Raw genomic sequence first — 57,671 nt, 5'->3', positions numbered from 1 at the left:
TGGACCCACGCGAAGTGGATTTTGCCTTCGATGCCCAGGCTAAATTCAAGGATATGGAATCAGGTGAGGTCATGGCAACTGAACCCTGGCATATTCAGAAAGACTATCAGAATGCTGTGGATGAGTTCAGAACCAAGCTTGGTGCGCGGTGCCGTGAACAGCATGTGGATTACGTCCCCTTAACCACTGATCAATCCCTGGATGTGGCTCTGCTCGCGTATTTGAACAAGAGACACTCCGTTCGATAATTTCTGCTTTTCACGTTGTCTGACTTTGGCAACGATTCTATATTCGCCAACTTCATGAAATCACATATTTATCAAATAATAAACCCCTTGAGGCGACACTTGTGGCTTCTCCTGTGGTCCACACTGCTATCTATCTCAGTACTTGGGCAATCCACGGGCTCGGTCAATGGGAGAGTCACTGACGGTCGATCGGGTGAAGGACTCCCGGGTGTAAATATTCAAATTCAGGGCAGCTCCTTTGGCACTACGACGGATCTGGAGGGCTATTACAAACTGGAAGGACTCAGCCCGGGAGAGTACACCCTCTCTTTTTCAATGATGGGCTATGCGCCCCTGAATAAAAAAAATATCGCTGTAATTCTTGATGTCCCAGTTCAACTGGCAGTGCAACTCAAATCCAATGTCCTGGCATCACCCCAGGTGGTGGTCACTTCCAGCCGTAAAGAACAGGATATTCTTGAATCTCCTTTTTCAGTTTCAGCTATTGGACCAAGAGAGATTCAAGCAAAGGCAGTGGTCAGTATGATAGATATCCTCTCCTTTGAATCAGGGGTGTCGACCATTAAGGGGCAATTGAATATCAGGGGAACATCGGGATATACAATGGGAGCCGGCACTCGCTCATTGCTCTTGCTGGATGGCATCCCCATGCTGGGAAGCGCGGCAGGAAATGTTACCTGGGCTACCATCCCCACCTCAGAAGTTGATCGGGTCGAAATTGTCAAATCCGGTGGATCCGCCCTGTATGGGTCCAGTGCCATGGGTGGCGTGGTAAATATTATCACTCGCAATGCTCCGCTTAAGCCTGAAACCCGACTATCAACAAAAATAGGCGTTTATAGTCATCCCCGGGTTGACGAGTGGCGCTGGCGTGAAAAACGTGGCTTGTTGTACAATACAGAGATATCCCATTCACGGAGTATTGGAAATCATGCGTTCTGGATTCGAGCTCAGAAACGTGACGATGATGGATTTATGGAATTGAACTGGGAAGAGGCTATCAACATTTCTGCTAAACTCAAATTGAATTTCGGTAATGCTCACTCCGCTGCAGTTTTTATCAATGTCCTTGATGATAAAGAAGGATTGACATCTATTTGGAAGAGTTCTGCGAATCCCTTTGAAGCGCCTGAAGGTTCCTCGAGAGATGGTACTCAGGGTAGAAAAGTGGTCCTCAACGGCCATTACAATTATGTGTATTCCCCAGATTTGGCCATAAAAACCAAGACCAGCGCCTACTGGAATGAATGGACCAGTTTTGGTGTAGATCCTGATTACTCAAACGAAAATCGCTTCTACGAAGAAGTGCAGGCAAGTAAAAGTTGGACCACTAGCCTTAGCAGTATTTTTGGACTGACTATGCAGCAGAATAAGGTGAATGCACAAATTTTTGGTGATCACACCAGCTCTTCCTTTGCCACTTTTCTCCTCCTGGAAAAAAAGTTACATCAATTCACCCTTTCTACAGGAAGTCGCTGGGAAGCCTATCAAGTAGATGGTCGGAATCAGGATGATGTTTTTACCCCTCAACTTGCACTAAACTGGAAACCATCTCCATGGTTGGGTTTACGCATTTCTACGGGTAAAGGATTCAGGGTCCCGACTGTGGCTGAGATGTTTACCACTGCCCGCCGAAGTATTTTTACCGTTGAACCAAATCCAGATTTGATTTCAGAGACCAGCATAAACCGTGAATTTGGGCTTACCATTCTGGCGGGGCAGATAGGGGTTCTGGATCTGCTTAAATTGGATGCGGCTATTTTTCATAACAGATTTGAAAATTTTATTGAGCCCATTCCCGACTCAGATGCGGTTATTCATTTCCAGAATATTGCCGATGCCCGCATAATGGGTCTGGAAGTAGGTCTGGGATTAAGTGCATTCAACAATCTGATTGATTACAAGTCGGCATTTACGGTGCTGGATCCCATGGAAACAGATTCAAAAGGGAAGATTCTGGATACCTTGTCCTATCGCCATCGATATCACTGGATCAGCACCATGGGATTACACTATTGGGGGATGGATGCCTCAATTGAATATAGATATCTTAGTCGCATGGAAAGCGTTGAACTTTTTCAGGAAAACATACTCACTGGCGCCGATGCACGGGTTCCTATTCATGTGTGGAATGCAGGAGTTGGAAGATCAGTCAAAGATTGGCATTTTTTGATACGGGTGGAGAACGTTTTTCAATACTACTATACCCAGCTCGAGCGGAATATTGAAGAAGAACGCATTGCAACTTTTACAATTGAGAGGCGGTTCTAATGCGGTTTGCCCTCACCTTTATTATGGTATCACTCATATCCATGACTGCTTGTGAAAAACCCAAAAGTCTGGAAGCCATCGCTGGTGTTGATGGAACCGTAATCTTTACCAGTTGGTCAGATTCGCTTGAAGGGGCTGTGGTGGTGGTTTTCGATATAAACTTGAATTTTGATCGCATAGACGAACCAGGTTATAAGGTCATTGACCATTTCATTACTTATGGCGACCCCATAAATCCAGGTACATCCAGTATCGATTATTTCATCCAACTGGAAGCTGGTGAGTATCAACTTATGGTGATTGGCCTCCTCTTAGACCCGGCTCAATTGTTGGCCAACGAAGAATTATTTCAGGAAATACAAAACTATATTGTGGTTCCTGAAAACTCTGCACCACGGGGAATTGTGATCCGTGAGAAACAAATTAACGAACAGACCGACTGGTATGTTCAGTTCTAATTTACAAACCGGGGCATTTTACATAAGCACATTTTAATTTGCTTCGTTGAAAAGCACTTCTATTTTACGTGATCACTTTTAACAGATACGGATATTCAAGTCGATTCTGTATTAAGACAATAAAACAAGGAGAGAAAATGATGAGTAAGCTTTTACGCGTATTACCCCTTCTGCTGATGATCAGCATCGCATTTGGTGGCGGTATGGTAGAAAACACGAACCAGAGTGCTGATTTTGTCCGCATGATGGCTCGCAACGCTTCTACAGATCTAGACGCCGTATTCTTTAACCCAGCCGGTTTAACCAAGCTGGACGACGGAATGCACCTGTATCTGAGTAGTCAAACTATCACCCAGACCAGAACCATCACAAATGATATCGCTTCACTTAATAGTGATACATTCGAAGGCACCACCTTCGCACCAGTATTTCCCAACTTTTACTTCGCCTACAAAATGGACAAATTGGTTGTATCTGCTGGATTTGTTCCCGTCGGTGGTGGTGGAACTGCTGCATTTGAGGATGGTCTACCTTCGTTCGAAGCTCCTGCTTCCGCATTGGTTCCTATGATGGCAGCCGCTGGAGTAACCGGATATAATCTGGATGTTGAATTCAATGGCTCATCCACCTACCTCGGTGGTCAGGCTTCGGTCTCTTATGCCGTTAATGATATGATTTCACTTTCTGCCGGTGTTCGCTATTTTTCAGCCTCAAATAGCTATGAAGGACATCTAAAAGACATTAAAGTTGAAACCGCTGCTGGCGATATGATTCCTGGTGATGTCATGCGTGGTGTGGCCTCTCAGTATTATGATGGCGCAGCACTAGCAACTGGCGCAGCAACCAGCGCTACAGGTGGGGCAACCGCCCTGCAACCTCTCATTGATGGTGGTGCAGGTGGTGTTTCCTTTGCAAATCTCATTTTAGGTGGTCAGATGGCACAAGCAGATGTTGATGCCATTGCTGCTGGTTTTACAGCTCTTGGTGTTGCCGGTTTTGATGAAGCTACTTGGACCCCAACGATTGCTCAGGGCGCCTATACAACAGCCGCAACGGAGTATGCGACTCAGGCGGCAATAGCAACAGCTACTGGTGACGGTTACACAGCCCAGGGATTAGGCCTAGATGCTGCAACTGCAGATATTGAAGTTGATGCAGTTCAGACGGGTTCTGGTTTTGCTCCGATCCTTGGTTTAAACATTAGTTTGATGGACAAGTTGAATATCGGTATTCGCTATGAAATGCTAGCTCCTCTCGTACTGACAAATGAAACTGAAGTTGATGGTTCCGGTCTGTTTCCTGATGGTGCTGAAACCAATGCTGACATGCCAGCCATGTTAGGTGTTGGACTATCATATCTTGCCATGCCTTCACTGAATATCGCCTTTGATTACAATATGTATTTTAATGAAGATGCAAATTGGGATGGTGATGAAGCAATGACTGAAAATGGTTCTGAACTCGCTGTTGGAGCTGAATTTGCTTTATCAGATGCTCTGATACTCAGTGCTGGCTATAATATGGCAACCAGTGGGGCTATGGATAGCTATCAGACAGATCTTAGCTACAGTTTGAATTCCAGCACAATTGGTCTGGGAGCCAAGTATGCTTTGAATGACATGATGGCTGTGTCGCTAGGCTTTTCAACTACATCCTATGAAGAAGGAATGAATACTGCTGTGGATGCAGGTTTGGGCAACGAAACCTATATGAAGACAGCAACTATTATAGCCATAGGCTTAACAAAGAGTTTCTAAATAGCTGTTAAAAGTTATGCAAAAAGGCCGCTCCTGCGGCCTTTTTGCTCTAAAGGAGTGACTATCATGTTATATATCATTAGAGCTGGAGTGATCATTTCAATCATTGGAGGATTGTTGATTGGCTGTGAGGATGATGAAGCTACTCCAGAAATCAACCATCCCCTTACCGGGGAATATACCTTAACGGAAATGACAATTAACGTTGAAGCAACCACGCTTCGGGACACAACCCTGGCTTTCATTATTCCTCAAAATGGTGTTAACTCTGTTACCATAGCTGCTGGGACGCTTATCCTGATTGAATCAGACCTGTATACAGATGCGGATACGAATCCCATCGGTGGTACGGTGACCTTGAGGAATGACTTCAGTGGAACGCTCTCCGGAAACTTACCTGTTAACTGGGGAACCGGATGTGCACCTAGCGTCCAGATCTCCGGGCTAACTTCAGATGGTACCTGGTCTGCAGATACCACTACAGGCACATTCACCCTCGATCTGGTTCTTGATGCATTGGATATTGACGGATCCTTTAGCTTATCAAGCGATCATCTGGAAGTCATCTATGCGTCCATGCTAAGCAATGACCAGCGTATGATTTCCAGTGTGAGCTATATGGATGCTGATGTGGCAGTTATTCCAGCCTGTTTACCAGTCTCTACGGTTACAGAAAGAATTTTGACACTGACTTTTAATTAAGGGTTATCTCATGTGTTATATCCATTCGTTTACTCAGTCTGATGGATATTAAAAACTCTAGAAGACTCACCCTCCGGGCACTTAAAAAAGTGCTCCCCAAAGCATCAGTTTTCACAGATCTGATACACCGACATGCCTATGCCAGGGATGCCGGATTTTATCGATTACTCCCCCACATGGTCATCAAAGCCACTACAGTAAATGATATTGTTAATATTTTTCGCGAAGCCAATTATCGCCAGAGACATGTGGTTTTCAGGGCGGGAGGAACCAGTCTCTCCGGTCAAGCAATCAGTGATGACATTCTGGTTGAGGTCAAACAGGGCTGGCGCGATATACAGGTCCTTGAACAGGGTCAGTACATTGTTCTGGAACCTGGTGTTGTGGCTGCCAGCGCGAATCAACAACTAGAATCCCTGGGGTATCGGATTGGCCCGGATCCAGGATCCATCCGTTCCGCTTTGATTGGTGGCATTGTAGCCAATAATGCCAGTGGCATTGGATCGGGAACTCGCTTTAACAGCTATGCCACACTGGCCGGGATGGAGATGGTGCTACCTAATGGTCTGGTCCTCAATTCTGCAAATCCCCAGGATAGATCGAAACTTCAATCTCAGGCTCCCCAAATACATGGAGGCCTCATTTGTCTCCGGGATCAAATCAGGGGAGATGAGACCCTCAAACAACGTATAACCAACAAGTACAAGCTAAAGAATACCACGGGTTATTCCTTGAATAGCTTTTTGGATTACGAGGAACCCCTTGACATTTTGGCCCATCTAATGGTGGGCTCCGAAGGCACTTTGGGATTTATATCCAGAGTGACACTGAAAACAGTTCCTCTTTATTCACAAAAGGCCACCGCTCTATTATTTCTGCCTTCCATTATTGAAGCTGCTCGACTGGTGCCGAAATTAAAGAAAGTAGGTAGCTCTGCGCTTGAAATTATGGATGACTCAGCCCTGGAAGCCGTGAGGCATCTCCCTGGGTTACCATTTGATAAGGATATGTACATTGCTCCAGGCTCTGCAGCCCTATTGATTGAGTATCAATCAAATGACTCTCAACAATTAAATGGCATGGTGGAGCAAGCGGTAGAGGTTATTAATGAAAAGCATGCCTCCAGCATCCCACAGTTTTTCAGTGATCCCATAAAAAGGGACCGGCTTTGGAAGGTTCGACGAGAATTGGGTCCCCACCACGCCGCAACCCGACCGCCGGGAACTTCCGTCCTTAGCGAAGATGTCTGTTTCAAAGTGAAGGATCTTGCCCGAGCCATCAAGGATCTCAAAGCCTTGTTCGATCGCTATGCTTATGATGATGCGGTCATTTTTGGGCATGCAGGGGATGGAAATCTCCATTTCAAACTGAGCCTGGATCTGGATCAGACCAATACGCTTGAAAATTATTCAGCCTTCATGTCTGATCTGGTTGAGATGGTTGTGGATAAATATGATGGTTCCCTCAAAGCAGAGCATGGAACCGGTCGGAATATGGCGCCCTTTGTCGAAAAAGAGTGGGGCGGGACTGCCTACAAAACAATGCAAGATATTAAAGCCCTCCTTGACCCCAATGGTATTTTGAATCCACATGTGCTGCTCAGCAACGATGAACAGATTCATTTGAAGCATATCAAACCCATTCCCCTGGTAGATGACATTGTTGATCCCTGTATCGAATGCGGACTCTGTGAGCCCGTTTGTCCCTCAAAGGACTTCACCCTAACCCCACGACAACGGATTGGTGTATTACGAGAAATCGAAAGCCTGGGAGAGACCGCTGGTAACGAGACCAGCATCAAGCGTTTGGAGAAAGCCTTTCGTTTTTACGGGGTTGATACCTGTGCCATAGATGGTCTCTGCAGCATGAGTTGTCCAGTAGATATTGATACCGGGCAAATGATGAAGAAATTCCGAGCAGAAAGCCACGGGGTCCCAGCCAGGTTCATGCATAGACTCGCGGAGAAGCATTTCTCCTGGACGTTGCGTGGCGTGAGAACAGCGCTACGCTTAATCACACCCCTGAGATACGCCATGAGGAATGAGAAAATTCAACAGGGGATGAAAGTCATAAACAGGCTCTCGGGTGGTTCCATACCTGCTCTAAATCCACATTTAATAGCTGCATCTGAAATTTTGCCACCCCAGTCAAAAGAAGTGGACATGATTTACTTCCCCTCGTGTCTAACACGTAGTTTGGGAAAGCCAGAGAAAACAGGTTTAACAACGGCGGAGACTTTCACTGAAATACTCACCCATGCAGGTATTGGATTTGGGTATCCACAAAATATTTCAAATTTATGCTGCGGTCTCAGTTATAGTTCAAAGGGCTATTCAGAAGCTGCCCTGCAAGCTGCTATTCATACCACAGAGAACCTTTGGATCAGTTCTCTAGAAGGTGAGTTACCCATCGTTATGGATACAAGCCCCTGCTCAAAGCATCTTGCTCATTATGATGAGCTTTTATCAGGAATCCACCTGGCCCGTTGGCGGGCGCTGAAAATTTATGATATGGTGGAATACCTCCATGATATCGTCCTGGATAAACTCAGTCTATGGCATGTGAAAGAAAAAGTGGTCCTACATCTGACCTGCTCCACCCGTCATATGGGGCTGGGAGACAAAATGGAAGGCCTTGCACGGCGCTGCTCAAAGGAAGTCATCATCCCTCACGATACAGGCTGTTGCGGCTTTGCAGGGGATAGGGGGTTGCTGGTTCCCGGATTAGCTGAAAGCGCTACTGAGATGGAGTCAAATGAAATTAATGATATTGACGCAGATGGCTATTACTCCACCAGCAGAACCTGCGAGATTGGGATGACCATGGCTACGGATAAATCCTATCAGCCACTGGTGTCCCTGGTCCATGAAGCCATCATCAAGAAATCGGTTTAGAATAATACCATATGCACTTCTATTTTGGTCATGGATGTAAATAAAAATGTGCCTCTAAATAATGACCTGAAATAGATTATTCCTAGCCACGGATGAGCACTGATCATCACAGATTGAAACCGGGGGATTTCGTAGAATAACTCTACATGATTTTATTCGTTTCCATTCAATCATAACTGTAAAAATCCGTGTCCAACTGTGGCAAAAAAGTCTTTATAACCATAGACCGCTTGGAACTGAAACCGGTATAAATGGTCTAAGGAAAAGCATTTTTTTAAACCACCATTCATAGATAGCTTGGGGGCATTCACAAAAGAGGGGATACATCATGAGAAACCGTATTCAGATCATGTTATGCATACTAGTCTCGGTAAGCTTTGGCCAGGAAATGAAGTCACTTGACAAAGCTGCGATCTCTGTCTATTCAAAAATATTCAATGCAGACAAGAGCAACGTGGCGCGGCAGAATGCTCTGGCGAACAATAGCATCAAGTCCCTTTCTGTTGACAAAGCCACCCGGACAAGGCAACAACATCTCTTCTCCGATAAAATTGATGTAAAAGGAATCAGTAATCAGAAGAGCAGTGGGAGATGCTGGTTGTTTGCCGGACTCAATATTTTGCGCCCCGTGGTGATGGAGAAATATGATCTCGAAGCATTTGAATTTTCTCAAAACTTCCTCTTTTTTTATGACAAGCTGGAAAAATCAAATCTCTTCTTAAATCAGATGATACTCATGCGAGAGCGGGATATTCACGACCGTGAATTGGAATTCCTGTTGGATGCCCCTATCGGTGATGGAGGTCAGTGGAATATGGTTGTTGATCTGGTTGCCAAGTATGGTCTGGTACCCATGATTGCCATGCCGGAAACCTATGCCAGTTCTAATACCAACGACATGAATAAACTTTTAAAGAAAAGATTGCGAAAAGCGGCTTCCAAAATACGCATGGTTGCTGATTCCAGGACCCAGGCAATAATTCATCAAAAAACCATGGAGGATGTCTATAGAATTCTGGCTCTGGCCCTGGGTGAACCGCCCCAATCATTCACCTGGCAGTATGAAGATGATGATGGAAAGTTGAGCAAGGCAAAAATTTTCACGCCTCAACAATTTCGGGATGATGTGGTAAATCATGATCTGGCTGATTATGTTTATCTGCTTCAAAATCCCACAAAAGACTATTATCAAACCTATAGTATTATGCTTGATAGAGATATGGTTGAGCAGCCTGATATGGCTGTTTTAAATATTCCTGGAGATGTTATCAAAGCTCAGACCTTGAAGGCTGTTCTGGCTGATGAACCGATCTGGTTTGCCTGTGATGTTGGGCAGGAGCATCTGGGTTCAGATGGACTCATGGTCCGAGGAATCTATGATTATGAAGCCTTGCTGGGCGTGGATTTTAGCCTGACCAAAAGCGAGCAAATTTTGTATGGGGAATCCATCCCCACGCATGCCATGGTTTTTGTGGGTGTTGATCTTGTGGATAAAGAGGCGAGGCAGTGGCGGGTGGAAAATTCATGGGGAACCGAACGCGGAAACGAGGGCTACTGGCTCATGGATGATGCCTGGTTTGATCAATATTTGTACGGAGTGATTCTTCCCAAAAAGTATCTTGATAATAAGACTGCCATGGCGCTGGAGGTTAAACCCATCGTGCTGCCACCCTGGGATGCCATGTATCGTATGATCAGAGGGCCTGAATAAGACTCATTGAGCAGGTTCTTCTTGATAACAACGAATCTTACGAAGAAGACGAATAAATAAAAAGCCTGTTTCGTTCGCTTCGTTCAATTCGTTGTAAAGAATAAACGAACTTCTGAACTATAGCAGGACAGGGTTAATCTATCCTTTGACCAGACTCCAGGTCAAAGAATTGATAGGTCTCCGGTTCGGCATAAAGACTCAGCGCAGTTCCGATTTTGCGAGGTGCATTGTCAGCAACTCGTGCAATAAATGTATCCACCCCGGTAGTGCAGTATAGATAGGATTCGTTGCCCATGAGTTCGCTTACTTCAAGGCTTGCCTGTATACTCGAAGGGGCATCCATTAATTGAAAGTGCTCTGGACGAATTCCCAACCTGACCTTGCGACCATTAAAGGCTTTTAGCGTATTGGGATGCGCATCAACTATGGGTAAAGAGAATTTCTCATTCACCAATTGACCAGCCTGAATCTCCACGTCGAAAAAATTCATTGATGGGGAACCAATAAAACTCCCCACAAAATGGTTTTGTGGACGTTTATATATTTCCAGAGGTTCATCAGCCTGCATGATGTAACCATCCTTCATGACCACAATGCGATCACCCATGGTCATGGCTTCCACCTGGTCATGAGTAACATAAATCATGGTTGTTTTTAGACGGGCATGCAGTTTTTTAATCTCAGTCCGCATCTGAACTCTGAGTTTTGCATCAAGATTGGACAGGGGTTCATCAAACAGGAAGACAGAAGGTTTCCTGACGATGGCGCGACCCACGGCGACACGCTGCCGCTGGCCTCCGGACAATTCCTTGGGTCGGCGATACAGATAATCTTCAATACTGAGAATGTCTGCAGCTTCTTCAACTCGTTCCTTTATTTCCTTGTCAGAGTATTTCCGTAGACGCAAACCAAAGGCCATGTTCTCATAAACATTCATGTGGGGATAAAGGGCATAATTTTGGAAAACCATGGCGATATCACGATTTTTTGGCTCAACATCGTTTACTCGAGTATCACCAATGTATACATCACCACCACTGGCCTCTTCCAGGCCGGCAACGATTCTCAATGTGGTGGATTTTCCGCATCCAGAAGGTCCAACCAATACTGCAAATTCACCATCCTGGATTTCCAGGTCAATACTATGGAGTATTTGTGTTTCGCCATAAAACTTATCTAATTTTTTAAGGGTTACTTGAGCCATATTAGCTTCCTTTCAAAATGATTATGTCAGACACCAACTGACATCGCCCTGTCCTTCACGGATCACAACGGGCTGATCATCATCGGTCATATCAATCACAGAGGATAACTCTGCCCAGGTCGGGCCCGAATCCAGAATAAGATCGACCTGGCCTTCATAATACTCCGAAAATTCCTGGGGATCACTTGCAAAACTCTTTGCACTGATATTGACACTGGTTGAAATAATGGGATTCCCCAGAGCTTTTACAATGGCCAGAGTGAGAGGATGATCAGGGATTCTTACCCCTACTGTTTTCTGTTTTGATAGCAGTGCTTTGGGGACTTCTCTAGTCCCTGGCAGGATAAATGTATAAGGCCCGGGAAGATACTTCCGCAGGTTTCGATAATTAGAGGTAGATATTTTTGCATATTTGGAAATATCTTTAATATCTGAGCAGACAAAGCTCAGGGGTTTTTGTTTCTCCATCCCCTTGACCCGGTAGATTCTTTCGATACTGGCTTTTTGGGTGATATCACATCCCAGCCCATAAACAGTGTCAGTGGGATAGATGATCAGACCGCCATTTTTGAGAATATCCACGGCTTGATCGACAATTCGATCATTAATAGTATTTCCGTGAATCTCAATTCTCATGTGGCAAGATAATCCTTTATGATAGCCATGCTTTCCCCTGGTTTTTCAAAGGGGAAAAGATGCCCTGCATCGACGCTTTTAACAATATGATTTCCACTGAACCGCTTGATTCGTTTAAAACCACGCTGATTCACTGTATCGGATATCTCACCAATGATGAAAAGGGCAGGTAAAGGTAACTTTTTGGGGAGTCGCCAGACATTTAATGGGATGGACTGATAAATACTTGATTCAAGTTGGGGAGCACAAGATAGCAAAAATTCACCCTTTCCATCCTCACGCAGACAGGTGTCAACATAGGCTCCCAGAAATCGGGGTTCCCAACGAGAGAAAATTTTCTTCTTGGCATAATGTTTACGGGCAGAGGTCCTGTCCTGAAAATGATTTTTACGCCGCTCGGCAGCCTTTGCCAATGGAATGATATGAGTTAGGGAGAGGAGCTTTAAGACACGGAAAAAGACCAGAATTCGCTTCGGGAGCAGAACCGGATCCAGGAGAATAATTTTTTTAAACCAGTCTGGTCTTTGAATCGCCATGAGCATGATGACTATTCCACCGATTGAATGACCCATGGCAATCATGGGCTTCCCTGGTGGATTCTTATCAAGATGAGCTATATAATAGGTGGCCAAATCCACCCAGGCCTCGATACGACCATTCCAACGCGAATCACCATGACCGGGAAGATCGGGGGCCCAGATATCATATCCTGTGAACAGAGGTTCAAGAAATGGCTCATACATTTTTGACGAGAAACTGTTTGCATGGAGAAAAAAGAGGACTTCGCCTTCTGGATTGCCCAAACGGTTCATGGTGGGCACGGATGGAAATGGTGTCTGCATTGAAACAAATTAAGGTGAATGCACCCATGGAGAAGGGAAAAGACACTGGAATTCGATTCGTACACTTATATTTAAACCGCCAGAGCTTGTACAAACGATGCAGATATTCTGAAAGCAACGCCCAGATGAATTCAAGAATCCAGCTCACCTATATAGTGGTCACATTCGTTTTCATGACATTGTTTAATCCGACTGGTTTTGGACGTGAAAATTTAAAGCTAAAGATCACTCCGCAACATGAGAATGCTCTCTCAGGATCCGCTTTTGCTGACTCCATTAAATCAATGGCGTTAGCACAAAGAGAACAGGCCATTTTGGATGAAATAAAACAGGGCAATATGCCAGCTTTTCTCAGAGACCTGGTGGCCGTTGAAACCCGCCTGGCTATTGCGGATTCAAATTACTCCCTGACATTTTTTGTTATGCCGGATTATCTGTCCATTGGGTCAGAGTCAGATCATTTCCTCATGCCCATGACACCCATCCTGGCTCAAAAAGTGATGGACGAACTGGGTGGTATTTTGCCAACCAGGAAGATGGTAGACCTCATCTGGGCTGCTTCTAAGGTCAAGCTAACCCCTGAACCAACTCCTCCCAGTGCCGCCATGGTGACCGTAGGGGTATTCCGTGAGCACCACTCCATTGTGGAGACATCCCGTGGAGCTTTTTTGAGTGACCATCCTCTTGGAAGTCTGGTTAGCGGCCACAAAAAAGATGTGATATTATCCAATCAAATTGCTTCCAAACCTGAGAAGGTAATCATTTATGGTTGGCACTATCCAAATGGTGACCCCATACAGCCACTTTACAGCGGGCATGCAAATTGGTATGCAGACTATAGCCATGGGATTCGAGTCATCTTAAACAGATGTCTGTTGAATGACTCAGTTATGGAGCTCACACAAATATTAAGAGATCCAAACTTATATCGGTTAATTAGTGATGAATCTGGAGCAATGGAAACGACGCGCTATGATACCTCTCGATCAAATTATCCCTGATCGCTGACCAATCGTCCTCCCATAAAAACCCTTTACCGAAGAAATAGACCTCATCTGTCATTGGGATGACAAAAATGATGTGTCTTCAATGTAATTTATGGCTGGTCATTTGAAAATAAAGGCTGCGGAATGTTGATACGCATCGGCGGTACTCCAATTTTAAGATGTTGGAGGACTGGTAAATATCCGTCCGCAGCCGATTTTTATTCTTTTTTACTCAGAAAAGTGTGACACGATAAACTTGATGGCCGATTCAACATGGGTTTTCCAGAAAGTGTGAGAATGTGTCCCAGATTCTTCCCTGAAAACAATTTTGTATCCCTTAAACTCCAATAGTTTGGCCATCTCTTGATTCTCCTTGAATGTGAAATCATCACGTCCACACACAAGGAGCATATTGGGACTATTGAGGGGCGCTTGCTTCTCAGCGAGATGGAGAGGATTGTTTCTTTTCCAGCGGTCGGGATCATCGACATATAATCCCAGTGCTCCAGTTAGATGCCAATTTTCAGTATGCCGGGTGACATCCATGACACCACTTAAACTGGCCGCGGCTGCATAATTGTCGGGATATTTCAAGACTTGAGTTATGGCACCAAATCCACCCATACTGAGCCCCATGACCCCGTGATTCGCAGGGTCCATTGAGCCGTTAAAATTCACAACCATCCAGATTTTGATCTCCTGGAGGATGTGTGTCGCATAGTTACGTCCTGGACTTATCTCGGAATCAACCCACCAACCATCATAGCCACCATCTGGTAATACCAATAGAATCTGGTAGGTATCACACAAACTCTGTAAATCTGAATCATCTTCCCATTGGGTTTCATCCCCACTCCACCCGTGCAGCATGACAATAAAGGGATAACCACCTTTTCGATGGGGGTCGAACTGTGAGGGGGTGGCAACGATTACCTTGTTACTGTCGGACAAGGCTATTGAGGGCGTTTTTAAGTGTAGGATATCCCCAGAGACTGGAGAGAATGTAGTGACAATCAGAAAAAGAACGATAAGAGGTGCAGAAATTTTATAAGTTGGATTCATAATGCCAAAATATGCTTGAAATGAGAGCATAGGTCAAAGCATATATTAGCGTGTTGTACAATGTTCTGGGAGCAAATGAAAACCAGTTTCAAAGCGTGGGGTAATGCTTAAACTGAACTCCCAGGAAATTGAAACGTGAAAAAGGGAAGTTATGTCTAAGAAAAGCAGAAATATTATTTTATGGGTGGGTCTGAATGTTATCGCTTTGAGTTTGATTGTGCTCTTGAATATTTAAGCTAGTTCCCAATTACAAATATTGGCCTCTTTGCTTATCTTTTAGACTTAAGAATTGGCAGGCCATTTCCATGAAATCCTGGAAAGGATAAAAAATGAAGCATCTTTTTATAATATGTTTTTTCCTCATGAGTTTTATTGCACCGGGATATTCATGTACCTCTGCTGTGGTGAGTGGCAAAGCGACCGATGATGGCAGACCGCTGCTCTGGAAGCACCGGGATACGGGTGATTTGGAAAACAAGCTGGTTTACGCAGAAGGTAGTAAATATGACTTCGTCGGAGTTGCAAACAGAGTGGACACGCTCTCGCAGCAAATCTGGATGGGTTCCAATGAAGTTGGCTTTGCCATCATGAATACGGCTTCCTATAACCTGAATAAAGGACAAGTGTGTGATGTGCCGGATGATCAGGAAGGCTTGTTCATGCGCGCTGTTTTGGAAGTCTGTTCTGACCTGAGTGATTTCGAAGCTTTTATGGATAGCTCGGTGGGGACCTGGGGGTTGGCAGCAAATTTTGGAGTTATCGATGCCAGGGGAGGTGCAGCCTACTATGAAAAAGGATATTATGATTATACCAAATATGATGTGACTGATACTGATATCGCTCCAGAGGGATATCTCATCCGCACCAATTTTTCAATGTCCGGCACTACAGACAAGGGTTACGGGTTTATCCGTCATGATGTAACCAGCGAGCTTTTCAGCGAGCAAAAGTCGATTTCAGTTGATTTTATTCTTCAGGCTGCCACCCGCAATTTAAAGCATGGTTTATTGAAAAATGATCTCCGTTCTGATCCACTACCCCTGGACAGAAGTGATGAGAAGTATGTCCTTTTTCAAGATTATGTCGTCCGTACACTAAGTGCCTCAACCCTTTTAATTCAGGGCGTCCTACCCTCAGAAGATCCACAGCTCACAACCCTGTGGACGGTGCTCGGTTGGCAACCAGTGACTCTGGTAACACCGGTATGGGTAAAATCAGCTGCTCTGCTCCCAGACTTGGTTATATCCATAAATGGTGCCCCAGCCCCCATAAATGCTGCAGCCATGGAATTGAAAGCGAGCTGTTTCCCTGTTAAAAGAGGCAACGGTCCGGACTATCTGCTCCATTCACAGCTGACCAATCAAGCTGGAACCGGCCTGTTAGACATCATTCTTCCTGCTGAGAATAAAATTATAGAAAAAACGATGGCCATGCAAGCCAAGTGGCGCAAGAAGGGCTTACGGGACCGAGATTTGAAGAAATACAATAAATGGTTGGAGTCCTATATTCGTGAAACATATAAAAAAGACATAGGGCAAGAGATTGACAACTAATCACGAGCTGGGTGTGCCTCTCAGGCGCTTGATGATTCTGGCTGGTGTTTCAGCGACAGTTTATGCTTTAAATCGGCTACTCTTCATTCAGATGATGCCGGAGTTTGGTTTTCTGAGACAATATCTCAGTGATATACTAGCTCTCCCCGTTTATCTGCCAGTCTCGCTTTTTTTTGCCTGGAGACTTCACCTAATTCCCGTGGATTATAGGCTGCATTTCACCCATATCCTTGCAGCAGTAGTTATTTTTAGTTTAATATTTGAAGGCATCATACCTGTCTTTGATACAAGCACCATCCGGGATCCATTTGATATCCTGGCTTATTTTGCAGGGGGATTCTTGGTATATATCGTGGGGTTCTCGGTAAAAGTGAATCGAATTTCAACCCAATAAGATTGAGGGATGTATGCGACCATATTTATTAGGAGAAAGCACCTGGAAACAGGTCAGAGAGCAAGAAGTTGATCTGGTAATCTTGCCCTGGGGTGCCACTGAGGCACACAATCTTCACCTCCCCTATGCTACAGATGTTCTGCAGTCGGATCATCTTGCAGCGGAAGCCGCTCGGTTGGCACATGAACAAGGTGCGAATGTAATGGTCTTGCCCACCATACCATTTGGGGTGAACACGGGGCAGACAGATATTTATCTGGATATTAATCTGAATCCCAGCACCATGACGGCTATCGTAGGGGATGTGCTTGAAACACTTGATCGACAGGGTGTCCGCAAATTTTTGATCTTCAATTCTCATGGCGGGAATGATTTTAAACCTATTTTGAGGGAATTGGGTCTCCAGTATCCAGATATGTTTATGGCGTTTACAAATTGGTTCTCCACAGTTGATAAATCCCAGTATTTTGAGAATGATGGCGATCATGCTGATGAAATGGAGACGTCTCTCATGCTGCACATCAGACCAGATTTGGTACGCCCGCTTGCTGATGCAGGTCCTGGGACAGAGCGTAAAATTAAAATCAAAAGCATTCAGCAAGGCTGGGCTTGGACTGAGCGGAAATGGTCTGAAGTAACCGATGATACGGGTATAGGCGATCCCAGACAGGCCACCATTGAAAAAGGTGCTGCCTATTTCAAAGATGTCACACAAAAAATGGCCGATTTGTTTATTGAAATCGCCAATGCAGATCTCAACGACCTGTATGAATAGACATATCATTTTCGTAAAGCCGCTCCTGCTGTTGCAGGTTTCATGGCTTTTGGAATAACCTTTAGGATGTAATTGTAAGCTTCAGTTTGTGTGCTTTTTTTAACTGTTATCATTTGGGCGATAACCAACCCCGTTCAGGAAGCGTTTCTTCTCGTAGAGGTGCCGGCCGGCATGGCTTCCAGAGATAAATCTCAGTTAGAAGGGAACTTCCTCTTCTGCTTCTGCGACTGCAACGGTTGCATTTTCTTCAGCACCCTTTTTCCAGCCACCTAGCATGGTGAGTTTTTCCCCAACAACTTCTGTCATGTAATGACGCTTTTCTTCTTTGTCATCCCATGAGCGAGTCTGAAGACGTCCTTCCACATAAATCAGGGCACCTTTTTTGACGTAGTTTTCTGTGAACTCTGCGATCTTTCCAAAAACCACAACCCGATGCCATTCTGTAGTATCCTGAAACTCTCCTTTCCCATCTTTACGGGTCTCTGTCGTGGCTACGCTGATGGTTGCGATGGCCAATCCCTTTGTTGTGTGACGCACATCAGCATCGCTGCCTGTACGTCCAACCAATAGCACTCTGTTCACGCTATTGCGCTGCATAATACCCTCCTTTTGTTGGTTTGATTGGGAATATTTTATAAGATGAAACAGGGAGAAGCAAGAGAAAAATGAAAAAAACTATTAGATATTTAATATAGTATAAAAATGAACGTAATGACATTGGATCTGTATTTTCCAGCAAACAACTGGTTTTCCACTGCATCTTAGAAGTTAGATTGGGGGGGTAGGAATCACTCTAGTTGTTAGAAGGGACAGGGATGAGTTTACTTGATCAAGTGTTTTTAGTTGGCACCTATATCATTGCCATGTTGGCGTTATGGTCTCTGAGGAATAGAAAAAGCGATGGTGGCATGAGATATCCCTCCGACTATTATCATTCCGGTGCATTTGCAGTTTTGGGCATTGCCAGCTTGCTCCTAAGCATTTTTGGATGGGGGATTCTAGGAATTATGGGTGAAGGAACGAGCAATAAACTAGTGGCCATCGTGTCTTCAATCATCCCTTTCTCATGGGGAACGGGGTTGATTTCAAGGTTTTTTCCAAGATATGAAAAATTCTTCCTGGGTTTGATGATCCTCGGTCTAGGTCTTATCACTTTGAGTCGATTTATGGATGCACCCTTAATGGCGAGAATTGTTTATCCAGTGTTTCATAGCACAGCGGCATCAGTCGTAATTGCCACCCCGATAATCGCAGCAAAAAGAGGGCTTATGAATTCGCATTTTCTCTCAATTTCAGTTGGAGGTGCCCTGATAAGTGCGACTGGTATTTCCCTGGCATTTCTGGCAGCAGGAAGACAATTATTGTTTTTGTCTCAAGAGATCGTCTTAATGATCTTTGGACCCATACTCTTTGCTGTGGCGGTACTTTATTTCTGGGGTCTGGTTCATGGAGAAAAATCCTGAGTGTCTTATGCAGATTTTTCAACTCAACTAGTCGAGTTGAGATGTTGTTATTCGTGAAAAAACGGTTTATATAAATTACTGATTGATAATTGACAACCCCCTGAACGGGAAAAATTCCACTGGAAACTTTATGAGAAACGCCAATCCATCTTTCCGACACCACATCCTTCAATCAATATTCGTATTGGTCCTCCTGGTCACTGTAGGTCCAGTCGAAGCAGGTGAAAATCTGGATTCGCTCTTTATTGAAGCACGAAAGGCAGCTACAGAATTAGGTGATCGAGACCTGGCCATTGAGCTGTGTCAACATGCCCTCGAAATCAACCCCAATTACCACGATTTTAAAATCCTCATGGGGCGATGCTATAGTTGGGGAGGGAACTACGACAAAGCCGAAGAGGTGCTTACCCAGGTTGTAGAAGCCGCTTCATCGTATCAGGACGCCCGGAATGCTCTACTTGACACCTATATCTGGTCCAAGCAAGATGAGAAAGCCCTGGCCTTATTAGAAACCTCAGTCCAGATGTACCCCAAAGATCTGGGATATATGGTCAAACAGCTTCAGGTTTTTGAAAGACAGAAAAAAATCCCTGAAGCGATGACAATTGCTAAGGAAATTTTAGTCCTTGAACCAAACCATAGCATGGCACAAGAGTTTATAGAACGTGTCGAAGTCTCTGAAATCACACGTTCTACTACTTTGCGATACACATACAATCGTTTAGCTGAAACAAACACAGAATGGCAATTTGTTGTCGTGGAGCCAAGTCTAGATCCATGGCATTGGGTGTCATTAGAGCATAAAGAATCATTAGCATTTGGTCCTGTTATCTTCAAACTGAATTATGCCAGTCGATTCCAAAACACGGCCAGTCAGATTGAAGTGGAATCATATCCAGTGCTTAGAAAAGGAACCTATTTCTACACTGGTATCGGCTTATCAAAATCAGATTTATTCCCTTCTTTTAGACTGGGTCTGGAGGTGTTTCAGGCTTTGCCCAAAGATTTTGAAGCCTCACTGGGTTTTAGATATCTCCAGGTTCCTGATAAACAAATCCCCATTTATGTGAGCTCCCTGGGAAAATATTGGCAATCCTACTGGTTCAATTTTAAAACGTATATTTCACCATCGAATTCAAGTCTATCTAAATCATGGATATTCTCTGTCCGGAAATATCTTTCCAATCCCCAAAATTTCATTGACGTCTACGCGGGTTCAGGCGTCTCGCCTGATGCAAACCTGGGTGGAGAAGAAATTGAGTTTTTGGGGAGTCGTAGTTTTGGTACTACCCTGAGAATTACTGTTAAACCACAATATGATGTGAATGTTGGGTTACATCTCTCCAATCTTGAAACCAGGGCTGATTCTTTTCGTGGAGATACTGGATTACAGATATCATTTACGAAACATTATTAGAGGAATCAAGGGCGTCATGATTGTTGGAATTAGGCTCGCCTAAGTGACATATATTACACTGAGATATGATTAAAAATATCTTGATTAGGTTTTGAGCTAATTCAAGTCATCTTGAAGGGATGAAAGAATTAAACAGGGGCTAAAAGAATGAAAAGAAATACACCAATTATATCACTCGCCATCCCATTTCTCATGGCAGGAATTCTAAGTAGTTGTACTGAGCCACCGGATGATGGCCGCATAATTCTGGTAAATAATCAGTCAACACTTCTAAATCGGATCACTTACGTCAATCAGATCATTGAAATTGATACAACGCTACAAACGGGAGGTCTGGTAAAACCTGCAGTTGATCCAGTAAGTCTTGTCTTAATTGCAGAGGTTGACCCGCCAACCATTGATGGGCAAGTCCTGCAAGCGACAGATATTTATATTAAGGGAGATAAAGCCTATGTTTCCTATAACATGATTGGTGAGCCCTATCTAGGCGCAGTGGATATTTTTGATATTAAGGATGAAGATGATCCAGAGTTAAAATCATCCATGCTTTTTACTGATTCAGACGTTAATGGCTTAACCTTTAAGGATAACAATTTGTATCTAGCCATGGCTACGAACCGTGATGAATTTAATTCTCCTGCTGTTGTTGAAAAAGTCCGTGTTAGAAATGATGCTCTGACGGATGAAACAGAAACATTTGATGTCCCCAGTTGGGCAGCCACAGATGTTGAAGTGACAGACAACCACCTTTTTGTGACTTCTGGAGCAGATAGTGGATATGTGACCGTGATTAAGCTTAGCAATGATGAGGTTGTCTTTTCGTATCCCGTTGAGGACGCTCGTGGTGTTGATACTGACGGAGATGATGTAGCGGTTGTCGCCGGAACTCCAGCCCGCATGGTTACCTTTGACTATGATTCAGGGGAAATGCTGAATGACTATGACCTGGAAGGCGCATCAATTGATTTTTCGAAATCAACCATTGAAATCCATAGAAAAAAAGCTGTTTTGGCGCTTGGAGATGGTGGTACCCAAATTATATGTCTGGAAGATGGCTCTGTTATCGAACAGATCGCGCCCCCGGTGGTAGATGATCTGGATCCATCTGTGACAGTTACCAATGCCGCCTCAACTGACAGTAAGACCTTGTATATGTCCAACGGTGAGGCAGGTGTTTATGTCGCCTATACCAGGGATAAATTTGATTCAAGAGATTGTGATGTTGATGATCTTAAGTTGATTGGTCAGTTTCGTCTGGATGATTTAGAATCAGTCAATGCTGTTAAGGTCGAAAAAGACTATTTGTTCATAGCTGGCGGACTTGGTGGTTTAAAAATTCTGGAAGTAACCGAAGCGGATGATTAAGAGGGTTCTCTCCCAGGAATATTAATCAGGGTTTGTCCAGGATCCGTTCAACCAAATTAGTCTGACTCACATAAGCTCGAATCATTTCAAGATCTGGATGAAAATCAATTTCCCCCCAATCAGTGGGATCACACTGACTGAAATGAACTTTATGCCCGGCATCGATAATATTCTGAATGGCTTTTAAGTAAAAGACATTCAGGTTTTCAGGGTCACGAACCATGGACTCTAGCATATCTCTATAAATGCCAGGTCCTGATCCACAGAACTTGATTATTCCCACAGATTCACCATTGGCTTCTTCCACAGGAACCTTTTTACTCACCCGCTTTACGAGACCATCAGCTGAGATAATCTTCATATCATCTTCATCATACTGGATTTTGATATCCGTAACCATGGTGATGGGATAGGCGCTTTTCATCAACTCGCGGATAACTGAGACATCGAAGATATCATCCCCATTAATGGTAATAAATTCATTAGAAAAACAATGCCGGGCCATCCAGACTGAGACGAGATTATTTGAGCTCTCAAAAAATGGGTTGTAAACGATCTCAATATTAAAATCCGAGCCATACTCCTTCAGCTTGGATTCTATCTGATCAGCCCGGTATCCAATGATCATGACGATGTCCTTGATACCACACTCCTTAAGGCTGTGCAATTGTGTTTCCAGAAGCGTAATTCCCTGGCCGACATCAACTAGACTCTTGGGGATATCTTTTGTGATTGGGTAAAGTCGTCTGCCTGTTCCGGCTGCAATAATAATAGCCTTCACTAATAATCCTTTCCTACAATAGCTTGATCATCTACCCGAAAATCCCATTCTTTTTGCGGTTCCCTCCAGGCTCCATAGCGGTAGGTCAGGTATCCATCATAGTCAGAGGGGATGAGATAGTCTTTGTCCTTAAAACGAATAGTAGAAAGTGACTCGGTAAAGTGAGAGGGCGTGGACTTGAGCACCCGTTTCTTGACGCCAACCACCCAGAAACATTCAGCCCCAATCTTGCGCTTAATAAAAACATCCAGCGTGACTTTCCCTTTTTTCAGCCCACGAGTATAATTACGGATTTTGATGATTTTCAGTTCACCCCTTTTAAAGGGTCCCATATCAGTTTGATGGTTTTGGAGTGTTAATCGGTATCCTTGAAGCAATAGCATGGGGATGATCAACCAGAGCTTGGATTTATGGGTGTCATACATGGAGATGTCCATATCATTATCCCAGGGTAGGAGTCGCTGCTCTCGGACAAGCCCAATTTGAGTGCCACCTTCCAGCCAGTATGGGGCACTCACCAGATCGCAGATACGAGTCACATCACGGAGCATCTTTTCAGCGATCTGAAGATTGTTTCCATCAGACAATTTATATTTACCGGACAACGTACCTCCAGAATAGCCCTTACAGTTTAAACGAAGCAAAAACTTACCTACAGTTTAAACGAAACCAGGGGATATGTGACTTGATAAAACAACACAAGCGCTGGTTTTGCTGACCTTCTAAGTGAGTTGTCGACTTGAGGTGGGGGTGATGTGACGGGGCTAAATATCAGTTGGTTCGGGAAAAATTAAAGTAAAGGTGGACCCAAAGCCCTTTTCACTGGTAACGTTAATTTTTACATGATTCATATCGAGATAGCGCTTGGACAAGGCGAGGCCAAGTCCAATACCCTGGTAATCTTTTGCAAGACCTTCACTTTCTTGTGAAAATACCTGGAACATGCGTTCGCGATATTCATCAGAAATGCCTATACCAGTATCGGTGAAAGTAAGGTGGAGGTTACCATCCACCCGGTCAAGCAGAACAGTAACACTGCCTTTATCGGTGTACTTGATGGCATTCTGCAGAATATTATGGATTGCATGATAAACGGAATATTGGTCAAACTGGACTTCATCAGCTTCGGTGAGGAGTTCACATATAAGCTTGAGTCCCTTTTCTTCGGCATCTGGGGCGAGCTTCTCACAAAGCAATTGAATAAGTTGACCCAAACGGTGCATTTTTGAATCCAGTCGAAGTGTCCCTGCTTCCAACTCTGATATGTTAATGATAGAATCAAGCGTGCGCAGCAGGCGTTGACTGCTATTATTTATAAATTTGAAGTAATCTTCATCAGCCGGCTTCAGATTATCTCCAAGACTCTCTTTGAGACGACCGGTAAAACCAGTAATCGTGGTGAGAGGTGTGCGGATTTCGTGGGTGATATTTGCAATGAACTGGTCTTTTACCTTATTGGCATTCCGGGCATCGATGAGCGCTTGCTCCAGACTTTCTTCAGCGCGCTTCCAACCCGTGATATCACGACTTACCCCCAGAACGGCGGTAATATTCCCAGATCGATCGCGGACAGGGTTAATGGAGGTACTCACCCATATGGCCTTGCTCGTCGTGGGCATTGGGGTTTCGTAGGTAGCGCTTTCACCACTGATAAAGGTTTTATTCAGATAGCCCTTAAAAGTTTCAACTGTCTGAGGTGGAAATAACTCAGAGATATTTTTGCCTTCAATTTCATCAATGCTGCGACTTAAATATTTTGTGGCGGCGCGATTGACGGATTGCACCACGCCCTTGCTATCGATAAGAAAAATGATATCAGAAGAATACTCAAGGAGGGTGCGATATTTTGCTTCATTCACAATATGCAGGGCTTCCATTTCACGTTGCTCAGATAAATCTCTGATATAAATGCGGGCCCCGACTGGAACCATATCATTATCCAGAACAAAGGCTCCCTGGCATTCCCCCAAAAAACCTTCACCATTTTTCTTCATCATCATGAAGTCATAGAGATCTTGTTTCTCATAACGGGTATAGGCAGTGTGATTCTGGTAATTTTCCAGGCCAAACTTTTCGGCTACCCTGATGGATCGCGCGTATTCATTGTCATTCTGGAATATATCTCTGAGAGGTAAGCCAGCCTCAATATCGGTTTGGGTGAATTCGAAAAGGGAGAAGGCGATGCGGTTCATATATATAATACTACGACTGGCGAGATCTATTTCAATCAAGGCACCGGGGAGAAAATCAAAATACTGATGCGATTCTCGTTTGTAATTGTGCATAGCTTCCATACTCCACCATTAATTATCAAGTGCGTGGCTGCGATAGGGCTTGGGCTGAGGAAGGATTTTGGAGATGGGGCATATGATGCGTGAACCTCCATGATGTCCCAACATCAACCTGATATTCGTGTATTCCCCACTTGATTGGGGAAAAGATAATCCATGCCTGCTAAACCAGCAAGTCAAGAATTCTCACCACATTATGGCGAAAATAGTTAAAAACAGGAAATAAATATTAATTGTTAATCAAACTATAACAGTTTGAAGTCAGCCTCCAGTAAATCCCCAGAGTTTGGGCCGACAAAAACTTTAAAATCTCCAGGCTCCCAACTGAATTGCATGTCCTGGTCCCAAAAGCGCAACTCCTCAGCGCTCAAAGTGAAATGAATTGTCTGTGATTCACCGGAGTCGAGCATGATTTTTTGAAAACCTTCCAGCTCCAATATGGGACGTGTAACCGACCCGATCATATCACGAACATATAATTGGACCACTTCTTCACCAGCTACAGGACCTGAGTTTTTCACAGTCACTTCAACAGAAATGATCTCTCCGGCGTGAAGGCTGGATTTATCCAATTCAAGATTGCTATACTCAAATTCAGTATAGCTTAAACCATATCCGAAGGGGTACTGTGGACCGTGCTCTTCATCGATGTATTTTGTGGTGTAGCGGTCATTGGCATCAAAGGCTCTACCGGTGTGTTTATGATTGTAGTATATGGGTATTTGACCCTCTGAACGCGGGATGGTCACAGGAAGCTTTCCGGAGGGATTGTAGACGCCGAAAAGCACATCAGCGATGGCGGGACCAGATTGTACACCGAGATGCCATGTTTCAAGAACAGCATCACAATTCTCATACATCCAGGGTTCAGCGATGGGTCGTCCATTCATAAGAACAACCACCACTGGTTTTCCAGTGGCTTTGAGCATCTGGAGTAGTTCCAATTGAACACCTGGAAGGCCAATATCTGAACGACTTAACGCTTCCCCGCTCATCAGGGCTTCTTCACCCACTACAGCGATAATTACATCTGCCTGCTTGGCCATAGTACGGGCTTTTTTGAAGCCGGTTTTGTCATCAGAATTGACTTCACAACCAGGTGTTGTCAAAATTTCTGTTTTTTCACTTACTGCAAGCTTGACCCCTTCCAAAAGGGTCGTGACATTTTCGCTATTCCCTTGCGCAGACCAGGTTCCCATTGGCGTGACTGGATCATTAGCCAGGGGACCGATGACGGCAATTTTTGCCAGGTCCATGCTCAGAGGGAGAGTATTGTGCCTGTTTTCAAGAAGCACGATGGATTTTTTTGCAACCTCTCGAGCATGCTTGAAATGATCATTGTGAAGAACATATTCAGTTTCTCTCTCCGTATCGCAATAACGAAAGGGGTCTTCAAATAATCCCAGGTCATATTTGATACCGAGAATTCGTTTTACCGCATCATCAATCATCGCGATGTAGGATGCATCCTCGGCGACTAATTCCTCTAAGTAGGTTTCATAGGTTGTTGATACCATTTCCATATCACAACCAGCAGCTAGGGATAGTCTGGCGGCGTCCTTGTCAGATGCAGCATAGCCATGGTCAGTCATTTCCTGAACAGAAGCCCAATCGGAGACAACAAAGCCCTGGAAATCCCATTCCTTCTTCAAAATCTGGCGAACCAACAGGTGACTGGCTGATGCTGGTGTACCATTCAGATCATTAAAACCATTCATGAAAGAGGCAACTCCAGCTTTGGCAGCTGCCATGAAGGGGGGGAGATATATTTCGCGTAGCGTATGTTCGGAAACTTCGGTGGTATTATAGTCACGACCACCTTCAGCAGCACCGTATGCAGCAAAATGTTTTGCCGTTGCAGCAATGGTCATGGTGCTTGAAAGTTCATCACCCTGATATCCTTCAACCCGGGCAACAGCTACCTTTGATCCCCACCAGGGATCTTCACCGGCACCTTCCATGATGCGCCCCCAGCGAGGGTCTCGGGCAATATCCACCATGGGAGCAAAATTCCAGTGGACACCTGCAGCTGCAGCTTCTATGGCTGTGATTTCAGCAGATCTTTTGATGAGATCAAGATCCCAACAGGCGGCCTCCCCCAGGGGAATGGGAAAAGTGGTGGCATATCCATGAATCATATCATAACCAAAGATCAGGGGGATGCCCAAACGAGAACCATTTACGGCCATTTCTTGAGCTTCTCTGGTTCTCTCCGCGCCCACAACGTTTAGAAAAGAGCCAAGACGTCCTGTGCGTACCAATTCCAGTGTGCTGGAATCGGAGGTGATGGGACCTGTAAATTCGAAACTACCCGTAGCCTGGCTCATTTGTCCGATTTTTTCAGAGAGGGTCATCTTATTGAGAAGAGAATCAATAAATGCCTCTTTTGGTGAAAGGTTTTGAGCCTGTTCTGGACCAGAACACCCAAAAAAGATTCCAAGTAGTAGCGTAGATAATATCAGTCGCATTTGCCCCATCCTATTTGTCGGTTTTATAGTTTTGATACCCTGATATAATAAGATTCTATTTTCAAAATACTCTTAAAACCAGGTTGAATAATTCTTCATTTTCCTGGATATATTTGGGAAGTTGGGATGCAAATTGATGGATAGTTATTTCTCCATCTGAGTAATATAAGAGAAGAGGGACACATGTTCAGATTTAGCCACCTGTTTATCACAATGCTATTTTCAACAAGTCTTATTGCTGGTCCTGAAGACTGGCGAATTGCGTTGTGCATCTCTGACGATCCGCAACATCAGATGAATGTGTCCTGGCGCACTGTGGCGGAGCTGGACAGTCCCCACGTGCAGCTTGCACTTAATTCGCCACTGGTAAAATTTTACAAGGATCATCGTGAATTTAGTGCTCATGTAGAAGCAGTGGTACTGAGCGATAGCAGCGAAGTGTTTGCATATTCCTCAAAAATGAGAAACCTGGAGCCAGGAACTTCATATGCCTATCGAGTGGGTTCCAAGGAGCAGTGGAGCGAGTGGTTTGTTTTCGAAACGGCCAAAAGCACTGAGGACTCCTTTCGCTTTCTCTATTTTGGAGATCCTCAGAACGGATTACTCAGCCACGTGTCAAGAGCGATCAGGGCAGGATACCGGGAGGCGCCTGAGGCGGCTTTCCTTACCATGGCTGGAGATTTGGTCTCGGTGCCTGGCATTGATCAGCAATGGGCAGATCTTTTCCATGCAGGATCTTGGATTTTTGGCCAGGTACCTCAGGTGCCCGTGATGGGAAACCATGCCTACTACATCAATGGGAAATGGCTGGACGAGTACTCTCCTTACTGGCGACCCCACTTCACTTTGCCGGAAAATGGTCTGGCTATACTTCCTGAGACAAACTATTTCTTTCACTACCAGGGATTGCTTTTTGTCGTCTTGAATGGGAGCGAGCAATTGAAAGAGCAGGCAATCTGGCTGGATCAACTCTTGGATCAAACTGAGAGTACCTGGATCATCGTTAGCATGCATCAACCGCTTTATTCTACTGGACGGGGCAGAGATGGGACCAAAAGGCGAGATGCATTTTTGCCAGTATTCGACAAATATGAGGTGGATCTGGTTCTCCAGGGGCACGATCACACTTTCGGGCGTACCTATCCCTTGAAAAATAGTAAGCGAGTTAGGGGTCGCCAGAAGGGAACAGTTTATATCAATTCAGTCTCTGGGTCGAAACAATACAAGCTGGAGCCAGCGATTGAAAATGTGTTTGCTGTAACTGACGCTGATCAGCAATTCTATCATGTCATAGATGTCCAACCCTCGAAACTCAAGTTGTCTTCCTACACAGTGGATGGGGCGCTGAGAGATGAAATCATCATCAAGCCGTCTAAATTGAGGTAAAAATTGTCCCGAAATCAGGCGAACATGCCATGTTCTAGTGGAGTGAAACACTGCCCCATGGGGAGTGTCATTCCGTAGCTCAGGGGTGAGTTACTACCTGAATTACCACGATTTTTGTTGTCCAGGCAGCTTCTTTTTTTCTTTTTTCAATTTATTCAGAAATCGAACAGGACAAGGTCTGGGATTGGCACTTTTCTCCCTTTGTAAAAATTCAGTAATAATAGACACTTATGATTTCCTGACGAATGATGCACGTGTTATTAGTTGTCTCGGGAATGTAATCCTGAGGAGTCATTCGCTTCAAGAATTCCTCAAAAACTGGAATCGAAAGCCTTGGTGAAGGTATGTAAAGATTGTAAACTAACCCGCTAACCAACAAAGTCCGAAAGGGAAGGGAAACCGTAATGAAGAAAAGTAGTATTTTTATTACTGCTCTGTTGCTTGTCCTCGGTACTATGTCCAGTTCATATGCAAATGTATATGCAACAAACATAGAAGTAAGTGCCGAAGTGATTACAACAGGAGCAACGAACACATCTGTTGATATCTCATTTGTATTGAATGAAGATGCTGACAGCGGAGTTGATGTAGAAATTTATAGTGGTGCAAGCCTTGTGCGCACCATTACGCTGGCAACAGCAACCAAGGGAACCAACTCTGTAACCTGGGATGGTACAGATGCAGGTGGGGCAACTCTTCCCGACGGAGATTACACCTTCGAAGTGACAGCTTCGGATGATGGAAATGCCACTTGGACGAAGATCAGTGATGATCTAAAGACCGTTATGTACTCACCAAAGGGTGTTTCAGTTAATCGTAATCTGGATAGCCCTCTTTTTGGAACCGTGTATATCTCAAATGGATACGCCGGTACCAGCGCAAATACGGGAGCTTTCTATAATGGCGATGGGGTTTTCCTCTTTAGTTCTGCCCAGGACAGTCTGGGGTTTTCAGATGGTGGTGTGGATTGGTCAAGTTCATCCAATGCCCCCGGAAAAACCTCCATCGGTTCTGATGATAGAATCTATGTAACCCATTATGGTACAGATGAACTCTATGTATTTGATGGTATGGTTGATCCAGCCTCAGGCTTTCGTCTCTTAGACGCTGATAACAAAGTTGAAAACCAATGGGTCCAGGGAAATTTTATTACAGGTTCTGGTGCTGACCGCGCGATTTACACAGCTGATGGTCACTATGCAACTGGCCAGGGAATTCTCAAATATACGATTGGTTTGGAGGACACACTCCTGGCTGGCAATTACGGTGAGCTGACTGTGTTAAGACCAAACAATGGGTATTATCAGAGAGATGTTGAAGTTGATTCTCAGGGCAATATCTATTTTTGTCAGATGCGTGCAGACCCGAATCAGGCCTATCCACTCCTGAAATATCCTGCCTATGGTGATACAGCCATGGCGCTTGCAGATACTCTATGGACAGTGCCCATGACCTATACTGGGGCACAGGGAATTGCATTGGATGAATCCAGCAATCGTGTCGCATGGGGTTCTTATTATTCTGGAACTGTCTACATACATGATATGACTACCGGTGCCCTCCTCAATACAATCGCAACAGGTCAATCCAGAACACAAGATCTGGCTTTTGATGCTGCTGGAAACCTGTATACAATTGACAATGGCAGCGAATACTGGCATATCTGGTCAGCACCAGATGGAGCCAATTCCTTCACAACACCTGGTTTGGCAACCATATCAATTGAAACACCTGCCTCTATTAACACGGTGTTTATCAGTGAATTGGCAGATCCAAACAATGATGCTGGACTAAGGTTTGTTGAGCTTCACAATTCAGCTGATCTGGCTCTGGATCTCACAGGTTGGGAACTTCGCAAATACACAAATGATGCAGCGACTGTAAGTCAGACATTGCCTCTCGTAGGCTCCATCCCTGCACTTGGTAATTTTGTAATCGCCACAGGTGTTGTGGATACTGACTTTGAAACAGCATACGGTATGGCGCCAGATATGTTTGATGGTGCAGACAATAATGTTGCCGGAAGTAACGGTGATGATAACCTTGAACTTGTAGATCCAAGCGGTATGGTTGTCGACCAGTTTGGTGTTCCTGGTGAAGATGGATCGGGAACTAACCATGAATTCGAAGATGGCCGGGCTGTACGCCTTGCTACTGTAACTGTGGGAAATCCTACCTGGGATCCTGCTGAATGGGCCATTGATAGCGATGCACCTTCTGGCTTCGGTCCTCAAGATGCTCCAGATGATTTTGATCCTTATGTCTGGCCAACTATCATTCCTCTGGAAGTTATTTCGGCCGTGTCAATCAGCGATACAGAAATCGAAGTAATGTACTCCGGTGACCTGACTGCTGTTGATGTAGCGGATTACTCCACGACTGGAACCGCAGTAACCTTTGCATCAGCAACGCTAGATGGAGCTGACGCTTCATTGGTTCACCTCGTTGCTTCAGCTGCAATAGTAGGAGATGCAATTACAGATACTCTTACGGATGCAGCCAATGCTAGCTCCTTTGAGTTCCTCGCTGGAATAACACCCATTGGTTTTACCAATACGCTAAACCCAGGCGGACAAATTGCACAAGGTATTACGGGAACCTTTGTGGGACTCGTAACAGCCAATGATGCTTTTAACAATATCTGGGTCAATGATGGCAACGAAGCCTATATGGGAGTCATGGTCTTTGATTATGACTTTGATGGACTCGTAGCTGTTGGTGACGAGATCATGTTTACAGCTGATCTTGACATTTATAATAATCTCTCAGAATTGAAGAATCCTGTTTTACTGGGAACAATATCCACTGAGAATCCAACTATTCCAGCCATGATCACAGGTGCCGATATTGACAGCTCTCTGGCTGCTGATACCAATCCTGCTGAACAATGGGAAGGTCAGTTGGTACAAATCGATAGTGCCACAGTACTGGCATATGATGGCGCTTCCTATACCTACGAATTGTCAGATGACGAGGGTGTCACCAAATTCCTCGTTGGCGATAATGTAGATTATCATTTGGGAGCTGTTTCTCTAAATGTAGGAACGGCCTACGATATTGTCGGTGTTGTGGATTATACCGCTGGTAATTATCGGGTCAATCCTCGGGATATGGAAGATGTTGTTGATCTTTCAGTATTACCCAGCATTGCATCTGTGATGTCCTTGAGTGATACTGAAATTGATGTGGCCTACACACTTGAAGTAGGCGTTGTTGATGTTGCTGACTATTCGATTGCAGGAACTCCTGTGACCTTTGCATCTGCAACCATTGACACTGAAGATCTCATGCTGGTACACCTGGTAGCCTCTGCAGCAATTACCGCAGACGGTATTGCCGATACCCTGGTAGACGCAGCCAATGCTGACACAGTATTCTTGTATGCCGGAATTACACCAATTTCATTCACCAATGCCTTGAATCCAGACGGTCAAATCCAAGTGGGTTATCCAGTGACAGTCTCTGGTCTAATTACTGCTGATGATGAATACAACAATGTGTGGATTAACGATGGTGTGGGTGCCTATAATGGTGTCCTCCTATATGACTATGATATTGGTGATACTCTTGATGTTGGTGATCAAGTGTTACTTGCCGGTGATTTGGACATATACAATAACCTATCAGAGTTGAAACATATTAATCTGATAGAACACACCTCCAGTGACAATCCCACAATTCCTTCTGTGATCACAGGAGCCGATATTGACAGCTCACTTGCTGCCGATACAAATCCTGCTGAACAATGGGAAGGTCAACTGGTAAAAATCGATTCTGCACTCGTGCTTGCTCACGATGAAACAGGATATCGATATGAGTTGAGTGATGATGGTGTGACAAGTTTCCTCCTGGGTGATGATGTTGACTATCATTTTGCCAATATCGCACTAGATGTTGGATCCACGTATAATCTGGTTGGTATTGTGAGCTACTACTATGGTCACTACATCATTAGTCCTAGAAATATGGGCGATGTGATGGAGCTTGATCTGGCTGGTCCAGAGCTAGCTGGGATCGTAGCTGTATCTGAGACTGAACTTCAGGTTCGATTTACTGAACCTATTGCTTCTGCAGATGCCATGGTTCTGACCAACTTCAGTGTGAGTGGTGGCATTGGAAATCCAACTGCAGTTACCATGATCAATGATTTCACTTATCTGTTGACTGTAGCTGCGATCACACCCAATATGGATTATACCCTGACTGTAAATGGTATCCATGATATGTTCGGTAATGCTATTGAGGCTGATGCCGTGATAGATTTCATGCTCGATATACCAGGATCACTGTTTATTGACCGAATCATGAATGACTTTACCGTCGATGTCGGAAACTGGGGACATCCAACCTATTCAGGTTCAACTTCAGGTATCCTGACAACTTCTACATTTGCCTCTTCAGATTCGTTGGCATTTGCTGGTACTCATTCAGGTGAGATGGTTCTCCTTGATGATCCCGGCGTAGATGGCGGTTGGTTTGTCAGATTGTGGAATATCAACCGAGTCGACAGAATTGATGCCGATTCGAAGATGTTCTTCTATCTCCGTGGTGGTAATGCTGATATGCAGGCTCGTATTGTGATCAAGGATGACGATGGATACGAAGCTGGTCCATGGCGTGATATCACACATGCTGAAGATGACTGGCAAGTCGTTTCCCTGGATCTTGAAACTGATCCTGTTGTTGGATGGATAACTGGAAATAGTACGATTAATGCAGCAAGTGGAAGTGTTGCCATTGACTGTATTCAGATTCGTTGTTCAGAAGACGTCACAACCACTCTGTTCTTTGACATGGTTACTGAACGCTACAATATTGATCCAGTGGAAGTCACATTTGATGTGAACATGAATGTTCAGACACTCATGGAAACCTTCGCTCTGGGAACTGATTTTGTTGACGTTGCTGGTTCCTTTAATGGCTGGGGTGGCACACCCATGGTTATGGAAGGTCCTGATGCTGACAGTGTTTATTCATACACTGTAGCAGGTCTATATCCTGGTGAAAGCCTGGAATACAAATTCAGGATCAACGGTAACTGGGATACATCTGAATTTCCTGGTGGTGGTCCAAACCGTGTTTATGTCGTTCCAGATTCGAACAGTGTAGTGTATAACTGGTATAATGATGTAGAAACTTATGTTGGTGTAGATCTTGCCGGTCTGCCAACAGAATTTGCACTGCATCACAACTATCCAAACCCCTTCAACCCAATCACAAATATCAAGTATGATATACCTGAGAATACCTTTGTAAGGCTCTCTATCTATAACATGCTTGGTCAGCATGTGGTTGATCTGGTGAATGAAGATCAGGCACCTGGTTTTTATCATCTCCAATGGAATGGTTTGAACAAAAATGGTACGCCAGTTAGTAGCGGTATGTTTATCTATCGTCTCACCACACCAGAGTTCTCAAAATCTGGGAAGATGACGTATCTAAAATAAAAATCGTTTAAATCCGGTTTTTCAAGACCCCCGGCCATTGGTTGGGGGTCTTTTTTTTACCCCACAGTTCACTTGAAAGCCTGAATCCCCTGACAATGCTTCCACCAGATATCATAAGGTTTCAACTTGTCCATTCCCGATTAGATTAACTGCCACCCAGAATGTTGATTCCATGCTTCCTTAATGGATTCCCACCTGACCTTCAGGGGAGTGAAGAGTAACCATAGAATAGGTTAAATTTTATATGAGTGACATCACCAACGACCAACCAAGACCTCGATCCATGTATCTCCTTGAAGGCAATATTGGAGCAGGAAAAACCAGTTTGGGAAATATTCTGAAAAACTCAAATCAGTTTGAGTTTCTGGAAGAACCCGTGGATACCTGGCGCGATGGTTTTGCCGGAAATCTATTTGAAATGTTTTATTCAGACATGCCGCGATGGTCCTTTACCTTCCAGATTATGGCATTTACTACGCGGGCAAAAACCTGGTCGGAAATTTTACAGAAGGTGCAAGGGGATCGTGTCGTTTTGGAGAGATCAATCTACACGGATAGAAACGTCTTTGCAAAAAACCTGTATGCTGGTGGTGCCATGAACGATTCAGAATGGCAGGTCTATCAGCAACTCTGGGAGTTTTTAGCGTCTAACTATTGTGAGAAGCCTCAAAAAATCATCTATCTGCGAACGCCAGCTGAGCTCTGTCTGGAAAGAATTAAACAGCGGGGTCGCAATGAAGAACAACAAATGCCCCTGGACTATCTGAAAAGCCTTGAAGATTTGCACGATGAATGGCTCATGGACCATCCAGATGTGATACATATAGACGGCACACGCCGCTGGTCGGCTCAAGAGATTGAGACCCTCCTGCTTTAATTCTGATTTTCGTTCGAAAATGTTTCAACATTCAGGTATGATAAACCAGGGATATTCCTCAAGATACCATTAATCCAATCAGGTCCCACAGGCGAAGCCCTGGATACTTTCATAGCCGCCGCCATCTCGTTGGGTCCTACAAACCATATCTTAAGATCAAGAACAGAACCTTCTCGTTTCTCAACTTCTCCACGAATGGCTGTTTCTATTTCATTGCCTGCGGCACGATCCAGCAAGATTTCTGCTGAGGAGGATAGCAAGCCTTTTGACCATTTAAGGATAATTATGGCACCAATTATTCCCATAAGTGGATCCATCATCTGCCAGCCCCAATATTTTCCCATAAGCAGTGCACCAATGGCAAGGATTGATGTTAGCGCATCTGCCAACACATGAAAATAGGCGGAGTGTAAGTTAAGATCATCGATATCATGACTATGGGTGTGATCCTCGATTGAAGTGCCCATTAAAAGAATGGCTGAGATAATATTAACAATCAATCCCATGATGGCGACAATAATGGCCTCGCTAAATTGAATTGAAACCGGTTCAACAAATCGTTCAATAGATTCTATGATCATAAAAAGAGCTACAACAGCCAGAGCCACAGCGCTGGCAAAACCTCCCAGGGTTGTCACCTTGCCCGGTCCAAATGAAAACCGCCTGCTATCAATATTTTTGCGAGCATATCGATAGGCAAAAATTCCAATCCCAAAGGCAGCGGCGTGGGTTCCCATATGCCAGCCATCCGCCAGCAGAGCCATGGAACCCGTCAAATAGCCGGCTCCGATTTCTATAAACATCATGATAAAGGTCAGGGCAAATACTCGCCACGTTTTGGTTTCGTTCTCCTGCTGATCCATGTGCTGGTGGTGTGAGTGTGACACAGAATTATCCTTTGGTTATTTTTTTCCGCAAATGTACGCGAGCTGTCGATTTACCCTGCCAGTAGAAATGTCTATAAAACCGCACTCCTTTAGCAGAGGGGTGAGTCGTTGAACGTTGTCCTTAAGTTTTTTGTTACCCCCGTGAAGGTGAATGATCAAGTCGCCTAATTGTTGGAAGAAGCTCCCGCCAACTGACTCCATGTCCACGATGTAAACTGACCCCCCTGGTTTTAATATTCGATAGAATTCACTTATTCCTTTTATCTTCAAGTCGCCTGGAAGATGGTGCATGACCAGGCTGTTCATAACCCCATCGAAAGTTTCATCCGGGTGAGAGATATTTTCAATCAAATCCACCTGAAAATCCACAGCTATACCCAACCCTTCAGCTTTCGAACGTGCAATATTAATCATCTTCACGGAAGCATCTGAGCCAAACACTGCGCCCTCTTTTCCAACAATATCACATGCTAAAATAGCTTGATCGCCAGTTCCACAGCCAACATCAAGCACCGTATCACCGGATTTGAAGGGTGCTTTGGCAGCTATTTCATTACGCAATATTTTGGCTCTACCCAGTGAGGCTACATTTACGAGAGTATCATAAAATGATGCCCAGGGTATGGTTCGTCCTGTTGTTGTGGGGGCTGAAGTAGGTGTATGCATGTTTTGCTCCTCATCTAAAACACTCAATTCAATACTGAACACTCTGTTCGGAAATAGTATATTATTGGGAAAATGGTATGTCAACAGACAAGCAGTCGGATTTGTTCAATTGTGAACAATCCTGGAGCATTGTTCGGAAAGTGAAGGTATCAATTTGGATCAAGGTAGAACGGATAGAAGAGTAACAAGGACGAGAACCCTTCTACGAGGAGCCCTTATGTCACTTATGACTGAACAGGGTTACGATACCATTACTGTCCAGAATATTCTGGATCGCGCTGATGTAGGAAGATCGACTTTTTATTCCCATTACCGTGATAAGGAAGAACTGCTTCTTAGTGGGATGGACGATATACTTCATAGTCTGATACTTACACTGGAACACCCCCATCATTGTGACCACCAAAAAATACTTTCAACTGAACCACTATTCCAACATGCACAGGAGGAATTCCCACTACACAGGGCCATCATGGGAGGTCAGGGGATAAATTTGATGATTCATAAGATTCAGAGACATCTGGGACAACATGTGGAGGAAGAATTGAAGAAATGGCTGCATAATGATCAAAAGCCCAATATTCCACTCTCACTCCTGGGTCACCATGTGGCCAGCGTTTTACTTACACTTCTTCGATGGTGGTTTGATAACAATAAGCCATACACGCCCGCCAGAATGGATGCGATTTTCCAGAAATTAGTCATGCCGGGGATAAGAGAAGCTATGCCCTCCAATAGTTGATGAGGTGAACAGCCCTTCAAATGGTTCGTTGCTCTAGTTAGCTCTTTAACTCGAGCAAACAACTAAGAACTACTTGATATTATTTTGGACAAAAATTGTGTGAGAATAGATTGTAATAGGACAATATTTATCTCAAATCAAATCTTGTGCACCCTGCCTTCGAGATTATCTTCTCCAATCCAAAAGTGCTGATAAAGTAGCTTGTTAATAACAGGTTAGCGATCGTCATTAGCCCCTTTTACCAGTAAGTTTTAATGCTACAGGGAGTCCATGGACAAAGCAAGAACAGACTTGGGGAATCCAATCCTGGACCGTTTACCAGTCCACTTACAACAATTTATCAAACCCCAAATTTATAGTGATTACACGGCAATCGATCAGGCGGTTTGGCGTTTTGTCATGCGCATGAATGTTCGACACCTTCAGAATATTGCCCATCCCAGCTATCTGGAGGGACTGGCCAAGACTGGCATCTCAGTGGATAATATTCCAGATATGAAAACCATGAACGAGGTACTTTCAAGGATTGGCTGGGCGGCTGTATCAGTGGATGGATTTATCCCGCCAGCTGCCTTTATGGAATTCCAGGCCTACAATGTGCTCGTCATTGCAGCCGATATCCGCCAACTTCAACACATTGAATACACACCGGCACCTGATATTATACACGAAAGCGCAGGACATGCCCCCATCATCGCCAATCCCGAATATGCTGAGTATATCAGACGCTTTGGAGAGGTGGGATCCAAGGCCATTGGGAGCGAAAAAGATCATCAGCTCTATGAAGCCGTAAGACACCTCTCAATTATTAAAGAAGCCCCTGGTACTAAGCAGGACGAGCTCCTCATCGCTGAAAAACGTATCAATGATCTGCAGCAGAACATGGGTGAACCCAGTGAGATGGCTTTGATTCGCAACTTGCACTGGTGGACGGTGGAGTATGGCCTGATCCAGGTCGGAGAAGCAGTAAAAATTTATGGTGCTGGCTTACTTTCATCTATTGGGGAAAGCAGCGCTTGTCTAAGTGATCAGGTTGTGAAACTACCATACACCCTGGATGCAGCCTATCAGGATTTTGATATCACCAAACCCCAACCCCAGCTGTATGTCACGCCAGACTTTGCCCATCTTAGCCTGGTCCTCGAGGAATTGGCCAACAAAATGGCGCTTCGAAGGGGAGGTCTCCAAGGGGTCAAGAAACTTGTCGATTCAAAAAGACTGGGGACTATCGAATTAAGTACAGGCTTGCAAATTTCCGGTGTCTTTGATGACGTCATTACTGTGGATGATAAACCTGCATATATCCACACGATGGGTGCAACTGCCCTGGCTTTACGAGACCGTGAATTGGTAGGGCATGGAACAACATATCATCATGAAGGGTTTGGTTCTCCACTTGGAAAGTTAAAGGGTGTAAATCTCGCCATAGAAGACATGAGTCCCAGAGATCTTATGGCTTATGATATCTATGAGGGTAAAAAGACCTCCATCGAGTTTGAGAGTGGTATCCTGGTGCAGGGAGATGTGGTTACAGGGAAAAGAAATTTACAGGGGAAGATCGTTCTCATCAGCTTTGAGAATTGTACTGTGACTCTGGGGGATCAGATATTATTTGCTCCTGAATGGGGTGTCTATGATATGGCTGTGGGCAGAGATGTTGTTTCAGCCTATGGTGGTCCTGCAGATCCCAAAAGTTTTGATCAAATTATCCGCGTACCTCAAGAGCAAACCATTCAGGTGGAACCATCGCAAAAATTTAAGAATCTGGAGCAATTGTATCATAAGGTGCGACTGGCCCGGGAAGACAACATGTCAATTGATCTCAAAGATATCTATGTCAAACTTAAGAAAGATCATCCTGAGGATTGGCTGCTGGGTCTGGAACTGTTGGAGATGTGTGACGCTGGATGTGAACTATCACACACCCTGCAGACTTATTTGGATCAACAGGGACAAAGGTCTCCACAGAATAAACATTTAATTGAATTTGGAATGAATCATCTCATGCAGGATGCTCCGCATGAACAAAGAGGGAAGTGAAATGTCTGATTCATTGGGAATCCGCAAGTATGACTATGTAGAATTTTATGTGGGCTCGGCCAAGATGGTGGCCTATTGGTACGCAAAAGCCCTGGGACTGAAAATTGAGGGTTACTCTGGACCTGAAACGGGCTGTCGAGACAGAATTTCTTATTATCTCACCCAGAACGACTTGAAAATTGTAATCACCGGAAGTCTCCAACCCAGCACAGTTGATATATCAGCCTTCCTCAATCTGCATGGTGATGGGTTGAAGCGCTGGGCCATTGAAGTGGACGATGTGGAGAAAATATTTAATCATGCTGTGAAGCAGGGAGCTGTCATTCAGAGACGTCCTCAAAAAATTGAAAATGAGCACGGCTATATCACTGAAGCTGCGATTCGTCTGTACGACGATACTGAACTGGTTTATATCAATCGGGACAACTACAAGCATATATTCCAACCTGATTATGACAGACCGATCCAGGATATCCAGATGACCTCAGGGAATGCAGGTTTGATCGGTATAGATCATATCGTGGGTAATGTGCGTGAAAATGAAATGGACAAATGGGCCGACTATTATGTTCGCACCATGAACTTTGAAACCTTTATTGATTTTAAAAAGGGAGATATTGGGACAAAATATTCAGCCCTTTTATCTAAGGTTGTTCGTTCAGAAAAATCCACTATCAAAAACCCCATCAATGAGCCCTATGAAGGGGAAAAGAAATCTCAGATTGAAGAATACATCGAGCAGTATCATGGAACAGGCGTTCAACACATCGCCATACAGACCGATGATATCATACACACTATTCGCACCCTGCGTGAAAATGGGGTGGAGTTCCTTAATGTGCCAGATACCTACTATGACACCTTGAGAGCCAGGGATGATATCAATATTAAAGAGAATATTGATGAGCTCCAGGATCTGAAGATTCTGTGTGATAATGAGTCTGGTGGGTATTTATTGCAATTATTCACCAAGCCCATAGGAGATAGACCCACCTTTTTCTTTGAGTTTATTCAACGAGCTGGTGCCCAGGGATTTGGGAAGGGCAATTTTCAAGCATTGTTTGAAGCCATTGAAGAGGATCAGGGCTTAAGAGGAAATCTATAGTCAAATTGTTGTGACCGAATGATGATAATCAAGGAATAGAGGGAGCGGGGCATGCCATTTTATCATAAACTGGGAGAGATTCCCAGAGTCAAACATACCACATTTTATAAAGAAGATGAGCAGGAATTGTACCGCGAGGAACTGGTGTCCAGTAAGGGCTTCTCCGGTATTTACTCAAATCTTTACCACCATCATATCCCTTCGGCAACTCGTGCCATACAGGAAGTATCCCTGGAGATTTCAAAAGCCTGGGTTGATGCCCCTGTCGTTTATACCCATTGCAATACCGATAAGTCACCCCTGGGAGGTGACTATATTAACAGCCGGGAAAAATTACTGGAAAATTCACAATGTGCCATCTCCACTGCCAGGGTTAGCCGGGATTCAGATCTTTTTTACCGAAATGCCAGGGCTTCAGAGCTGATTTTTGTACATCATGGCTCAGGTCTTCTCAAAAGTTCCTATGGCGTGAATCCATTTGGCCCAGGAGATCAGATCGTCATACCCAAGGGGACGATTTATTCCATGGAATTCGAAGATTATGATAACAATAAACTGCTGATTATTGAGTCCACCTCCGCCTTTGATATTCCCAAACATTTCCGCAATGAATATGGACAGTTGACTGAGGATGCTCCCTTCTGTGAAAGGGATTTCAGGCCTCCTGAGTATATGGAAGCCGTTGACAAAAGTGGCGAGTTCAAACTTCTGGTAAAAATGGATGATCAATTCGCTGAACATATTCTCCCACATCATCCCTTTGACGTGGTTGGTTGGGATGGGTATCTCTATCCATTCACATTCAATATTAAGGATTATCACCCCAAGGTGGGCCGTATCCATCTGCCACCGCCCGTCCATCTGCTGTTTACCACAGGATCATTTGTCATCTGCAATTTCGTTCCGCGACCCTTTGATTTTCACGAAGCGGCAATCCCTGCACCCTATTTTCACAATAATATTGATAGCGATGAAGTTCTCTATTATCTGGATGGTGATTTTATGTCACGCAAGGGCGTCAGTGCAGGTTCCTTGACCTGGCATCCTGGTGGGATTCCGCATGGTCCCCAACCAGGTCGAACTGAAGCTTCAGTTGGGGTAAAGCGAACTGATGAATACGCATTTATGATTGATACCTTTGAGCCCCTCAAGCCCACTGTGAAGGTTCGGGAATGCCAAGACGATAATTATCCAAAATCATGGTTGTAAACATATGATAAAAATACCACGCTTTGTCGAACAATTGATTCCCTATAAAGCAGGGAAACCCATCTCTGAACTAGCCAGAGAGAAAAACCTGACTCGTATTGTGAAACTGGCTTCAGCTGAGAATCCCCTGGGATCCAGCCCCAAGGCGCTGAAAGCCATAGAAGAAGCCCTCTCAGGTCTGAATCGATATTCCGATCCAGCTTCCTATGATCTGGTGCAGGCTATTGCAGAGAAATACTCGGTTCAACCCAACCACATTATCTGTGGTCACGGTACAGATTCACTTCTGGCCTATATCGTCTCCGCTTTTACTGAAGAAGGTGATGAGATCATTACCTGCGAGGGTACCTTTATTGGGATTTATGTTTCCATCAGCAAAACCGGGCGTAAGCTTATAAAATTACCGCTCAAGGAGTATGGGTTTGATCTGGAAGCTCTGCAGGGTGCCATTACTGAAAAAACCAGTATGATCTATCTGGCCAATCCCAACAACCCGACTGGAACCATGTTTTCCCATAAGGAATTTGAAGCTTTTATGGCCAAGGTGCCAGACCATATAATGGTGATCCTGGATGAGGCCTATACTGATTATGCCAGTGAGTTTGAAGGCTATCCCAATGGCATCAGGTATGACTATGAAAACCTTGTGATCACACGCACGCTTTCCAAAGCACAGGGTTTGGCAGGTTTGCGTATTGGCTTTGCTGTGGGACCAGATAAAGTCATCGAAGCCCTCTACAAGGTGAAGCTGCCTTTTGAACCAAATCTACTGGCCCAGCAGGCTGGAATCGCCGCTCTGGACGATGACGAGTTTCTTAAAAAGACCATAGAGCTTAATCAACGGTCATTAAACATGCTTAAAGAGAACTTTGACCGCATCGGGATTCCTCAAGTCAAAACGCACACTAATTTTATACTTACCTTAATGCCCACAGAAGCTGATGCCGCCCGCTTTGCGGAGGAATGTGCCAATCGTGGGTTAATTGTACGTCACGTAGACAAATTTGGTGTTCCCAACGGGATCAGGGTGAATTCAGGAACCATGGAAGAAACAGAGTTTGCAGTGGATATCATGGAAGAAGTCTATCAAATAATTTTGAATCAGGGAAAGTAAATGAAAATTGTTTCTTATAAAGCAGATGACACGCATCGAAGTGGACTCATAATCCAGGACCGGGTATATGATATCCAAAAAGGTGGAGAAACCATCGGGGTTGAATTGCCCTCAACCGTTCTAGAGCTCCTTAACCTGGAGGAATCAGGAATGGAGTTCCTTCAAACTCTGAACCTGCGAATCAAACGCGGTCTGGGTGTCTCAGCAGTAAAAAACGCCGAGCTTCTGGCGCCCATCCCATACCCGCCATCATGCAGGGATGCCTATGCTTTCAGGCAACACGTGGCTACTGCCCGCCGTAACCGGGGTGTCCCCATGATCCCTGAATTCGATGAATTTCCCATTTTCTATTTCACCAATCACAATGCCATTTTCGGTCCAGGTGAGGTAGTTGTTGAAGCGGATCATCTGCATAAGCTTGATTTTGAGCTGGAGGTTGCCGTAGTTATTGGGAAGTGGGGTAAAAACATCGCTTCAAAGGATGCAGATGCGTATATCGCAGGTTTCACCATCATGAATGATCTGTCGGCACGTCTGCTTCAGATGGAAGAGATGAAACTCAACCTGGGTCCTGCCAAAGGTAAGGATTTTGCCACCACCATTGGACCCTGGCTGGTCACACCAGATGAACTGGATGATTACAAAATTGAGACTGATTTTGGAGCAACCTATTCCCTGGGAATGCAGGCCTTCCACAATGGAACCCAGATCTCAGATGGGAATATGAAGGATATGACCTGGACCTTTGCTGAAATTATCGAGCGGGCTTCCTATGGGGTGGAGCTTTTCCCAGGCGATGTGATTGGATCAGGCACTGTGGGCAGTGGATGTTATCTGGAATTGAATGGAACGGCTGCTATTGAAGCGAAAGAAGCTGGCGAAGATTTTACACCGGTCTGGTTACTCCCCGATGATGAAATTGAACTTAGGATTGATGGTTTGGGTGTTTTAAATAACACCATGAAGTCAAGTGGTTTGGACCACTCACTGCTTGCCACAAAGAAAATGAGTTAATAAGGAATAACTGGTGTGAATGAAGCTAAATCCAGTGGGTTTATCAGTGTTGATCCTGAACAGAAACCCCTCAGAGAGGTTCACAATCTATTACTCAGCGGGGTAAGCCCTCGCCCCATTGCTCTGGTTTCGACCATCTCAGAAGACGGCATTGATAATCTCGCTCCATTTTCATTTTTTAACACCTTTGGAGCAAATCCTCCCTACATCGCTTTTTCACCTGCCTATAGTGGCAAGGATGGTTCTGCCAAGGATACCTTGTTAAACCTGGAAAAGATACCGGAGTGTGTGGTCCACGCCGTACCCTTTGACCTGGTGGAGCAGGTAAGCCTGGCTTCTACTGCTTATGGGTCAGACTTGAGTGAGTTTATCAAGGCGGGATTTGATACGCTGGCGTCTGATGTGGTGAGACCAAAACGGGTTAAAAATTCCCCCTTCCATATGGAGTGTCAGGTGGAACAGATTATTCCCCTGGGTGGTAAAAAGGGATCTGGAAATCTGGTATTGTGCCGGGTGGTGAGATTCCATATCGCTGAAGCAGTGATGCAAGATGGAAAAATGACTCCTGATGCTTTAGACCTGGTTGGGCGGAATGGCTTTAATTACTACACACGGGCTTCAGGAGCTGCTCTGTTCACTGTTGATAAACCCACAGGACAGGGCATGGGTATTGATCAGTTACCGAGGGGTATACGAGAATCAAGCATTCTTTCGGGAAATGACCTGGGGAAACTGGGATCATTAGAAGAATTGCCTACCCCAGAATCCGCACGGCAATATTTGGGCGATCTTGGTCCAGCCAACATTGAGTCTGACTACTACAAGCTATATCGTGAGGGATTGGAGCACCTGTCTTCGAACCCAACTCAAGGAAAACATAAGATTGAGATGGCCGCTAAAGCTTCCCTTGCCGCAGGCAATACTGGTTTTGCCATCAATGTTCTCGTGTTACACAATGATTTATAGACCTCGGTTTTTCAATATCATTTATTAACGATATTTCGACCTGGAGCTTGACTGAATTGTTTTAAGAGTTTAGGCAATCACTTTTACTCTTAACAAATTATTTTAGCTTATCGCCAAGATGTCCCAATTAAAAAAGACCTGTCCAGAAAACACCGAGTTAAGGAGGTTTCTCAACTCCCTAACCGATTGGGTGTGGGAAATGGATGTGAATGGCATCCACACCTATTCCAATGATGCTGTAAAAACGATTCTGGGATATGAAGCCAGGGAATTAATTGGTAGACACGTGAGCATGTTTTGGCCTGTTGAGGATGCCAGTCCCGAAGCAATTAAAAAATTCAATACCGAGCTTAAAGATGGTGTCCCCTGGCGACAGTTCAGAGGTCGATTTCGTCATAAAAGTGGTGAAATGAAAATTCTTGAAAGTTCTGCAGAACTGCTTTTTGATGAAGATGGCGTATTGATTGGTTTTAGAGGAATTGATAGGGATATTGAAGAATCAATCAAACATGAGCTAGCTCTCGAAAAATCAAATGAAAAATACAAAGACCTGGCAGAGAAACTTGAGTGGGAGAACAATTTTAAGACCCTGTTATTAGATATCATTAATCACGATATTATGAATCCAGTCAATGCTATTTATGGTATCTCGGATATGTTGAAGGATGAATTACCTGAGGACAAAAAGATTCAAGCCATTAATGCAAGTAGTCTCAGGCTCATTGAAGTGATTTCAAATGCCCGAGCCCTGACTCAAATATCGATGAATGAACATATCGATCTCACAGAACTCAATCTCTCTAGAATCGTTCAATCTGCTCAGGGTGAGTATGAAAAAGCCTTTGCCCAAAAAGGTATCGCAACCAAGATATCGATCCCAGCAGATCTGTCCGTATATGCAAATCCAATCATTGTTGAAGTCTTCAATAACTATCTTAGCAACGCACTTAAATATGCTGGAAATAGTACTGAAGTCTCTGTTGTGGCAGTAGATGACGATGCATCCATACTGGTTGAAGTTAATGATGAGGGTGAGACGCTTGGTGAGGATGTGGGATTGAAAATATTTGAGCGTGGTGTCCAACTGGATAGTTCTCAAGCAGGTGATGGAATAGGTCTGGCCATTGTGAATCGAATTGCTAAGGCACACAATGCCGAGGTCGGTGTACGCCCCAGATCTCGGGGTGGTAATTCCTTCTATATAAAATTTCGAAAACAGGTTTGAAGATTTAAATACAAGAGGCTGTCTCAGAACCTGAAATAGTCTTTTTTCTTTTACCACAGATTTATGTATAAACCACTCTCCAATATTCAATATTCAATCGGTGTTCCTCGTTCTTAAATCAAGAAGCCACCCTTTCAGGGCAGCTTCTTGTCTTGTTATGATCTTTTTTGTGCTTCCATGCGTGCGTCTTCCAGAAACTGCATGTATTTCCGAATGTAGCGCATGAAATAGATGGCCTTATCCTCAGCCAGGAAGGTGGCATTGCCAACTTCAGCTCGGTCTCCTACAGGTACGGGGAATTCAAAGCCACTATCTGTGATGTACCACAAACTCCCGCGGCTATAAAAACTGATTCTTACTTTCTGTCCTCCTTTTACCATGTCTTTCAGGTTCATTTCTAACCCCTTTCTTGGCTATTTGGTTAAGGTTCCTGAAATAAAAAAACCCCGCTATCTCTAGGATCAGCGGGGTTTTAAATACCTCTGTGGTATGTGTTAGTGAATAGGTCTACCTATTAACATTCTCCACATATAATTGCTGATCCATGGGCTTGTGTGCCCACGGAATCATGAAATAAAGACTTAATATGTATATTTCTTATCATCACGGCAGGATGATAAATACAGTTTATGCTCATGCCAAATACTTTCTAGCGTCCTGGGGCTGACCTAGAAGTCATCACCCTCAGCGCTTTCTCCACCATTCATAGCATCACCATTCCCACCTCGGTCCTTTGACCGATAATTGTTGAAAATGTATTTGAGGGAAACTGAATAGATTGGTGCTACTCTATCAGAGGACTGATAACGATACCAGCCGTCACCCTGACTGGTAAACTCATGGTCACCAGTATCCAGGATATCACGCACATTGATTGAAGCACTGAGCTTGTTCTCAATAATATTGATACGAGCACCGCCATTGAGGAAGAACATGGCTTCGCGTTCGCCTTGCGCGGTAACAGATGGGCTATTGTACATGGCGTTCATCTGCAACTTGATCATGCTATTGACAGTGAAGTTATTGTTGAAACGCAGGGACCAGTTGTCGCTTTCGATGTTCTGATTGAAACTGGCTGGTTGATCATTGATTTCGTAATGATATATATTGCCCATGAGATTAAAATCCCACCACTTAAACGGCAAAAGACGCAAGGAAAGTTCACTACCGACGGAGAGCGAATTTCCCACATTATCAAAAGTATGCAAAATGACATTCTCTGAATACACACTTTGAACCCCCTCAACCAGGTTGGTGGTTTCGCGGACATAAACCTCAGCCGAGAGCATGTTTTTCCCAAAATATTGCATATACCCGGCTTCAGCGGAGTTGATGTATTGGGGAAGCAGTCCAGGATTTCCCACTCTCACATTATAGGCATCTGTCCAGGTTTCGAAGGGTTCCAGAAACCAGCCCCGGGGACGGCGTATCCGTCTGGAATAGCTGGTCATGAATTTTTTGGTTGGTGTGATATTATAAGACAGGTGAAGTGTTGGGAAATAATCCCAACGATCGATCTCAAAATCTATGCTATCAATTACAGAGATGTTTCTGAATGTATACTCTGCACGAAAACCACCCTGTACACCCAGCTTGCCAATATTTGTAGAAAGGACACCAAATAGAGATTGAATGTCGCGTTTGTACTCTGTATCATAATCATAGGAAGTCACAGTCACATAATCAGCCGTCCCGGAATCCCATCTCTGGAGACCACTTTCATCTGCTGAAAGTCCATAACGAATTTGGTAACCAGCTTCCAACTTGCCGTCATTGGCGAAGGGTTGTTCGTATTTAACCTCGAGACGACCTCGCGTTGTGGGTCCTTCTTCTGTCGTGATTTTTCCGCTTATCTGGTTCCCGCTAACATCAAATTGTTCCGTCGTACTTTCCTCATCTGATCTTCGAATACTGTAGCTTCCATCTATGGCGAGGCGATGGGTGGGGCCATTGAATTGATGCTCATAGTTGGCACCAAGACTATAATAGGCACCTCCGCGCTCAGAGATGGCTTCTGAAGTAGATAGTATTGGAACCATAAAAAGGTTGGTATACTCAGAGAATGAGTTTTCGCCAGACCGGCTAAACCCTCTCGACCCATAGGAAAGCTTGACACCAAAAATGTCCTTGTCGGAGATATTGAAGTCAACTCCCGTGCGAAGTCGGTAGCCACCATGCTGAAAGCGATTATCACCCAGCTGACCCACAGAATAAACTGTATCCCCAACTGTCGTCTGGCTAAGACTTGTATCCTGACCTTCGTATATGCGAGTATGGTAGGCAGCACTGATGTAGGCGGTGTATTTATGGTTGCGATAATTGAGAAGGAAATCACCACCCACTTGTCCCAACGTCCCTACATTCAGGTTAGCTATACCACTCATACCCTCAAGTTTACTTTTCTTGGTGATGATATTAATAATACCTGAAACCCCATCTGGATCATATGCTGCTGATGGATTGGTGATGATTTCAATACTCTCGATGGTACTGGCGGGGATGGTTTGGAGGGCTTCATTTCCCTCCAGAATAGAAGGCCGGTTGTCAATAAGAACGGTAAAATTACTGCTACCCCTGAGTTCAACATTACCCTCTATATCTACCTGAACTGAAGGCACATTCTCCAGCACTTCAACTGCCGTCCCTGAACTGGATGTGAGGTCCTGACCGACGTTGATCACTTTTTTATCAATCTTGTATTCCATGGTAGTACGTTCTCGTTCAACCACCACTGATTCACCTGACATGGTGGCCGGTACGATAAAGACCTCACCTATCATGGCCATGGGTGTCGCCATGGTGATGGTAAGACTATCGATTCTCAATTCATCATAACCCATGAATTTGATGGTCACGAAATAGTGGCCCGGTTTGACAGGTGTTATGTGGAATCTGCCTCTTTCATCCGTGATGGTACCTGTTATGGCGGCCTCGCTATCACTATCGTGGAGCATGATATTGGCGTATTGTACGGGAACTCCTGACACATCATCCAGGATTTTACCAACAATGCCGTTGCTGGGTCGGTTCCCACCACCTCTTCCCTGACCGTGTTGAGGTTGAGCAACAAGGGTAGTGGCTAAAAGGGCAATCAATAATAAGGGGATGGCAAGTTTTATAGGTCGAAGCATGAATTAATCCTTTATCAAATCGAGACCGATCATTGGCCAGCGATTACTATTTCAATTGGCCGACAACATAACTGAGACACGACATAAGTAAAAAGGTTAAGAGAAGTGTGAAAATAGTTAGGGAGTGCTAAAAGAGTGAGAATGTTAGCCACCCCCGCAGAAGTTTCTGTGGGGATGACTGTGTGTTCAAGAGGTTTCGATAGTAAGTGTTTTCAGGAGCGAAAATGCGACCTGCATACCTGCTTTTCTATCTTGGGGAGATATGGATTTAAATTCTTCCCAATGGGAGTTTGAAAGAGTACCAGCAACAACTTTACCTGTAGTATCAACGAGGTAGAAATGAACGCCCCCCATGTTGTTCTCAGCCCCCATGCTCAGGGTTTCTATGAGTAGAGCATAGGATGTAGCTGGTTTGTCCAGCGCGATGGCAGCAGCAAAGGCTTCGGCGCTTCTACGGTACATCTTTGCCTGATTGGCTCCCCATTGAAATGGGATGTCCACATCTTTCCCCGAAGCCACGGCCTTGGCCAGGCCACTATCATTGAGAAATTGAACAAGCTCCTTTTGAAGTGATGTATCTGCAAAGGTTGTTTCTGAAATCACAACATGGACGGGGTAAACAGTTACCTCGAATGGTCCGGTCCGGTTTGAAAATAATTTTTGAGCGTCTTTATCAATGACACTGCATGACATAAAGAAAATCATCATAAAAACAAGCGTTAGACAATACTTCATGGTGCTCCCCTCCATTAGGTTTATCAAAAGATGGGCTCTTGATGTGATTGAAAATATGGTAACCAGGCGAGTAATGCAAGCAAAAATGTAAAATAAACTTTCCATTATGTACAGTTTATTGTATATTGGTATATGAGACCTAAGTATGATATTCGAAATAATTTGAAGTTGTGTCGACTAAAAGCCGGGGATTTGACCCAGGAACAGTTGGCTGAAAAAGTTGGAACCACTCGCCAGACCATTCTCTCTATTGAAAAAGGTCGCTATTCACCATCAGTGGGGTTGGCGTTGCGTCTCTCACAGGTTCTGGGCGCTACCGTAGAAGAAATATTTGAATTGGAGGAGTAGGAAGATGATCAACAAATTGTTTGGCCGGTTGGACTGGCAGCCCACTCATGCAACGCTTATCGCTGGCGTGGTGGTTCTCCTCGGGTTTGGTCTTTCAGAAATTAGCTGGACCTTCCTATCTCTGGCTGCCCTGGGTACCTTTGGTCCCGGCATTCTCAGGGAAATGGGATTATTAAATGATCAGGATGAATTTCAACGACGGGCAGATCGACGGGCAGGCTACCATGCTTTTCTTACAGCGGGTCTATTCACTTTTCTCCTGGTTTCCTACCTGCGGTCTGGAGAGCGTAATGTGGAAGAACCCGAGGTTACGGTATCCTTGATCCTGGCTGTGCTCTGGTTTACCTGGTTTCTAAGTTCTCTACTCTCTTTCTGGGGTCCTCAAAAAACAGTATCACGGGTTCTTTACGGTTTCGGATGGGTGTGGTTGGTATTCAACATAGTTGGACATCTTACTGATCCCATCGCTCTGATCATGCAATCACTTGTGGCGGCTCCATTTTTCTTGTTGGCCTATGTCGCCACGAGATGGCCCAAAATAGCCGGTGTAATTCTAATGGTAGTTTCAGCCTTCTTCTTCTATTTCTTTCATCTCTATGAAATATTTGGTCCCAATCCGCTTGAAAGAGGACGGGGGATGGTCATTGTGCTTTTTATAGGACCACTTCTAGCCAGTGGAATTATTTTACTTCGGAGCGGGAGCAAACAGGATGAATCGTCATAAGAAATGGAATCATCTCCAACCAAAACCCTCCGAGGAGGTCCAATGAAAAACAAATCGAATATTGTCACCATAGTATTGCTGGGACTATGCACCCTGGTCATGGGGCAGACAGACCCACCAGATTTCGAGCAATTCATTGGTGACTGGCAGGGAGAAGGGCATTTTTATAATGTTAACCTGGGTGATGAAGTTGGGGTGGTTCGCTTTACCTTAAGGGTGACACCAGATCTGGATATCACAGGGTCAGTAGGCAACGCGCAAATAGTGGATGCAGAAATTGAAGTGGATGACTGGAATGGTGGCTATAGCATCAAAGGAAGTATCCAGGGGCAAATATTTCCAAACAGTGAGTTTCACAAAAAACGCATTACGCTACTCATGAAGGCAGTTCATGATAATGCCACAATTGGAGATTTTCATCTTGCCAACAATTTCATATTTGATTTGAGTATGCGACCTGGAGCAATAACCCTCCGCAAAAATCCATAAGGGTTCTTCAAAACACGTGAAAAGGAGATAGACATGAAGAAGTTCGTTTTAATCTCGATTCTCGGCATGTGCATAATGGTTTCAAGTTGTGCAACCTTCAAAACAGACATTGAAGGTGCCAGTGGCCTCAGCCCAAATAAAACACTTGGGGAAGCGCCAGTGGATGTCCTTTTTGTTTCCAGACATCTCGTGCAAACCAGGGGGCTGGATGCAGTGCCTAAACTTCAGAACAGATACAGAATTCTAGATGGCTATGATGATATTCTGCTTGACGCTACCAATGAGTTTTCAAATCTCAATCGATTCGCAGCTTTCACCGAGTTTGCCTCGGATATGTCGGATCCTGAGCGTCTCGCTTTGAAAGATTCTCTCATGGCTAATTACGAACTAAGAATAGCTATGCAGTTCAGGAAGGAGAAATCATTTAGTAAGTACTTCCTGGGATCGATAGGATCTGTACTTTCACTGACGCTTGTTCCCATACCATACACCCAGGAATACTATCTGGATGTTGAAGTGTTTGATGACCAAGGCAGGTTGATTAAAACCTATTCTCGCAGTGCAAACACAAAGAAATGGGTCGAGGTACTACTCCTGCCTATCTATCCCTTTCATACTGAAATTCGTAAAACTGAAGAGATTTATGTCGAATTTCTGCATGATGTTTTCAGGGAGATTGATGCAGATAAAATTCTTAGAGTGGGGAAAGTCTCTACCGAATAATCGAGAACCTAATTGATTAGTTTTGAAAGAAGTTCCTGGGCTTTTACAAATTCAGGGACTTCGCTCACCAGTTCAGTTAGAACTGATGCTGCCTCTGAAGGTTTCTGAACCTCCAGCAAAAACCTTGCATAGGTAAAACGAACATTTGCCAGTTGGATCCGGGTCAATTCAGGTGCTTTGAGCGCGATTTCAATGATAGATATAGCCTGCTCCATATCGCCAGTCATTCTATGCGAAATCGCCAGATTATAATAAAACATCCCTCTTGATGTGGTAGTAACAAGCGCATTCTGGCTGGTTTGTTTTACCAGGTCCCACAAACGAAGTTCTTTTGCACATTCAATCAGTTTGGTGTAATACTCCGTTTTTTCAGGATGTATTTCAACAATTGCCTGATACTCCTGACAAGCCTTGTTGAAATCGCCCTGCTTCAGGTAATAGTCTGCCATGTCACTATGGGCTTTGCCCCAGATGGTATGATCGAAAAGGTATTCCTTGGCCAATTGGACGGTCATGTCATTGTACAGGGGAGTATAATCGGTGTAATCTATGTTGCTGTTGCCAAAGGGCCAACGCTGTCTCAGCTTGAATATCTGCAATGCACCAATTTCCCAATCTAGGTCGGTAACCAAGATCGGTTGCATGGTTATATCCTGAATGGGAGTCATGGGTAGCAAATCAATTCTATTCATAGCCTTGCGAAATTCCCGTGCCATGAGATGGTAACCAATGGGGTTGGAGTGGAGATGATCGCAAAACAAGTCATTCCCTGGGATAGTCGAATTGGAAGCGCGCCTGAAGGCAGACTTCATATTCACAATGGGTTGACCATATCGGCCGGCCTGCAGCTGAAGTATCTCGTTGAGATAGTCATTCCCACGAAAGGGAACCTGATCGGTATTTTTTGCACGGGTAAGGGAAATGTGGGCAGTTGTTGTATCACCCTGTCGAAATTCACGGAGACCTTTGAGATATAGCTCGTGTGCTTTGGTTGAGGTCTGCTGTGGGTTGGATGTCACATCCAGAGGCATTTGATCTTTTATGTTACTGACCAGGTTGCTCAGGATAACCGGTACACCTGCGGATTTACATGCTGTTAGAATAACAGCTAAGTTCGCTGAAAAATTATCCCGTGTTTTTATCCTGAGAACAGAATTGGTTTCTATAAACTTATTATCGATCACTTTCTCCATGAGGGTCGGGTTGCCTACGGAAGGCGTGGGATCAGCAAAACCTCGAATGATGGAGCGGATCATCTGTACGACCCGGAATTTTTGAAACTTTAGAGCAAGACGAACAATTCTGCCATCATGGCCAAGGGAAATTGTGGAGCCCGTACCATAGGCCCCATAAAACTCATTATGACCCATATAAAGCAGGATCAAATCAGGGTCCTGCTTCAGTATTTCAGGAATCCAGTCCACAACTGTAAAACTGTTAATGGCGGACAGCCCCATATTGATGACTTCAAAGTTTCGTTGGGGATAATCTGTTTTCAGAAGCAGATCAAGCTGCTTTGGGAAAGGTGCAGTCATTTCATAGGGGAATCCTGCCGTGGTGGAGCCACCAAGACAGAATATGCGTATGGTCCCGGCAGGTTTTTCCGAACTAAATTTCTGGGGATACAGATTGGGAACCGGCATGATGGCTTTATCGAAATAGCGCTCACCCACCTGGGAGTTGATTTGAGTAAAGGATGTATCTCCTTCTGTTACTTCAAAAAAAAGCGGGGGTTGAGGATAAGCATCCACAATCCATAGGGATAATTCTATTAATGCGAGAAAGGCAACAGGGATGAGTGCTGCAAAAATGGTGAATACATTTTTTTTACTTTTCATGATAATCTCAAGTGCTTAAAAAATGGCATAAATGAAGGGTGCCAGTGAACTACCCTGTCCCACCACAATGATAACGCCCAGAAACAACAACATCATGACAATGGGGATCATCCAGGTTTTTTTATTTTCGCGGAGAAAAACGACGAATTCTTTGGCAATGGACAGCTTACTCATGCCTGATAAGGCTCCAAAGATCTCTCAGGACTGTTTCTCTGACATATCAGGTTCATATGGTTTGGGGTCCCTTATCCTCCAGTAGGAAGCAGCCTCATGATCGATAGCCTCATCCAGGTGGTCTTTTTTGATGAGTCTGAATACCAGACCAATAGGGCTGAATATAAGAAAAAAGATGAGCCCAAGGATAATTCTAGTCATAATAAATCCAAGAGATGTAGCAAAACTCATCCATAGAATAAAAACAGGTCTAAGGGCAGCGGGATATATAAGACCCAATAGCAAAATGAGACCTCCAATTAAAAGCATGGGAATTGCATAATCAGGGGCAAAAAATGATGAGATGAAACCACTAAGTATGAGGAAGATACCCATGGTTTTGCCAAACTTGCGAAATTGGCCAGGGTCCCTTCCTGTCCAGATAGTTTTCAACTCCTGCTTCAGCATGATACCTGTCTCCGGCTAATCGAGTTCATATTGCTTTTTCCAATCCACATCGGCGGATAGGGCAGTTTGCTCAGTTTTATTAAGTATATAATTCCCGAGGACCAGATGATCCATTTCCGTTCGCATGAAACAGGTGAAGGCTTCCTCAGGCGTGCAGACAATCGGTTCCCCGCGGACATTGAAGGAGGTGTTGATGATAACAGGACTTCCTGTGAGTTCGTAAAAACTGCTGATGAGTGCATGATATCTGGGGTTGTCTTGGAGGTTGACGGTCTGTATTCGGGCGGACTGGTCAACATGTGTTATGGCTGGTACCGTTGATCTGGGAGAATTAATCATGGACAACCCGGAACGGTCCTTATCCATATCTAACCACAACTCCTTTTTTACCTGAGCCACCAGGAGCATGTAGGGACTTTCCTGTTCAAGATCAAATACATCTGCTACCTTTTCGCTGAGAATACTTGGTGCAAATGGTCTGAAACTCTCCCGATATTTAATCTTCAAGTTCATGGTCGATTGCATTTCAGGGGATCGAGCATCTCCGATGATACTTCTATTCCCCAGGGCACGGGGACCAAACTCCATGCGACCTTGAAACCAACCAATGACCTTCTCGTCTGCAATGAGTTGAGCGACAGAACTGAATAGTTCGCTGTCCTTAAAATGATGGTATGGGATTTGTTTGGAATCTAAATATGCTTTAATCTCTATGTCAGAGAAGTCTGGTCCTAGATATGATCCCCTCTGTCTATCCCTTTTGGATTGTGGTTCTCTGGCCTGGTTAAGATACTGATGCCAGGTAAATAAGGCAGCTCCCAGAGCGCCACCAGCATCACCAGCGGCAGGCTGGATCCAGATATTTTCAAAGGGGCCTTCTCTTAAAATGCGTCCATTTCCAACACAATTTAGGGCCACGCCACCGGCCAGGACCAGATTAGATTTATTGGTCTGGTTATATACGTGGTTGACCATCTTCAGTAGTATTTCTTCGCTGATTTCCTGGATGGATCGGGCAATATCCATTTCCCGCTGAGTGATTTCTGATTCTGGTTTTCGTGGAGGTCCACCAAAGAGTGTCGCGAATTTTCTGTTGGTCATGGTCAAACCGGCAGCAAAGTTGAAATACTGCATATTCATTTTGAATGAGCCATCATCTTTGAGGTCGATAAGCTTCTCTTTGATGATATCGACGTAAACAGGATTCCCATAAGGTGCCAGACCCATGAGTTTGTATTCACCAGAATTAACTCTGAATCCCGTAAAATAGGTAAAAGCTGAATACAGCAACCCCAGGGAATGGGGAAAGTGCAATTCTCCCATGATGTCGATCTTATTATTCTCACCAACGCCATAACTGGAGGTTGTCCATTCTCCCACGCCATCTACAGTAAGAAACGCAGCATCCTGAAAAGGGGAGGGGAAAAATGCCGAGGCTGCATGAGATTGGTGGTGTTCGGGAAAAATGATCTTTCCCTCAAATTTCAGTTCATCTGCGATAAAATCCTTGATCCACAGCTTTTGTTTTAGCCATAGGGGCATGGCTTTGAGAAAGGAGGCGAACCCCAGGGGAGCGTAAGTCAGATAGGTGCTGAGTAGACGATCAAATTTTTGAAATGGTTTATCGTAGAAGGCAACATAGTCCAAATCTTGTGGCTCAATGCCAGCTTCTTTCAGGCAATACTCAATGGCATTGGTAGGGAAGCCATGATCATGCTTCTTGCGGGTAAAGCGTTCTTCCTGGGCAGCTGAAATGATCCTGCCGTCTATGATAAGACAGGCTGCACTGTCGTGGTAAAAGGCTGATATGCCTAAAATATTCATTCAAAACATGTTACACGTTGAGTCAAATAAAGGTACTGAAAAATAGTCTGGTTGGTATTAGTTGACTTACGAACATATTCATAATGAATGAATAACGATTAAAATTATATTAACCGTAAAATAATCCTTGACACGTTCAAAATATTGTCGATATTCCAGACGATTGTTTAAATAAAATACGGGAAGCGTACATTTTATGCCACATCGAATACTATCAGAGGTTCAATTACCAGACTTTCAGGATCGACCAAAAAAGGAGGGGGACATTCTCCGTACGGCCGAAGACCTCTTCATGCAGTTTGGATATGATCGGGTGACTGTTGAGGAGATTTGTCGTGAGGCAGGCGTTTCAAAGGTAACCTTCTATAAATATTTCAAGAATAAATTTTGCGTATTAGACGAGTATATGACTGTTCGTCTGGAATTAGGGATGGAAGTCTTCAACAAAATCCGGACAGCTGATGCTAGTCTCCAGGAAAAGATGACAGCATTAATTGCCATGAAGGAATCTGCAGTGAGTCATTTCACACCAATCTTCTATAAAAGTTTGTTGAGTGGAGATGAATTGGTCCAGGGTTTTATGCAGGAGTGGATTGCTCAAAGTATGAATGCCATGCGTAGTTTTTTAGAGGACGGTCAGAATAGTGGTGAGATTTATCCTGGCTATTCCGTGGATTTTTTGCTTCATATCTGGACAGTGGTTGCCGCAGATGCCAGATCTGAAGCCATGATGGCCATGTATCAGGATGATATGGTCAAGCTGTCACAAGATTTCATGAATTTCTTATTCTTTGGAACCACAGGACCTCCGCCAGAGGATTAATAAATTGAAATTCTATACCCTTTTTACCCTGTTTTCACTTTCCCTTGTTTTTGCAGAGGGGAATGACTTCGATCTTCAATGGAAGGGACAGGCATCAGTCATCCACGCCAGTTCATTTGCAGGCGCCTTTGATGAGAGTCCTACGACCCTGCGCTACATCCCCCAATTGAGGATGGACTATCAATACAGCACAGCTAGCAGACTGGGGTTTGATGCCGCGGTTGATGTATACAATTACTCCCTGGGCGATTCATTGGTAAAGATGGATGGCGAACTGTATCGCTTCACCTTCCGCTACGACACCCCCAGAACCCAGGTCAGGGTGGGACTGCAGAAGATCAATTTTGGACCGGCACGCATGTTGCGGGTCTTGCAATGGTTCGACCAGCTGGATCCCAGAGATCCCCTGGCTCTGTCACCAGGAGTCTGGGCGGTTATGGGGCGCTATTATTTTAATAA

Annotated in this window: 49 protein-coding genes (2 of these 49 cut by a window edge); 31 read left to right on the top strand and 18 right to left on the bottom strand. The window is 44.4% G+C overall.

Annotated elements, in window-relative coordinates:
* The 7 genes from ISR87_01190 to ISR87_01160 form a co-directional block, all read left to right on the top strand.
* On the top strand, positions 1-248 hold the 3' portion of the coding sequence (locus ISR87_01190; GenBank protein ID MBL7024041.1) for a DUF58 domain-containing protein. It extends 592 nt beyond the left edge of the window; only the last 248 of its 840 coding nucleotides appear in the window; the start codon falls outside the window, past its left edge; its stop codon occupies positions 246-248.
* Positions 249-347: 99 nt separating this feature from the next.
* Entirely contained in the window at positions 348-2,519 is a 2,172-nt protein-coding gene (locus tag ISR87_01185; protein MBL7024040.1) for a TonB-dependent receptor, read from the top strand.
* A complete protein-coding gene (locus tag ISR87_01180) occupies positions 2,519-2,977 on the top strand; it encodes a hypothetical protein (GenBank protein ID MBL7024039.1) in 459 nt (152 codons plus the stop codon). The genes ISR87_01185 and ISR87_01180 overlap by 1 nt, the downstream gene beginning before the upstream one ends.
* Positions 2,978-3,114: 137 nt before the next feature.
* A complete protein-coding gene (locus tag ISR87_01175) occupies positions 3,115-4,734 on the top strand; it encodes a hypothetical protein (protein ID MBL7024038.1) in 1,620 nt (539 codons plus the stop codon).
* Positions 4,735-4,800: 66 nt separating this feature from the next.
* On the top strand, positions 4,801-5,436 hold the full coding sequence (locus ISR87_01170; GenBank protein MBL7024037.1) for a hypothetical protein: 636 nt from the start codon (positions 4,801-4,803) through the stop codon (positions 5,434-5,436).
* A gap of 41 nt (positions 5,437-5,477) precedes the next feature.
* Positions 5,478-8,330, top strand: a complete 2,853-nt coding sequence (locus ISR87_01165; protein ID MBL7024036.1) for an FAD-binding oxidoreductase — start codon at positions 5,478-5,480, stop codon at positions 8,328-8,330.
* 328 nt (positions 8,331-8,658) lie between these two features.
* On the top strand, positions 8,659-10,041 hold the full coding sequence (locus tag ISR87_01160) for a C1 family peptidase (protein ID MBL7024035.1): 1,383 nt from the start codon (positions 8,659-8,661) through the stop codon (positions 10,039-10,041).
* A 133-nt stretch (positions 10,042-10,174) separates the two neighbouring features.
* On the opposite strand, the gene ugpC is transcribed toward ISR87_01160, so the two are convergent.
* From ugpC to ISR87_01145, 3 genes are read right to left on the bottom strand one after another with little or no spacing between them, the layout of a single operon-like run.
* Entirely contained in the window at positions 10,175-11,245 is a 1,071-nt protein-coding gene (gene ugpC, locus ISR87_01155; GenBank protein MBL7024034.1) for a sn-glycerol-3-phosphate ABC transporter ATP-binding protein UgpC, read from the bottom strand.
* A gap of 21 nt (positions 11,246-11,266) precedes the next feature.
* Positions 11,267-11,881 carry a threonylcarbamoyl-AMP synthase gene (locus tag ISR87_01150; protein ID MBL7024033.1) on the bottom strand — a complete coding sequence of 205 codons (615 nt, stop codon included), beginning with the start codon at positions 11,879-11,881 and terminating at the stop codon, positions 11,267-11,269.
* On the bottom strand, positions 11,878-12,723 hold the full coding sequence (locus ISR87_01145) for an alpha/beta hydrolase (protein MBL7024032.1): 846 nt from the start codon (positions 12,721-12,723) through the stop codon (positions 11,878-11,880). Before ISR87_01145 ends, ISR87_01150 begins: the two co-directional genes overlap by 4 nt.
* A 125-nt stretch (positions 12,724-12,848) precedes the next feature.
* Here ISR87_01145 and ISR87_01140 point away from each other — a divergent pair, with 125 nt between their 5' ends.
* A complete protein-coding gene (locus ISR87_01140) occupies positions 12,849-13,724 on the top strand; it encodes a hypothetical protein (GenBank protein MBL7024031.1) in 876 nt (291 codons plus the stop codon).
* Between the two features lie 213 nt (positions 13,725-13,937).
* On the opposite strand, the gene ISR87_01135 is transcribed toward ISR87_01140, so the two are convergent.
* Positions 13,938-14,771, bottom strand: a complete 834-nt coding sequence (locus tag ISR87_01135; protein ID MBL7024030.1) for a prolyl oligopeptidase family serine peptidase — start codon at positions 14,769-14,771, stop codon at positions 13,938-13,940.
* Between the two features lie 329 nt (positions 14,772-15,100).
* Here ISR87_01135 and ISR87_01130 point away from each other — a divergent pair, with 329 nt between their 5' ends.
* From ISR87_01130 to ISR87_01120, 3 genes are read left to right on the top strand one after another with little or no spacing between them, the layout of a single operon-like run.
* Positions 15,101-16,324: a hypothetical protein gene (locus ISR87_01130; protein MBL7024029.1), complete on the top strand. Its 1,224-nt coding sequence runs from the start codon at positions 15,101-15,103 to the stop codon at positions 16,322-16,324.
* Positions 16,314-16,718 (top strand): hypothetical protein, encoded by a 405-nt coding sequence (locus tag ISR87_01125; GenBank protein MBL7024028.1) that lies wholly within the window; start codon positions 16,314-16,316, stop codon positions 16,716-16,718. The genes ISR87_01130 and ISR87_01125 overlap by 11 nt, the downstream gene beginning before the upstream one ends.
* A 13-nt stretch (positions 16,719-16,731) precedes the next feature.
* Complete coding sequence (locus tag ISR87_01120) at positions 16,732-17,493, top strand: creatininase family protein (GenBank protein MBL7024027.1); 762 nt, start codon at positions 16,732-16,734, stop codon at positions 17,491-17,493.
* A gap of 195 nt (positions 17,494-17,688) precedes the next feature.
* On the opposite strand, the gene ssb is transcribed toward ISR87_01120, so the two are convergent.
* The gene (gene ssb / locus ISR87_01115; GenBank protein MBL7024026.1) at positions 17,689-18,090 is read right to left on the bottom strand and encodes a single-stranded DNA-binding protein; all 402 of its coding nucleotides are present in this window, start codon (positions 18,088-18,090) and stop codon (positions 17,689-17,691) included.
* A gap of 218 nt (positions 18,091-18,308) precedes the next feature.
* On the opposite strand from ssb, the gene ISR87_01110 reads away from it, so the two are divergent.
* From ISR87_01110 to ISR87_01100, 3 genes are all read left to right on the top strand, one after another.
* Positions 18,309-18,956, top strand: coding sequence for a hypothetical protein (locus tag ISR87_01110; GenBank protein MBL7024025.1), 648 nt, complete (start codon positions 18,309-18,311; stop codon positions 18,954-18,956).
* Positions 18,957-19,086: 130 nt separating this feature from the next.
* Positions 19,087-20,373 carry a YaiO family outer membrane beta-barrel protein gene (gene yaiO / locus ISR87_01105; GenBank protein MBL7024024.1) on the top strand — a complete coding sequence of 429 codons (1,287 nt, stop codon included), beginning with the start codon at positions 19,087-19,089 and terminating at the stop codon, positions 20,371-20,373.
* Between the two features lie 147 nt (positions 20,374-20,520).
* Complete coding sequence (locus tag ISR87_01100) at positions 20,521-21,738, top strand: hypothetical protein (protein ID MBL7024023.1); 1,218 nt, start codon at positions 20,521-20,523, stop codon at positions 21,736-21,738.
* A gap of 25 nt (positions 21,739-21,763) precedes the next feature.
* Here ISR87_01100 and ISR87_01095 read toward each other — a convergent pair whose 3' ends face one another.
* From ISR87_01095 to bglX, 4 genes are all read right to left on the bottom strand, one after another.
* Positions 21,764-22,519, bottom strand: a complete 756-nt coding sequence (locus tag ISR87_01095) for a phosphocholine cytidylyltransferase family protein (GenBank protein MBL7024022.1) — start codon at positions 22,517-22,519, stop codon at positions 21,764-21,766.
* Positions 22,519-23,124, bottom strand: a complete 606-nt coding sequence (locus ISR87_01090) for a LicD family protein (protein MBL7024021.1) — start codon at positions 23,122-23,124, stop codon at positions 22,519-22,521. The genes ISR87_01095 and ISR87_01090 overlap by 1 nt, the downstream gene beginning before the upstream one ends.
* A 159-nt stretch (positions 23,125-23,283) precedes the next feature.
* On the bottom strand, positions 23,284-24,804 hold the full coding sequence (locus ISR87_01085) for a PAS domain S-box protein (GenBank protein ID MBL7024020.1): 1,521 nt from the start codon (positions 24,802-24,804) through the stop codon (positions 23,284-23,286).
* Between the two features lie 251 nt (positions 24,805-25,055).
* On the bottom strand, positions 25,056-27,287 hold the full coding sequence (gene bglX / locus ISR87_01080) for a beta-glucosidase BglX (protein MBL7024019.1): 2,232 nt from the start codon (positions 27,285-27,287) through the stop codon (positions 25,056-25,058).
* Between the two features lie 174 nt (positions 27,288-27,461).
* Here bglX and ISR87_01075 point away from each other — a divergent pair, with 174 nt between their 5' ends.
* The 3 genes from ISR87_01075 to ISR87_01065 all read left to right on the top strand — a co-directional run bounded on the left by ISR87_01075 (position 27,462) and on the right by ISR87_01065 (position 34,988).
* Positions 27,462-28,664 (top strand): metallophosphoesterase family protein, encoded by a 1,203-nt coding sequence (locus tag ISR87_01075; GenBank protein ID MBL7024018.1) that lies wholly within the window; start codon positions 27,462-27,464, stop codon positions 28,662-28,664.
* 404 nt (positions 28,665-29,068) lie between these two features.
* Positions 29,069-34,111, top strand: a complete 5,043-nt coding sequence (locus ISR87_01070) for a lamin tail domain-containing protein (GenBank protein MBL7024017.1) — start codon at positions 29,069-29,071, stop codon at positions 34,109-34,111.
* 244 nt (positions 34,112-34,355) lie between these two features.
* On the top strand, positions 34,356-34,988 hold the full coding sequence (locus ISR87_01065; GenBank protein ID MBL7024016.1) for a deoxynucleoside kinase: 633 nt from the start codon (positions 34,356-34,358) through the stop codon (positions 34,986-34,988).
* Here the strand turns inward: ISR87_01065 and dmeF are convergent.
* Together dmeF and ISR87_01055 are read right to left on the bottom strand one after the other, a co-directional pair.
* Positions 34,985-35,851 (bottom strand): CDF family Co(II)/Ni(II) efflux transporter DmeF, encoded by an 867-nt coding sequence (dmeF, locus tag ISR87_01060; GenBank protein MBL7024015.1) that lies wholly within the window; start codon positions 35,849-35,851, stop codon positions 34,985-34,987. The two genes, ISR87_01065 and dmeF, sit on opposite strands and share 4 nt — an antisense overlap.
* Positions 35,852-35,890: 39 nt before the next feature.
* Positions 35,891-36,541, bottom strand: a complete 651-nt coding sequence (locus ISR87_01055) for a class I SAM-dependent methyltransferase (protein ID MBL7024014.1) — start codon at positions 36,539-36,541, stop codon at positions 35,891-35,893.
* Positions 36,542-36,758: 217 nt separating this feature from the next.
* Between ISR87_01055 and ISR87_01050 the strand changes: the two genes are divergently transcribed.
* The 8 genes from ISR87_01050 to ISR87_01015 all read left to right on the top strand — a co-directional run bounded on the left by ISR87_01050 (position 36,759) and on the right by ISR87_01015 (position 45,956).
* Positions 36,759-37,283, top strand: coding sequence for a TetR/AcrR family transcriptional regulator (locus ISR87_01050; protein ID MBL7024013.1), 525 nt, complete (start codon positions 36,759-36,761; stop codon positions 37,281-37,283).
* Positions 37,284-37,553: 270 nt separating this feature from the next.
* On the top strand, positions 37,554-39,323 hold the full coding sequence (locus tag ISR87_01045) for an aromatic amino acid hydroxylase (GenBank protein MBL7024012.1): 1,770 nt from the start codon (positions 37,554-37,556) through the stop codon (positions 39,321-39,323).
* Positions 39,295-40,428 (top strand): 4-hydroxyphenylpyruvate dioxygenase, encoded by a 1,134-nt coding sequence (gene hppD / locus ISR87_01040; GenBank protein ID MBL7024011.1) that lies wholly within the window; start codon positions 39,295-39,297, stop codon positions 40,426-40,428. The genes ISR87_01045 and hppD overlap by 29 nt, the downstream gene beginning before the upstream one ends.
* Before the next feature lie 51 nt (positions 40,429-40,479).
* A complete protein-coding gene (locus ISR87_01035; GenBank protein ID MBL7024010.1) occupies positions 40,480-41,637 on the top strand; it encodes a homogentisate 1,2-dioxygenase in 1,158 nt (385 codons plus the stop codon).
* 4 nt (positions 41,638-41,641) lie between these two features.
* A complete protein-coding gene (hisC, locus tag ISR87_01030) occupies positions 41,642-42,751 on the top strand; it encodes a histidinol-phosphate transaminase (protein MBL7024009.1) in 1,110 nt (369 codons plus the stop codon).
* On the top strand, positions 42,752-43,765 hold the full coding sequence (locus ISR87_01025; GenBank protein MBL7024008.1) for a fumarylacetoacetate hydrolase family protein: 1,014 nt from the start codon (positions 42,752-42,754) through the stop codon (positions 43,763-43,765).
* Positions 43,766-43,780: 15 nt separating this feature from the next.
* Entirely contained in the window at positions 43,781-44,731 is a 951-nt protein-coding gene (locus tag ISR87_01020) for a flavin reductase family protein (protein ID MBL7024007.1), read from the top strand.
* A gap of 118 nt (positions 44,732-44,849) precedes the next feature.
* Complete coding sequence (locus ISR87_01015; GenBank protein ID MBL7024006.1) at positions 44,850-45,956, top strand: PAS domain S-box protein; 1,107 nt, start codon at positions 44,850-44,852, stop codon at positions 45,954-45,956.
* 155 nt (positions 45,957-46,111) lie between these two features.
* Here ISR87_01015 and ISR87_01010 read toward each other — a convergent pair whose 3' ends face one another.
* The 3 genes from ISR87_01010 to ISR87_01000 all read right to left on the bottom strand — a co-directional run bounded on the left by ISR87_01010 (position 46,112) and on the right by ISR87_01000 (position 49,822).
* On the bottom strand, positions 46,112-46,351 hold the full coding sequence (locus ISR87_01010; GenBank protein ID MBL7024005.1) for a hypothetical protein: 240 nt from the start codon (positions 46,349-46,351) through the stop codon (positions 46,112-46,114).
* 273 nt (positions 46,352-46,624) lie between these two features.
* Positions 46,625-49,087 (bottom strand): TonB-dependent receptor, encoded by a 2,463-nt coding sequence (locus tag ISR87_01005; GenBank protein ID MBL7024004.1) that lies wholly within the window; start codon positions 49,085-49,087, stop codon positions 46,625-46,627.
* A 186-nt stretch (positions 49,088-49,273) separates the two neighbouring features.
* On the bottom strand, positions 49,274-49,822 hold the full coding sequence (locus ISR87_01000) for a hypothetical protein (protein ID MBL7024003.1): 549 nt from the start codon (positions 49,820-49,822) through the stop codon (positions 49,274-49,276).
* 150 nt (positions 49,823-49,972) lie between these two features.
* Here ISR87_01000 and ISR87_00995 point away from each other — a divergent pair, with 150 nt between their 5' ends.
* From ISR87_00995 to ISR87_00980, 4 genes are read left to right on the top strand one after another with little or no spacing between them, the layout of a single operon-like run.
* Entirely contained in the window at positions 49,973-50,170 is a 198-nt protein-coding gene (locus tag ISR87_00995; GenBank protein MBL7024002.1) for a helix-turn-helix transcriptional regulator, read from the top strand.
* A gap of 4 nt (positions 50,171-50,174) precedes the next feature.
* A complete protein-coding gene (locus ISR87_00990; GenBank protein MBL7024001.1) occupies positions 50,175-50,894 on the top strand; it encodes a hypothetical protein in 720 nt (239 codons plus the stop codon).
* Positions 50,895-50,936: 42 nt separating this feature from the next.
* Positions 50,937-51,383, top strand: coding sequence for a hypothetical protein (locus tag ISR87_00985; GenBank protein ID MBL7024000.1), 447 nt, complete (start codon positions 50,937-50,939; stop codon positions 51,381-51,383).
* Between the two features lie 33 nt (positions 51,384-51,416).
* Positions 51,417-52,106: a hypothetical protein gene (locus tag ISR87_00980; GenBank protein ID MBL7023999.1), complete on the top strand. Its 690-nt coding sequence runs from the start codon at positions 51,417-51,419 to the stop codon at positions 52,104-52,106.
* An 8-nt stretch (positions 52,107-52,114) separates the two neighbouring features.
* On the opposite strand, the gene ISR87_00975 is transcribed toward ISR87_00980, so the two are convergent.
* Genes ISR87_00975 through ISR87_00960 form a run of 4 tightly spaced genes read right to left on the bottom strand, consistent with a single transcriptional unit; the run spans position 52,115 to position 56,389 of the window.
* Positions 52,115-53,944, bottom strand: coding sequence for a hypothetical protein (locus ISR87_00975; protein ID MBL7023998.1), 1,830 nt, complete (start codon positions 53,942-53,944; stop codon positions 52,115-52,117).
* Positions 53,945-53,959: 15 nt separating this feature from the next.
* Positions 53,960-54,118, bottom strand: a complete 159-nt coding sequence (locus ISR87_00970) for a hypothetical protein (GenBank protein MBL7023997.1) — start codon at positions 54,116-54,118, stop codon at positions 53,960-53,962.
* Positions 54,119-54,142: 24 nt separating this feature from the next.
* On the bottom strand, positions 54,143-54,565 hold the full coding sequence (locus ISR87_00965) for a hypothetical protein (protein ID MBL7023996.1): 423 nt from the start codon (positions 54,563-54,565) through the stop codon (positions 54,143-54,145).
* Between the two features lie 15 nt (positions 54,566-54,580).
* Complete coding sequence (locus ISR87_00960; GenBank protein ID MBL7023995.1) at positions 54,581-56,389, bottom strand: carbamoyltransferase; 1,809 nt, start codon at positions 56,387-56,389, stop codon at positions 54,581-54,583.
* A 196-nt stretch (positions 56,390-56,585) separates the two neighbouring features.
* On the opposite strand from ISR87_00960, the gene ISR87_00955 reads away from it, so the two are divergent.
* Together ISR87_00955 and ISR87_00950 are read left to right on the top strand one after the other, a co-directional pair.
* Entirely contained in the window at positions 56,586-57,212 is a 627-nt protein-coding gene (locus ISR87_00955; protein MBL7023994.1) for a TetR/AcrR family transcriptional regulator, read from the top strand.
* A 4-nt stretch (positions 57,213-57,216) separates the two neighbouring features.
* On the top strand, positions 57,217-57,671 hold the beginning of the coding sequence (locus ISR87_00950) for a hypothetical protein (protein ID MBL7023993.1). It continues 637 nt past the right edge of the window; only the first 455 of its 1,092 coding nucleotides appear in the window; it begins with the start codon at positions 57,217-57,219; its stop codon lies off the right edge, out of view.

The organism is Candidatus Neomarinimicrobiota bacterium (assembly GCA_016784545.1).
In the GTDB taxonomy this organism is placed as follows: Bacteria; Fidelibacterota; UBA8477; order UBA8477; family JABMPR01; genus JABMPR01.
The sequence above is the reverse complement of the archived record's forward strand: the minus strand, read 5'-3'. Positions and strand labels throughout refer to the sequence as shown.

Excerpts from the sequence above, each read along its gene's own strand:
- ISR87_00985 (MBL7024000.1), top strand. The coding sequence starts at position 50,937 with ATGAAAAACAAATCGAATATTGTCACCATAGTATTGCTGGGACTATGC.
- dmeF (MBL7024015.1), bottom strand. The coding sequence starts at position 35,851 with ATGGATCAGCAGGAGAACGAAACCAAAACGTGGCGAGTATTTGCCCTG.
- ISR87_01015 (MBL7024006.1), top strand. The coding sequence starts at position 44,850 with ATGTCCCAATTAAAAAAGACCTGTCCAGAAAACACCGAGTTAAGGAGG.
- ISR87_01045 (MBL7024012.1), top strand. The coding sequence starts at position 37,554 with ATGGACAAAGCAAGAACAGACTTGGGGAATCCAATCCTGGACCGTTTA.
- ISR87_01120 (MBL7024027.1), top strand. The coding sequence starts at position 16,732 with ATGCGACCATATTTATTAGGAGAAAGCACCTGGAAACAGGTCAGAGAG.
- ISR87_01145 (MBL7024032.1), bottom strand. The coding sequence starts at position 12,723 with ATGCAGACACCATTTCCATCCGTGCCCACCATGAACCGTTTGGGCAAT.
- ISR87_01165 (MBL7024036.1), top strand. The coding sequence starts at position 5,478 with ATGGATATTAAAAACTCTAGAAGACTCACCCTCCGGGCACTTAAAAAA.
- hisC (MBL7024009.1), top strand. The coding sequence starts at position 41,642 with ATGATAAAAATACCACGCTTTGTCGAACAATTGATTCCCTATAAAGCA.
- ISR87_01135 (MBL7024030.1), bottom strand. The coding sequence starts at position 14,771 with ATGAATCCAACTTATAAAATTTCTGCACCTCTTATCGTTCTTTTTCTG.
- ISR87_01110 (MBL7024025.1), top strand. The coding sequence starts at position 18,309 with ATGAGTTTACTTGATCAAGTGTTTTTAGTTGGCACCTATATCATTGCC.
- ISR87_01130 (MBL7024029.1), top strand. The coding sequence starts at position 15,101 with ATGAAGCATCTTTTTATAATATGTTTTTTCCTCATGAGTTTTATTGCA.
- ISR87_00970 (MBL7023997.1), bottom strand. The coding sequence starts at position 54,118 with ATGAGTAAGCTGTCCATTGCCAAAGAATTCGTCGTTTTTCTCCGCGAA.
- ISR87_01100 (MBL7024023.1), top strand. The coding sequence starts at position 20,521 with ATGAAAAGAAATACACCAATTATATCACTCGCCATCCCATTTCTCATG.
- ISR87_00975 (MBL7023998.1), bottom strand. The coding sequence starts at position 53,944 with ATGAAAAGTAAAAAAAATGTATTCACCATTTTTGCAGCACTCATCCCT.
- yaiO (MBL7024024.1), top strand. The coding sequence starts at position 19,087 with ATGAGAAACGCCAATCCATCTTTCCGACACCACATCCTTCAATCAATA.
- ISR87_01025 (MBL7024008.1), top strand. The coding sequence starts at position 42,752 with ATGAAAATTGTTTCTTATAAAGCAGATGACACGCATCGAAGTGGACTC.
- ISR87_01010 (MBL7024005.1), bottom strand. The coding sequence starts at position 46,351 with ATGAACCTGAAAGACATGGTAAAAGGAGGACAGAAAGTAAGAATCAGT.
- ISR87_01140 (MBL7024031.1), top strand. The coding sequence starts at position 12,849 with ATGAATTCAAGAATCCAGCTCACCTATATAGTGGTCACATTCGTTTTC.
- ugpC (MBL7024034.1), bottom strand. The coding sequence starts at position 11,245 with ATGGCTCAAGTAACCCTTAAAAAATTAGATAAGTTTTATGGCGAAACA.
- ISR87_00960 (MBL7023995.1), bottom strand. The coding sequence starts at position 56,389 with ATGAATATTTTAGGCATATCAGCCTTTTACCACGACAGTGCAGCCTGT.
- ISR87_00955 (MBL7023994.1), top strand. The coding sequence starts at position 56,586 with ATGCCACATCGAATACTATCAGAGGTTCAATTACCAGACTTTCAGGAT.
- ISR87_01065 (MBL7024016.1), top strand. The coding sequence starts at position 34,356 with ATGAGTGACATCACCAACGACCAACCAAGACCTCGATCCATGTATCTC.
- ISR87_01160 (MBL7024035.1), top strand. The coding sequence starts at position 8,659 with ATGAGAAACCGTATTCAGATCATGTTATGCATACTAGTCTCGGTAAGC.
- ISR87_01055 (MBL7024014.1), bottom strand. The coding sequence starts at position 36,541 with ATGCATACACCTACTTCAGCCCCCACAACAACAGGACGAACCATACCC.
- ISR87_01035 (MBL7024010.1), top strand. The coding sequence starts at position 40,480 with ATGCCATTTTATCATAAACTGGGAGAGATTCCCAGAGTCAAACATACC.
- ssb (MBL7024026.1), bottom strand. The coding sequence starts at position 18,090 with ATGCAGCGCAATAGCGTGAACAGAGTGCTATTGGTTGGACGTACAGGC.
- ISR87_01150 (MBL7024033.1), bottom strand. The coding sequence starts at position 11,881 with ATGAGAATTGAGATTCACGGAAATACTATTAATGATCGAATTGTCGAT.
- bglX (MBL7024019.1), bottom strand. The coding sequence starts at position 27,287 with ATGGGGCAAATGCGACTGATATTATCTACGCTACTACTTGGAATCTTT.
- ISR87_00990 (MBL7024001.1), top strand. The coding sequence starts at position 50,175 with ATGATCAACAAATTGTTTGGCCGGTTGGACTGGCAGCCCACTCATGCA.
- ISR87_01050 (MBL7024013.1), top strand. The coding sequence starts at position 36,759 with ATGTCACTTATGACTGAACAGGGTTACGATACCATTACTGTCCAGAAT.
- hppD (MBL7024011.1), top strand. The coding sequence starts at position 39,295 with ATGCTCCGCATGAACAAAGAGGGAAGTGAAATGTCTGATTCATTGGGA.
- ISR87_01170 (MBL7024037.1), top strand. The coding sequence starts at position 4,801 with ATGTTATATATCATTAGAGCTGGAGTGATCATTTCAATCATTGGAGGA.
- ISR87_01075 (MBL7024018.1), top strand. The coding sequence starts at position 27,462 with ATGTTCAGATTTAGCCACCTGTTTATCACAATGCTATTTTCAACAAGT.
- ISR87_00980 (MBL7023999.1), top strand. The coding sequence starts at position 51,417 with ATGAAGAAGTTCGTTTTAATCTCGATTCTCGGCATGTGCATAATGGTT.
- ISR87_01070 (MBL7024017.1), top strand. The coding sequence starts at position 29,069 with ATGAAGAAAAGTAGTATTTTTATTACTGCTCTGTTGCTTGTCCTCGGT.
- ISR87_01085 (MBL7024020.1), bottom strand. The coding sequence starts at position 24,804 with ATGCACAATTACAAACGAGAATCGCATCAGTATTTTGATTTTCTCCCC.
- ISR87_01180 (MBL7024039.1), top strand. The coding sequence starts at position 2,519 with ATGCGGTTTGCCCTCACCTTTATTATGGTATCACTCATATCCATGACT.
- ISR87_01005 (MBL7024004.1), bottom strand. The coding sequence starts at position 49,087 with ATGCTTCGACCTATAAAACTTGCCATCCCCTTATTATTGATTGCCCTT.
- ISR87_01175 (MBL7024038.1), top strand. The coding sequence starts at position 3,115 with ATGATGAGTAAGCTTTTACGCGTATTACCCCTTCTGCTGATGATCAGC.
- ISR87_01000 (MBL7024003.1), bottom strand. The coding sequence starts at position 49,822 with ATGAAGTATTGTCTAACGCTTGTTTTTATGATGATTTTCTTTATGTCA.
- ISR87_00965 (MBL7023996.1), bottom strand. The coding sequence starts at position 54,565 with ATGCTGAAGCAGGAGTTGAAAACTATCTGGACAGGAAGGGACCCTGGC.